The following is a 56575-nucleotide window of genomic DNA, read 5'->3' as shown; positions in this document are numbered from 1 at the left end:
CTCATTCCGAGCTACAAGCACGAAAGTGACCTGGGTTCCGGCGTTTCGGTTCCTTATTTCTGGGCACTGGCTCCCAATTACGACCTGACGCTGACGGGCACTTATTACAGCAAGCAGGGGTTTCTGGGTGAGGCTGAATGGCGCCACCGCCTGACAAATGGCGAATACTCGATCAAAGTTGCAGGCATCAGTCAGCGAGATCCTGATGCATTTCGCTACAACGATAGGCGCGACGATTTAGACGACTATAATGTTGATCGTGAAAATACCGGACGAGGGATGATTGCATCAAAAGGCGCTTTGAAAATCAATCCTCGCTGGACTGTCGGCTGGAACGTAATGGCTCAATCGGACAAGGCATTTGCCTATCGATATGGCATTGATGATTATGACGCTTATAATATTACCAATCAGGTTTACCTGACGGGTATCAATGATCGCAATTATTTTGATCTACGTTTCTATAACTTCCTCGTCCAGGAAGCGATCGGTAATTCTAACTCCAACGCACAGGAAGCAAGACAGCCTTGGGTAATGCCAAGTCTGGATTATGCCTATACGCCTACGCAGTCGGTTGCAGGCGGGGAATTGAACTTTGACGTGAATCTGCAATCCCTGCATCGCGAAAGGACAAGCGGTAGCAACGGCTACAGTGCCGAAAATCGGGTCGGCTATATTTCCGGTGTAGAAGGTAGCAATGGACGACTAACCGCCGAAGCTGAGTGGAAGCGTACATTCATCGCACCCAACGGTCTGGTTATAACTCCCCTTCTCGCTCTGCGTGGAGATGGGATGTATGTCGATTCCGACACGGTTGGTGTGGTGCGCTCTGAAGCATTCCGCGGCATAGCCACTGCCGGTCTTGAGGCCCGGTGGCCTATCCTGTTCTCGACGACCAGTTCGACGCATGTGCTCGAACCAACAGCCCAGCTTTTCATTCGCAATAATGAACCCTATGCTGGCGAGATGCCGAATGAAGACGCACAGAGCTTTGTATTTGACGCTTCCAGCCTGTTTGAGCGTGACAAGTTCTCCGGCTATGACCGCGTTGAAGGTGGCACACGCGTCAATCTTGGCTTCAGATATTCCGGCACATTCAATAACGGCTGGTCGCTGAACGGTATTGCCGGCCAATCCTTCCACATTGCGGGGCAAAACTCTTTCGATACCAATGACTTCGTCAATGTTGGTGCAGAATCTGGTCTTGAAGATGACCGCTCCGACTATGTTGCCATGATCGGCGCCAATTACGGCCGGTTCAATGTGACGACCGGTGGGCGCTTCGACAAGGACACATTCGACGTTCGTCGTGCGGAAGTTGCCAGTACGACTGAAGGCAAATTTGGTACGGCTTTTGTCAAGTACGCCTTCATCGACAAACAGGAAACCTATGGATTCCCTGACGATCGCCATGAAGTGACTGTTGGCGGCTCTGCCAAGCTAACGCCGAACTGGCGTCTTCTCGGCTCCGGAACCTACGATCTCGTTTCCGAGACTTTGGTAAAACGCAAGGCAGCTATCGCCTACGACGATGAATGCTTCACCTACAGCATGTATTATCAGCAGGAACAACCAGTTGCTGTCCGCAATATTGAGCGTGAAAAAACAACGACATTCGGGTTCAATATCTCATTTAGAACGCTTTGGGGCGTTGGGGAACCAGTCGATATTGGCGGTATCTGACCCTTACATCTGACGACCGCTCTTGCGGTCAGTCATGCTTTTGCCTTAGTAAAGCGACAGTAACGAAAAAAAACGAACACCAGAGCGCTAAGGCTACAGCCCGCTCGTTATGAGCGGACAATGATTGGATAGTTAGGAATGATGGCGAGGAACCATATTGTTGCAGCGGCTTTGTTTGCCGTAATCGGCTCAAGTCTCACGATCGGGACGGTATTACCAGCAGCCGCAAGCGAAATCAAAGTTGTTGTCAACGGTGCCCCTATCACCGATTACGATATCTCCCGGCGTGCCGCGTTCATCAAGTTGCAGCGTAAAAAAGGCGATGCAAAGGAAGAATTGACCGAAGAAGCCTTGAAGCGCCAGGAACTACGGCGTCTCAATCTCCTTGTCGGTGACAGCGAAGTCAATGAAGCGTTCGAGCGCTTTGCCACCAACAACAAAATGACGTTGGCGCAGCTCAACACAGTTCTGGACAAGTCTGGTGTGACCGCCCAGCATTTCAAAGAATATATCCGCATCCAGATGAGCTGGGGTCGGGCACTCGCCCAACGTAACCGTTCGCAGGGCGGTGCAAAGTTCACTGAGCAGGATGCCGTTCAGCGAATGCTCAAGGATGGCGGCAAGAAACCCGTTTCTACCGAGTATCAGCTTCAGCAGGTAATTTTCGTCGTACCGGCAAACAAGCGTGACAGTATCGCAAAGCGGCGCGGCGAAGCCAATGCCATGCGCGCCAAGTTCAATGGTTGTGACGGTACGCGGGATATCGCAAAAGGCACACTTGATGTGACTGTTCGCGATCTTGGCAAGTTCATCGAACAGGAACTGCCGCCTGAATGGGCCGACAAGATAAAGTCCACAGCGGTTGGCCAGGCTACTTCCATACAAGATACGGACAAAGGCGTTGAATATCTTGGCGTTTGTGCGACACGTCAGGTTTCGGATGATCGTGTGGCCCGTATGGTATTTGCGCAAGAGCAGAATAGCGGCAAGGGAGATGCGACGGCTGAGGCTGTTGACAAGAAATATCTTGATGATCTGCGCGCGAAAGCGAAGATTACCAACGAATAAGGCTAGCCCTTGGCATGCCTACCTCACAGAATACGGGGCTGCCTATGACTGCCATCGCTGTAAGCTGCGGCGACCCCTCGGGTATTGGACCCGAAATAGCTATTGCCAGTTGGTTGAAACGCGAAGAGCTGAACCTCGCTCCATTCTTTCTGCTCGCCGATCCGACGCTGATTGAGGCACGTGCAAGGCTCACAGGCCAGCAGTGTCCTATCGCAGTGACAACACCGGCAAATGCACAGGATATCTTTGCAAAGGCGCTCCCGGTTGTTCCCCTTGAAAATATGCAGGTTGATCGCCCGGGAGTGCCACTGGCGGAAAATGCCGCTGGAACGATTGAGGCTATCGAACGCGCTGTTGGGTTAAGCCTCTCCGGAGAGGCCCGTGCCGTCGTCACCTGCCCTATCGCAAAGAAACCACTTTACGATGCCGGGTTCCGTTTTCCGGGTCATACGGAGTTTCTGGCGCATCTTGCAGCCATTCATCTCGGCCATGAAGTAACGCCGGTGATGATGCTCGCAGGTCCATTGCTGCGAACAATTCCGGTCACTATCCATATCGGCATTGCTCAGGTGCCTCTCGTTCTCAACACACAAGCAATCGTAGAAATATCGCGTATTACCGCATCAGCACTCAAAAACCAGTTTGGCATTGTCGAGCCAAGGCTTGCAATTGCCGGGCTTAATCCGCATGCGGGCGAAGGCGGGAGCATGGGAACTGAAGATGAAACAATCGTCCGGCCCGCGGTGAATATTCTTCGTGGAGAGGGTATTGACGCGCGCGGGCCCTTGCCCGCCGATACCATGTTCCATGCTGCAGCCCGGGCAACCTACGATGTGGCAATTTGCATGTATCATGATCAGGCACTTATACCGGCTAAAACGCTTGGATTCGATGATAGTGTGAACGTTACACTGGGACTGCCTTTCATTCGCACTTCACCAGATCATGGCACGGCATTCGATATTGCTGGTAGCGGGAAAGCCAAACCTGACAGCCTGATCGCGGCGCTTCGGCTTGCTGATCAACTTGCATCAAACAGAAAAGAAACACTGGTCACATGAGTATCGACAGCCTTCCACCTTTACGCGAGGTCATCGAACGCCATGAATTGATGGCGCGAAAATCGCTCGGTCAGAATTTTCTGTTCGATCTTAATCTGACAGCGAAAATCGCCCGACAAGCGGGTGATCTGGGCGGGCAGACGGTGATCGAAGTCGGCCCCGGCCCCGGCGGCCTGACCCGGGCACTCTTGGCACAAGGCGCCAATGTAATAGCCATCGAACGCGACGAACGTTGTCTGGCCGCCCTGCAGGAAATCTCCGATCACTATCCGGGACGTCTTCGTGTGATCCCGGGCGATGCCATGGAGACTGATTTTGCTGCTTTGGCAGGCAATGGAGACATAAAGATCGTCGCGAACCTGCCCTATAATGTCGGGACGCCATTGCTTGTTGGCTGGCTGCTGGCAGAGCCTTGGCCGCCATTTTACTCATCCCTCACCCTGATGTTTCAACGCGAAGTGGCCGAACGCATCGTCGCGAGGCCGGGCTCGGACTCCTATGGGCGACTGGGTGTGCTTGCAGGCTGGCGTACAGAGGCCAGAATAACGTTCGACGTACCTCCGCAGGCATTCACCCCTCCGCCGAAGGTTACCTCTTCAGTGGTGCATCTGGTGCCCCGGCAGACACCTCTGGCATGCGATGCTGGGGTTTTGGGTAAGGTTACGCAGGCTGCGTTTGGCCAGCGCCGGAAAATGCTGCGCCAAAGCGTCAAATCGCTTGGCGGCGAGGCTCTTCTGGCCAAAGCCGGCATTGATCCCACGCGGCGCGCTGAAACACTGTCAATCGACGAGTTCGTAGCACTCGCCAACGCACTTTAGAGCTTTTCTTCCAGCAGACCATTGACGAAATCGAATAGGCCGGGAGACCGATCCCGGCGCAGGCGCTCGGCGGTAACAATCGACTGAACCTGATTATAGGCGCGATCCAGATCCTTGTTGACGATGACGTAATCATACGAACGCCAGCGCTCGATTTCGTTGCGCGCATTACGCAGGCGCATGTCAATAACTTCTTCCGAATCTTCGGCGCGGCGATGCAATCGCACTTTCAGATCCGCCATGGAAGGAGGCAGGATAAAAATGCTGACAACATCACCCTTCATCTTTTCCTGCAATTGCAGCGCGCCCTGCCAATCAATGTCGAAAAGCATATCCTGACCGTCGGCAAGCGCATTTTCCGCTGCTTCGCGCGGCGTACCGTAAAAATTGCCATGCACTTCCGCCCATTCAATCAGTTCATCGCTGTCGCGCAACCGCTCGAATTCACGGACCGAGATGAAATGATAGTGGACACCCTCGATCTCGCTGGGGCGGCGTGCTCGTGTTGTGACGCTGACTGACAGGGCCAGTTCAAGCTTCTCTTTGTCGTTGAGCAGCAACCTGGCAATGGTCGATTTGCCGGCACCGGATGGCGACGAAAGCACCAGCATAAGTCCGCGTCTTTTGATAGCGTTGAGCATATCTACTCCAAATTCTGTATCTGCTCGCGCAATTGATCTACAACGGCCTTAAGGTCAAGCCCTATGGTTGTGATCGAAGCCGCGTTTGCCTTTGAGCAAAGTGTATTCGCTTCCCGGTTAAATTCCTGTGTCAGAAAATCGAGCTTCCGTCCGACACTATTGCCGTCGGCCAAAAGCAGGCGCGCTGATGCTATATGCATTTCGAGGCGATCAAGTTCTTCCTGAATGTCAGCCTTCGTTGCCAGGAACGCGGCTTCCATGTGCAGCCGCGCCTCATCAAGGGCTGGAGCAGCATCGAGCAAAAGCGCAACCTGTGCAGTAAGCCTGCTCTTTACCGCTTCAAGTGAACGACTTGGATCGCGCTTTGCCTTTTCAACCAAGTCCTCGATGCTTGAAACCTGCCGTTTCAATATCTCGCCAAGCGCACTGCCCTCCGCCCGGCGGTTTTGTGCAAGCTGCACGAGTGTTTCTTCAAGGACCGCCAAAGCAGAATCATCAAGCTGTGATTGAGCTTCAGGCATGATGATATCCTGCGGCACCTCGAGTACACCGCGCAGGGCCATCAGGCCTTCAGGGGTGGACGGAGCGAGATTGAACTCATCACGCAGGCGCCCGGCAATTGACGCCAGTTCTTCCAACAATGGCCGATTCACAACGGGCTTTGCTGCACCCTCCGTCTTGTCGACAGTCAATGCGGCTTGAAAATTGCCGCGCTTGAAATGCTGGCCGAAAAGTGCCCGGGCTTTTTGATCGATCGCCTCAAAACCCGATGGCAGGCGGAAACGAATATCCAGCCCCTTGCCATTAACGGACTTGATTTCCCACGAAATCTGCACCCCCGGAAAGGTCCGGAGGTGACGGGCAAAACCCGTCATGCTCTGCAATGACATATGTCTCCCCCTTAGCCCGGCGTTGTATCCGACTAGTTTGCGACGCCGCTCTCGACAGGCACGGCATTCTTATCCCCGGTGGCTGCTTTTGCAGCTTCATCAAGTCTGTTCTTTTCGACCTCGCGCCAACGTTTGACGTTCTCATTGTGCTCTTCGAGCGTTGCGGCAAAAACATGCCCGCCGGTGCCATCGGCAACGAAATAAAGGTCTGTCGTCTGCGATGGATGCGCGACAGCTTCCAGAGCATCACGGCCGGGATTTGCAATAGGGCCCGGTGGAAGACCATTGATCGTATAAGTGTTATAGGGCGTCGGCTTCTCGATATCCGACTTCAAGATCGGGCGATCTGCAGGACGGCCTTTACCACCGAAGAGGCCGTAGAGGATCGTCGGGTCCGATTGCAGGCGCATACGCTTGTTAAGGCGATTGATGAAGACCGACGCGACGCGTGGACGTTCATCAGCCTTGCCTGTCTCCTTCTCGACAATAGATGCGAGTGTGACGAACTCTTCTATCGTCTTCAGCGGTACGTCTGGATCGCGGCGCTCCCAAATATCCTCCACAAGCTTCTTCTGGTCAGCCTGCATCTTCTTCACCAGCTCTTCACGCGTCGTGCCGCGCGAAAACCGCATGGTATTGGCGAAAAGAGAACCTTCGCTTGGCGCAATAGTCGGGAGATTACCGGTCAGCACATCATCTTCACTCATGCGCTGGAATATTTGTTCGACGGTCAATCCCTCGGGAATGGTAAGCGAGTGCAAAACCGACTTGCCGCTGCGCAGCAGCTCCATGATTTCGCGCATGGATGCATGCGCCTTGATCTCATATTCGCCGGCCTTCATATCGCCCTGATAGCCATACGCCTGCACGCCATACTTGAAGACACGGGCATCCGAGATGATCCCACGGCGCTCAAGGCCATCAGCGATCTCAACAATGCCTGTGCCGCTTTTCACAACGTAATTCGTCGTTACATCGGTCGGACCGGCTTCGTTGAACTCAACTTTGCCAAAATACACCACGGCAGCAGCCGCGAGCACCACAAGCACCACGAGTGACAACATGAAGTTTGCAAAAACAACGATCTGACTGCGTGCGCGGCGCGAACGACGCTTTGGGGCAGGAGGTGGAGTGCCCGGCTCCGGCCGCAAAGCTTCAGACGCCGACTGCGGGACAATAGGCTTACGCTCCGGAGTACCGGAACCGTTTGTCTCTCCAGATTGCTGATCTGAACTCACGCAAGCACCTCGGGACGTATTAGCGGTTATTTTGCCGTGCACCCGGTTGAAACGAGGGGAACGACAACTTTGCAGATGGTCGCATAGTCCAGCTCAAATCAAAGGTGATTCAGGCACTATGCGCTAAAATCGACTGTAATATGGCGAAGGCGGCAAGCGCCTTCGCCATCAATTCGATTACTGTTGATAACGCCGCAAAACAAGCGAAGCGTTAGTCCCGCCAAACCCGAAGGAATTGGACAGGGCAATATCGATCTTGCGTTCACGCGCCTTGTGCGGAACCAGATCGATTTTGGTTTCAACAGACGGATTGTCCAGATTGAGCGTCGGCGGGGCGATGTTATCGCGAATCGCCAGAACACAGAAGATAGCTTCCGTTGAGCCAGCAGCACCGAGCAAATGGCCGATTGACGACTTCGTCGACGACATCGAAATTTTCGATGCGGCATCACCGACAACCCGCTCTACCGCGCCAAGCTCAATCGTGTCGGCCATAGTCGATGTACCGTGCGAGTTGATGTAGTCGATATCATCTGGCGTGATGCCTGCACGCTTGAGGGCCATCTCCATGGAGCGCTGCGCACCCTCGCCGCTCTCCGAAGGAGCAGTGATGTGATAAGCATCACCCGACAGGCCATAACCGATGACTTCAGCGTAAATCTTTGCGCCGCGAGCCAATGCATGGTCCAGTTCTTCAAGGACAACGATACCCGCGCCCTCACCCATGACGAAACCATCGCGGTCCCTGTCATAAGGGCGCGAAGCCGCTGTAGGGTCATCATTTCGTTCTGTGGAAAGTGCCTTGCAGGCGGCAAAACCGGCGAGCGAGATACGGCTGACCGGGGATTCCGTTCCGCCAGCCACCATCAGATCAGCATCACCAAAGGCAATCAGACGGGCCGCATCACCAATGGCGTGCGCACCTGTCGAGCAGGCGGTAACCACCGAATGGTTTGGTCCGCGGAGCTTGTGCTTGATGGATACCTGACCGGAAGCAAGGTTGATCAGGCGGCCAGGAATGAAGAAAGGAGAAATCCGGCGCGGACCCTTGTCGCGCAGCGTATAGCCAGCCTCGACAATACCTTCCAGACCGCCAATACCCGAACCTATAAGAACACCAGTGCGGATTTGATCTTCGTCGCTTTCCGGCGCCCACTTGGCATCGGCCAGTGCCTGATCGGCAGCTGCAACAGCGTAAATAATGAATGGATCAACCTTGCGCTGGTCCTTTGGTTCCATCCACTCATCGGGATTAAAGGTACCGTCTGTGCCATCACCAACCGGAATACGGCAGGCAATCTTGCAAGGCAAATCTTCGACATCGAATTCTGTAACGCGCCGGGCACCGCTCTGGCCGGCCAAAAGCCTTGACCAAGTGAGCTCAACACCGGATGCGAGAGGAGAAACCAGCCCAAGGCCGGTTATGACAACGCGCCTCATGGCCGATCCTTAATTATCATATGCGACATGGTTGTATCCCTTGAACGCATGAATGAGAAAGGCTTTACGCCGTTTCTTTCACTCATGCGCTGCCAGGCATAACAAAAAATCAGGCTTGTGCTTTGTCGATGAACTTGACGGCATCGCCGACAGTCAAAATCGTTTCAGCAGCGTCATCCGGAATTTCAACGCCGAATTCTTCTTCAAAAGCCATCACGAGCTCGACAGTATCAAGGCTGTCTGCGCCCAGATCGTCGATGAAGCTCGCACCATCGGTGACTTTCTCGGCATCAACGCCCAGATGTTCAATAACGATTTTCTTGACGCGTTCTGCAGTATCACTCATGTGGAAACCTCAACCTGTTTGTTTTTCCCTATGCCTTGGTTAGCGGCACGGATGACTCTAATCAAGCAATAAGATGATAGTTTAATGCTGTTTAACAGCTAAAACACCAACCCCTGCGGCTTATTCCTTGCGGAATTTCTTGAGCATCTAATCGATTTGGCAAATCGCTTCAATGCCACAACTGGTGCGCGACTTATCACGCTTTATTCTTGGCCTCAATCTCATAAATGTGATTGGGGCCGTTACCGTATCCAATCACCAGTCACGCAGTGGTGCCCGGCCTGACTGGTCAGATCATCGCCATGCCACCATTTACATGGATCGTCTGGCCCGTCACATATGCAGCTTCATTGCTGGCAAGATAGACGACCGATGATGCGATCTCGTCGCCTGTGCCCATGCGGCGCATCGGAATGGCTGACATGATGCCTTCCTTCTGCTTCTCGTTGAGCTTGTCCGTCATAGCTGATTCGATGAAACCCGGGGCAACGCAGTTCACAGTCACGTTGCGGCTGGCGATTTCCTGTGCAAGCGACTTTGAGAAACCGATGAGGCCAGCTTTTGAAGCCACATAATTTGTCTGGCCGGGATTTCCGGTAACGCCGACGATGGATGTAATGTTGATAATGCGGCCGAAGCGGCGGCGCATCATTGGGTGCGTCAACTCGCGTGTGAGACGGAACACAGCGGTCAGATTGACCTCCAATACATTGTCCCAATCGGCATCGCTCATACGGACGAAGAGGCCGTCTTTCGTGATACCGGCGTTGTTGACGAGAATTTCCACGCCTTCGAGTTCGGACTCCGCCTTTTCGCCCAATGCCTTGACCTCATCACGGCTGGAAAGGTTTGCCGGGAAAATCTTCACGCGATCACCGAGTTCGGTAGCCAACGCCTCCAGCTTTTCGACGCGTGTGCCGTGCAAACCAACGATTGCGCCCTGGGCGTGCAGTGCACGGGCAATCGCTTCACCGATCCCACCTGTTGCACCCGTAATGAGAGCCTTGCGGCCTGTAAGGTCAAACATTGCGCGTTCCTTTATTCAAGCGTTCATCAAGCATTCAGGGCGGCTACAGCCGCATCGATATCTTCCGGCGTGCCGACAGCTACACCAGAAATGTCTTTGTTGATACGGCGTGCGAGCCCGGTCAGCACCTTGCCCGCGCCAATCTCGTATAGTGTGGTTACACCATTGGAACCGAACCACTCAACAGTTTCGCGCCAGCGGACCTGTCCGGTCACCTGCTCTACAAGCAGGTTGGCAATCTCGTCTGCCGACGTGACAGGCGCAGCCCGGACATTGGCGATCAATGGGATAATCGGATCATTCTTGGCAACGGCTGCCAGAGCCTCACGCATGGCATCCGCCGCTGGACCCATCAAAGCCGAATGGAACGGCGCTGATACCGGCAGCATGATTGCGCGCTTGGCGCCTTTGGCCGACGCAAGTGCCGCCGCTGCCTCAACCGGAGCCTTTGCACCTGAAATAACGAGCTGACCGCCGCCATTGTCATTGGCGATCTGGACCGGACCTTGCGCTGATGCCTCGGCACATACCGCTTCAACATCCGAATGTTCGAGGCCGATAATCGCAGCCATGGCTCCCTGGCCAGCCGGAACGGCCTTCTGCATGGCATTGCCACGGATACGCAAAAGCCTTGCAGTATCCGCCAATGAGAAGGTGCCTGCAGCACATAGCGCCGAATATTCACCCAGCGAGTGACCGGCTACGAATGCGACTTTATCTTTAAGTGAGACACCCTTTGACTCCAGCACGCGAATGACCGCGATGGATACAGCCATCAATGCGGGCTGCGCATTGGCGGTGAGCGTCAATGTCTCTTCCGGACCCTCCCAGATAATCGAAGAGAGCTTTTCACCCAGAGCGTCGTCAACCTCATCAAAGACGGCCTTGGCTTCCGCAAAATTATCGGCAAGCGCCTTGCCCATACCGACGGCCTGACTTCCCTGTCCGGGAAAGGTAAATGCTATGGACATAGAAACGCCTCCAAATAAAACTTGGCTCAATGTGCCGCGCGGTTTGCCTATCAGCAAGCGCGAAGTCAAGCTTTGATGCTTCGCCACCTCCAACTTAGTCGGATTAGACTAATGGTTAACTTGATTATCACTCACCAATTCCCTCATCACTATCGAAATTGAGGTTGGTATTGTCGATGAGTAATCGTTTAGAGCAAATGCGTTGGAATCCGAGGGCTGACTGGCGCATTGAAGATGTGCAGGCCGTTTGTGGTGAATTTACTATAGTTTGCAAAAAATCACGCGCTGGCAGTTCTCATTATAAGGTGAGCCATTCATCTCAGCATGAGATTTTGACAATCCCTTTTAAACGGCCAATCAAACCTGTATATATTAGAAAACTCATTGAGTTTATTGAAGCTGTAAGGAACTCGAATGGCCTATCGTAAATATCCGGTCGTTATTTCCGCTCTTACTGAAGAAGACGGCGGCGGATTTGGTGCATATGTCCCAGATCTTCCTGGCTGCATGAGTGATGGCGACACACCGGAAGAAGCGGTTCACAATGCTTATGACGCCATTGAAGCGTGGATTGAGGCAGCCAATGAACTTGGCCGCGTTATACCGGAACCCTCGCCGAAGCTTACATTTGCCTGAAGTTAAAAACTGTAATCCAGATAAATTCCCTCCGCCCGGTTGCTTCTTTTTCCTTTTGCCCGTATAGAGCGCTCGTTCATTGCCCGGCGTCAGCAGGGGGCTGAACGGAGGGCCGGATTTCAATCCGTCGGAGCGAAAAGCTTCAGCCTCCCGTGTCTCCTCTCTCGATCGTCTCCATACGCGTCCTTTCTTCGCCGTTCAACGGCTTGAGAGATTCGCAGAGGTTCATCCGTTGATCCGGGCAATATTAACGAAGAAAGGCAAAGACAAATGGCTCTTTATGAACATGTGTTCCTTGCTCGACAGGACATTTCGCAGCAGCAGGTCGATGCGCTTGTAGAACAGTACAAGGGTATCATCGAGACCAATGGCGGCACAGTCGGGCGTATTGAAAGCTGGGGGCTCCGTGCTCTCACATACCGTATCAACAAGAACCGCAAGGCGTATTACTCGCTTCTGAACATCACTGCTCCTGCAGCAGCTGTTGCAGAACTCGAGCGTCAGCAGCGCATCAACGAAGACGTCCTGCGTTTCATGACGATCCGCGTTGAAGAGCACGAAGAAGGCCAATCGGCCATGCTCGCTCGCCGTGATGATCGCCGCGATCGCGATGACAACAAGTTCGGCGGCCGTGATGACGACCGTCCGCGTCGCCCACGCCGTCCACGTGACGAAGCCGGTGAAGGAGCAGAATAATGGTTGATATCAATCAGATCCCGACCCGCCGCCCGTTCCATCGTCGTCGCAAGACCTGCCCGTTCTCGGGTGCGAATGCTCCGAAGATCGACTACAAGGACGTAAAGCTCCTGTCGCGCTACATTTCAGAGCGTGGCAAGATCGTTCCTTCGCGTATTACAGCTGTAAGCCAGAAGAAGCAGCGCGAACTCGCTCAGGCGATCAAGCGTGCACGTTTCCTTGGCCTTCTGCCATACGTTGTGAAGTAATATTGATTAGAGGCGGCGGTCCACTCGCCGCCTCTGTCTCCATCTGAAATGCACCAACCGCGATGGGCGCGGATTTGGTAAAAACAAAACCCGAGTTGAGGCATTGGTTTAAAAACCACCTCTAACTGCTTATGCAAGCAGGACAGCGAGCGAAATGTTACCTACAGCAAAAGATTTTGGCGTTGGAGTATTGGCGGGGCTTGCAGCCGCGCTGCTCTCGATTGGCGTTATTGCGCAATCGACGCTTGCCATGGCATTGCTGCTGTTCTCTCCCCTTCCCATTTTTGTTGCGGCGCTCGGCTGGGGCACTGCTACCGGTTTTATCGCGGCGCTATCGATGGCGGTCATCGTGTCTGTCATTGCAGCGCCGACAGCAGCACTCGTTCTTGTGCTGATCATCGCGCTTCCTGCTGCCGCTGCAGCCTATTTCACCGGTCTTGCTCGCCCTGCCTCTGAAGTTGGCGGCCCGAACGATGCTTATGTCTGGTACCCCCTTGCCGACACGCTCTTGCGGCTTGCGCTGATTGTTGCAGCGGCCTTCATCGCGATCGGCATGTTGATCGGCTATGGCGATGAGTTTGCGTCCGCTTTGATCAAATCCCTCGGTCAGCAGCTTGCTGTTACCAATCCACAACTTGCGCCAAATGCAGAAGTTGCACAGGGCCTCGCCGAATTCGTCGTGCGCGCGCTTCCTGCGATTCAACCCGCTGTATGGGTTATTCTGATCGTCGCAAATCTTCACATCGCCCTGCGGCTGACAGCGGCTTCGGGTAAATTGCGCCGCCCCAAAGATGATTGGCCGCGCGCATTGCGCATGCCCCGCACCGGTCTTTTTGTTTTTGCGATTGCGTGCGCAGCATGCTTTCTGCCTGGCGGCATCGGATACGCTGCGACAGCAATTGCCGGAGCGCTCGGTGCCGGCTTCCTGCTGGCGGGCTTTGCAATCATGCATGCCAGAACTCGCGGCGCTCCTTGGCGGCCTGTAGCGTTGTGGCTGGCCTATCTCGCGGTCATCATTTTTACGTTCACACTTTTCTTCTTTCTTGTCGCCGGACTGTTCGACACGTCACGCAGTGCTCCGGTTTCGAAAGCAGGAAGCAATACCCCACCCAGCAATGATAATTGAAGACACTAACAAATAAGGACAACTCAAATGGACGTTATTCTACTAGAACGCATTGGCCGCCTCGGCCAGATGGGCGAAACAGTCAAGGTCAAGGACGGCTTTGCCCGTAACTTCCTTTTGCCACAGGGCAAGGCTCTTCGTGCCAACGAGGCCAACAAGAAGAAGTTTGAAGGCCAGCGCGCACAGCTCGAAGCTCGCAACCTTGAGCGCAAGACAGAAGCTCAGGCAATTGCTGACAAGCTTGACGGCAAGTCATTCGTAGCAGTTCGTTCTGCCGGTGAAACCGGACAGCTTTACGGTTCAGTTTCGACCCGTGACATTGCTGATCTGATCACAGCAGAAGGCTTCTCTATCAACCGTAATCAGGTTGAGCTGAACACGCCAATCAAGACCATCGGTCTGCACAAGATCGTTCTGTCGCTTCATCCTGAAGTTGAAGCAACAGTAACCATTAACATTGCCCGTACTGCTGATGAAGCAGAGCGTCAGGTTAAGGGTGAAGACCTTACTTCAGCCGAAGCAATCTATGGCATCGAGGAAACTCCTCTTGCCGACGAATTCTTTGATGAAGACGAAGAAGGCGAAGAAAACGCCTAATTCAAAGAAGATACAAAGCACTCGAAAGAGTTGTTTTTGTTTATCAAAAGTACCCGGCAGCAATGCCGGGTATTTTTTTGCTTTCCAGATTAAAAAAATCAATTAGATTTATTGAGTCCACCCATGCCCGACCAGGACTCCCTGCGAGTCGCCTTATGGCCGAGCTCTATCGTCTATGATGGAGATTGTTCATGAATGCACTTTTACGAGCCGCCCTTTCGCGGATGATTCACACTGGCACTTTAAAAATAACAGACTCGACCGGCAAAACCCGCACCTTTGGCGACGGGACCGGTGAGGAATTTCACTTCCGTATCAATACGGCTGCGGCAGAACGCAGGATCGCTTTCGATCCGTCCCTGCATTTTGCGGAAGCCTATATGAACAGCGAAATCGATGTTCTGCAGGGCGATATCTATGATGTCCTGAAGCTCATCTTTGAAAACACCGGAGCCACGGCGGCTAAAGAGCCGTGGATGCTGGCTATTGAAGGCATTCGCCGGGCAACGCGGCGTCTGCACCAGATGAATAATCTGACCCGCGCTTCGAGTAATGTGCAGCGGCACTACGATCTCTCGGAAGATTTGTACCGACTGTTCCTTGACACCGACATGCAATATTCCTGCGCCTATTTTGAAAGGCCTGATGCAACGCTGGAAGAGGCTCAACTCGCTAAAAAGCGTCATATAGCCGCTAAAATGCTGGTCGGGAAAGGTCACAAGACTCTCGACATCGGCTGCGGCTGGGGTGGTATGGGGCTTTATCTTGCGAAGCACCTTGAGGCCAATGTCTTGGGTGTTACCCTCTCCCAAGAGCAACACGGCATTGCCAACAAACGCGCTTTCGAGGAAGGCTTGTCTTCGCAGGCACAATTCAACCTGCAGGACTACCGGACGATCAATGACAGCTTCGACCGGATAGTTTCGGTCGGCATGTTCGAGCATGTCGGTATCGGTCATTTTTCCGAATACTTCCAGCACACGGCTCGCCTGCTGAAGAAGGACGGTGTATTCCTGCTGCATTCCATAGGGCGCTCTGACGGGCCGTCCTATACCAATGCCTTCATCCAGAAGTACATCTTCCCCGGCGGCTATATTCCTGCCTTGTCCGAAGTGCTTCCCCACATCGAAAAGGCTGGCCTTTACGTTACAGACATCGAAATCCTGCGTCTTCACTATGCCGATACTCTGCGCATCTGGCGTGAGCGCTTCATGGCAAACCGTGACAAGGCAAAGGCGATCTATGACGAACGCTTCTGCCGGATGTGGGAGTTCTACCTGGCAGCCTCGGAATCAGCATTCCGCTGGCAGAACCTCATGGTGTTCCAGATTCAGCTCGCGCATCGTCAGGAAGCCGTACCGCTGACGCGCAACTACATCGAGCAGGAAGAAAAGCGGCTGAAGCGGCTGGAGTGCGAACGCAGCTCTGCAAATAGTCAGGTGAAAACGCAGGAATCGATCGCCGGAAGGTGATTGAATGTTGCGTGCCTAATTGAGGTGAACCACATACTCTCCATCATCCTCGGGCTTGACCCGAGGATTCACTATTTTCCCAATGGAGATTGTATCCTCGGGTCAAGAATCCGAGGATGACGGAGAAGTAGGAGCTATTGCATCGCCTTTTCCACCCGACTCGACTTATAGTCCGCCACGAGAGTCAAGCAACAGTCTTGGTGGTCCGCATCTTATGTAGTCTACTTTGGCGGTCGCTATGTGGATTGCGGTGATAAGGGAATTCTGTCGCGCCATAACTTTCCCACTGGGCCATAGTAACGGCGAACAGGAAAAGATGAGATGGCTGAAGCTACGGTACGCAAGATCAACGAGGCGCAGGGCACGCTTTATCGCGAGGCTCCGAACAATATCGAGGCCGAACAGGCCCTCCTTGGCGCTATCCTTGTCAATAATGACGCGTTTTACCGTGTTTCTGACTTCCTGAGGCCAACGCATTTCAACGAGCCATTGCACCGGAAAATCTTCGAAGTCGCGTCCGATATGATTCGGATGGGCAAGATGGCCAATCCCGTAACGCTTAAAACATTCATGCCTGCCGATGCGAAAATCGGCGACATGACCGTCATGCAATATCTGGCGCGTTTGGCAGCGGAAGCAGTGACGATCATCAATGCCGAGGATTATGGCCGGGCCATTTACGATCTTGCAACACGTCGCGCCCTGATCACCATCGGCGAAGACATGGTGAATATCGCTTACGACGCACCTGTAGACGTAGCTCCACAAGGTCAGATTGAAGACGCAGAACGGCGCCTGTTTGAGCTGGCGGAAACCGGCCGTTACGATGGTGGTTTCCAGACATTCACCGATGCAGTCAAAAACGCCGTAGACATGGCCAATGCCGCTTTTATGCGTGACGGGCATCTTTCCGGTGTTTCGACCGGTATCCGCGCACTTGATGCGCGCATGGGCGGACTACAACCCTCGGATTTGATTGTACTCGCTGGACGTCCGGGCATGGGCAAAACATCGCTTGCCACCAACATCGCGTTCAACATTGCTGCGGCTTATGAACCTGAGCAATTGGCTGATGGTACGTTCAAAGCGAAGAATGGCGGCGTTGTCGGCTTCTTCTCACTGGAAATGTCTTCCGAACAGCTGGCAACACGTATTATTTCCGAACAATCGGAAATCAGTTCCTCCAAAATCCGCCGCGGTGAAATCAGCGAGGCTGACTTTGAAAAGCTGGTTGCCTGTTCGCAGCATATGCAGCGTGTACCACTTTATATCGATCAGACAGGTGGTATCTCCATCGCCCAGCTGGCGGCCCGTGCCCGGCGATTGAAGCGTCAGCGCGGACTTGATGTCATCGTCATCGACTATATTCAGCTGATGCAGGGATCGTCCAAGCGTGCATCTGAAAACCGCGTGCAGGAAATCACCGAAATCACCACTGGTTTGAAAGCTCTGGGCAAAGAGCTGAACACGCCAATCATCGCGCTCTCCCAGCTTTCCCGTCAGGTGGAAAGCCGGGAAGACAAGCATCCGCAGCTCTCGGATTTGCGTGAATCGGGTTCGATCGAGCAGGACGCCGACGTTGTGCTGTTTGTGTATCGCGATGAATACTACATCAAGAACAAGGAACCGAAGGCCGGAACTGAAGAGTATTTCAAGTGGCAGGCCGATTTGAATGAAGCTACCGGCAAGGCTGAGGTCATCGTAGCCAAACAGCGTCACGGCCCGACCGGAACTGTACGGCTGGCATTCCAGGCGGAATTCACCCGTTTTACCGATCTTGCCGAAGATTCGCATCTTCCCGAACGCTTCGAGTAAAAATTTGATCGCCAAAATTCCACGTATCACAACGACCGGAGCCGACCCCCGACTTGCCGGCGGGCGCCTTACCATTGATCTCGACGCTCTTGTTTCGAATTGGCTTCTCTTAGCTGAAAAGTCCAAACCAGCCCGTACCGCTGCCGTGGTCAAGGCAGATGCTTATGGGCTTGGCATAGTGCATGTCGTTCCCGTTCTATGGAAAGCCGGATGCCGTACATTCTTCGTCGCTGTCGCCGAGGAAGGATTGCGCGTAAAGGCCGTTGCGCCGGATGCGCAGGTCTTTGTGCTCAATGGTTTTTTTGCTGAAGCCTTTCCGGTTTACGAGCAATCCGATCTTATTCCGGTGCTCGGTTCGCTGAGGGAACTGGCTAGTTGGAAAGAGTTGAACGCTGGCCGCGCTGAAAAATTGCCCTATGCGCTGCACGTCGACACAGGCATGAACCGCCTCGGCCTGACCGTAACCGAAGCAGTTCGTTTTGCTGGCGAAGCCGCCGATGACAGACCTATCCTCCTGATCACGCACCTCGCCACCGCAGATGACCAGAATCATGCACTTAGCCCACGGCAATTCGAATCATTTCAAAAGCTTCGCGCCAATTTCTCCGGGATTGAATCAAGCATCGCCAATTCGCCTGGCATCTTCCATAGTTTAAATACCGGATATGAGTTGAGCCGTCCCGGCGTTGCCATGTATGGCGGCGAGCCCCTTTCGGGCATTGCCAATCCGATGCGCCCGGTCGTCACGGCTGAGGCCAGAATTATTCAGGTCCGCATGGGACTTAAGGGCGAGACTGCGGGTTATGGCGCTACAGCAACCCTTAGCCGCGACACGCGCATTGCAATTTGTTCTATAGGCTATGCGGATGGTTATTTGCGTTCCGCCTCTGGCAGTGGTGTACCCCTGAGACAAACACTCAATAGTGGTGGCATCGGGTTTATTGCGGGCAAGAAAGTTCCGGTTATCGGCCGTGTGACAATGGATATGACATCGTTTGATATCAGCGATCTGGACGAAGGTGACGCTCGCGAGGGAGATTATATCGAACTGTTCGGCACCAATATCAGCCTTGACGATGCAGCGCGCGCTGCCGGTACAATCGGATATGAGTTGCTTACCAGCCTTGGAAACCGCTATCACCGCCGCTACCTCTACAGCGGAAACGAGATTTAATGGCCAAGGCTAGAATTCAATTTATCTGCCAGAATTGCGGCGCTGTTCACACCCGCTGGGCCGGTAAATGTGACGCGTGCGGCGAGTGGAACACACTTGTCGAGGAAGGTACGTCCGGCGGTATTGGCAGCGGCCCCGGAAAACTTTCCGGTCGCAAAGGCCGCGCCGTGGCACTGACTACATTGTCCGGTGAAATCGAAGACGCGCCACGCATTCAATCAGGAATTGGGGAGCTTGATCGCGTCACTGGTGGCGGTTTTGTTCGCGGCTCAGCCATCTTGATCGGTGGCGACCCCGGTATCGGAAAATCCACATTGCTTACGCAGGCAGCTGCCGCCTTATCGCGTCAGGGCCATCGCGTAGTCTACGTATCGGGTGAAGAGGCGGTTGCGCAGATACGTTTGCGCGCACAACGACTGAACGCTGCCGATACCGATGTGTTGCTCGCTGCAGAAACCAATGTCGAAGATATTCTCGCGACCATTTCCGATGCGAAACGCCCTGACCTGATCATTATTGATTCGATCCAGACGCTTTGGACCGATGCAGCCGATTCCGCGCCCGGCACCGTTACTCAGGTACGCGCCGGAGCGCAGGCAATGATCCGCTATGCCAAGCAGACAGGTGCGGCTGTGGTGCTTGTCGGTCATGTGACCAAAGAGGGGCAGATTGCCGGTCCGCGTGTTATCGAACACATGGTTGACGCGGTGCTCTATTTTGAAGGCGAAGGCGGGCACCATTACCGGATATTGCGTACAGTAAAGAACCGTTTCGGACCGACCGACGAAATCGGCGTGTTTGAAATGTCGGATAAGGGTTTGCGTCAAGTCGCCAATCCATCCGAATTGTTTCTGGGTGAGCGCAATGACAAATCGCCCGGTGCTGCTGTTTTCGCTGGCATGGAAGGCACGAGGCCAATTCTTGTTGAGATACAGGCATTGGTTGCACCGTCAACACTTGGCACGCCGCGCCGCGCCGTTGTTGGTTGGGATGGAAACCGCCTTTCGATGATTCTCGCCGTGCTTGAAGCCCATTGTGGTGTAAGGTTCGGGCAGCACGATGTTTACCTGAATGTTGCCGGTGGATACCGGATAACAGAGCCCGCGGCTGATCTTGCAGTCGCATCTGCACTGGTTTCCTCTATTGCCGGTATTGCCCTTCCGGCAGATTGCGTCTATTTCGGCGAAGTCAGTCTGTCTGGCGCGGTTCGCCCTGTGGCTCACGCCGTGCAGAGACTGAAGGAAGCAGATAAGCTTGGGTTCAAGCAGGCTGTTCTTCCCAAGGGAAGCAACGATGTCGCAAAGAACGGCAATGCTCGTCTGACCGAAACGGCTTCGCTACCGGACCTAGTGGCCCGGATTGCGGCATCGGGACCGGGCAAGAGACAACGCGAAGACTGATCAATGATCAGTTTTGATATGAGGACTAAACGAAATGCCGATAACGTTGCTTGACGGAATACTATTGGGCATCACCCTTGTCTCGGCGGTCCTAGCCATGGTTCGCGGTTTTTCGCGCGAAGTACTGTCCGTTGTGTCCTGGGCTGCTGCTGCTGTCGCAGCTTATTTGTTTTACAAGCCTGTCGTGCCCTTTTTGGCGCCCTACATCAGCAACGAAACAATCGCACAGATCGCTGCCGCCGGTCTCGTCTTCATTGTAACCTTAATCGTGGTTTCGATAATTACGATGAAAATCGCCGACTTCATCATCGATAGCCGCATTGGTGCGCTGGATCGCACACTCGGATTTCTGTTCGGCGCAGCGCGCGGCGTTCTTCTTGTCGTGGTCGCCATGCTGTTCTTCAACTGGCTCGTTACGGACAATCAGCCGGCATGGGTAGCACAGGCGAAATCAAAGCCAATGATCGATGAGCTTGGTGCAAAGCTGGTGGCTTTGCTTCCGGAAGACCCGGAATCAACCATTCTCAAGCGCCTGAAACCCGGCACACCTGCGGCAACTGATACCGCACCGGACGGAACAACGACACCTGAACCGAAGGAAGACATTCCGCCGGAAGGCACAACTCCAGAGTAATCAGGCAAAAAGCATGAAACTGCGTCAATTCCGCTCTTGGGGTTTGCTTGGTAATACCCCATATAGTGTGGCATAATGCAAACTAGGCACAATTGACTCGATCCCAAGTGACCTTGGGCCGAAAGGGCTGGCGGCAATGACCGACATTTCTCGTGACGATAACCAATTGATGTCCCTTGATGATGACACACTGCATGAAGAGTGCGGTGTGTTTGGCATTTTGGGGCATCCCGATGCGGCGACGCTAACAGCCTTGGGGCTACATGCGCTACAGCATCGCGGCCAAGAGGCAGCGGGTATCGTATCCTACGATGGCAACCAGTTCTGCTCAGAGCGCCGTATGGGACTTGTAGGCGACCATTATACCAACCCTGCTACACTGGCCCAGTTACCCGGCGACCGCGCCATCGGCCATGTCCGCTATTCAACGACAGGTGATGCAGCGCTGCGTAATGTCCAACCGCTTTTCGCCGAACTGGAAATTGGCGGCATTGCCATTGCCCACAACGGCAATTTCACCAACGGCCTGACAATGCGCCGCAAGCTTATTGCCGATGGTGCTATCTGCCAGTCCAATTCCGATACGGAAGTTGTGCTGCATCTCATCGCCCGTTCACGCAGCACTTCATCCAGTGACCGTTTCATCGACGCGATCCGCCAGATGGAAGGCGGCTACGCAATGCTCGCCCTCACCCGCACAAAGCTGATCGCTGCCCGCGATCCGATCGGCATTCGTCCGCTTGTGATGGGTGACTTGGACGGAAAACCAATATTTGCTTCCGAAAGCTGTGCGCTTGATATTATCGGCGCAAAATTCGTTCGCGATATCGAGAACGGCGAAGTTGTGGTTTGCGAAATTCAAGCTGACGGCTCGATCAGTATCGAAACTTTCAAGCCTCAAAATCCAAAGCGCGAACGCCTTTGCCTGTTTGAATATGTTTACTTTGCCCGGCCTGACTCCATTGTCGGTGGCCGCAATGTTTATACTGCCCGTAAGAATATGGGTATCAACCTTGCCAAGGAAGCACCGCTTGAAGCGGACGTTGTCGTCCCCGTTCCGGATGGCGGCACGCCGGCGGCAATCGGTTTTGCGCAGGCGAGCGGTATTCCGTTCGAACTCGGCATTATCCGCAATCATTATGTCGGCCGCACTTTCATCGAGCCAACCCAGTCTATTCGTGCCTTTGGCGTTAAACTGAAACATTCCGCCAATCGCGCTGTCATTGAAGGCAAGCGTGTTGTTCTGGTGGATGATTCCATTGTTCGCGGCACAACGTCAGTAAAAATCGTTCAGATGATCCGCGATGCCGGTGCCAGTGAAGTGCACATCCGCGTTGCAAGCCCCATGATTTTCCACCCGGATTTTTACGGCATCGATACGCCGGATGCGGACAAGCTATTGGCAAACCAATATGCCGACCTTGATGCTATGTGCGCCTATATTGGCGCAGATTCGCTGGCTTTCCTGTCAATCGACGGGCTTTACAGAGCAGTGAGCGGAGCACCGCGTGATCCCCGCGCACCGCTGTTTACCGATCACTATTTCACTGGTGACTATCCGACCCGCCTTCTCGACAAGGATGGCCCGGATAATGTTCGTCAGTTTTCGCTTCTCGCAAATAACGGTTGAGTTCTCTTCATGATTTCTGACGGCAGTTTTCGGCTGGACGGCAAGCTTGCGCTTGTCACCGGCGCATCGCGTGGCATTGGCTATTACCTTGCAAAAGAACTTGCCGGACGTGGCGCTCATGTGATTGCGGTCGCCCGCACTGTTGGTGGCCTTGAAGAACTGGACGACGAAATTACCAAGGCTGGTGGTTCGGCAACGCTGGTTCCGCTCGACCTGACCGACCTGCCTGCTATTGACCGTCTGGGTGGCTCGATCCATGAACGCTGGGGCAAGCTCGATATCATGGTTGCCAATGCTGGCGTGCTCGGCACCATTTCGCCAATCGGCCATGTCGAGGCCAAGGTGTTCGACAAGCTGATGACAATAAATGTTTCAAGCGTATGGCGGCTCATACGGACAACTGACCCGCTGCTGAAGCTTTCCGATGCAGGACGGGCTTTGTTGCTTTCTTCCAGCGTTGCACACTCAGCGCGTGCCTATTGGGCTCCCTATGCCGCTTCGAAGGCTGCCGTGGAGGTCTTTGCACGGAGTTGGGCTGAGGAAACCAAGCAGACAAAATTGCGGGTGCATTCTGTCGATCCGGGCGCAACGCGTACTGCAATGCGCGCGCAGGCTGTTCCGGGTGAAGACCCGGAGACCCTGCCGACACCGGCCGAGGTTGCTGCAAAGATTGCCCTGCTCTGCGATCCGGCTATCGATGAAACCGGAAAGCTCTACAATGTGCGCTCCGGAAAACTGCTGAGTTACAACAACCCCAGTTAACCGGCGAGACGAATAACATTCGTTTCGTCAATAGGGTTGTGGCGGGCACGCCATGCTTTGGGGCTCATGCCGGTGACACGCAGAAACTCTCGATTGAAGTTTGATTTGGTCTGAAAACCTGCATCGAACATGATGCGCGTGATGGCTTCGTCGGTTTCTGCAAGAAGTTTGCAAGCTTCCTTCACGCGATAATCATTGACATATTGCGAGACGCTCATCGCTTTAACGCGATTGATGGCGTTGGATACCTGCCTGACTGAAAGCCCCATTTTCCGTGCCAGCCGGTTTAAATTGAGATCAACATCGCGATATGGCTGACGCGACTGCATCAATTCATCGAGCGCAGTGGCGACAGCAGCATCGTCCGATGTCGGTTGACTGGATAAGGCTGGCTCTTCGCTGCTTTCATCAGCCGCCGGTTGACTGGCACCTGCGACGGTCGCCGCAGCTCCCAGAACCAGCAAGCCGATAATATTGGCGATGGCGACGATACGACCGGAGTAAATCCCCCCTGTTTCAGCGAAATCGAAAGTCACCAGAATATCGATCATAGCCGAGCCCACTGTGGACAGCGCGGTAAGCTGCAACGCGCGATAAGATGTGATGACACCATCCAGCCGCGACGCACCAAGCACGTTGGGGCCAGCCCAGGCGAGCCGCACAAGTGCCGCCCCATAACCCAGAAAAATCAGAATGATCGTGAGTGAAATGGGGTCCGGCCAGAACGCAACAAAACCGGCAACCAGCAATGTCGGAATGAGATGCAACAACAAATAGGGTCGCTGTGAAGGCGGCCGTTCTGTCCGCAGACTGTCAAAACTCAGCCACGCGAGTGTCGGGGCGGCAGCAGCAAGTATCGCCTGGAGCGGCAAAATTTCTACAATATCGTAACCCCAACGCACTCCGATAACGACCGATTGTACAGCAGCGACAGTCAGCCAAGCCAGAAAAAACGGGTGCGCCCCTCCCTCGTCCTGCCGCCGGATCATTTGGATCAGCAGGATGAAAAGCAACAGGGCGACAACAAAAGGCAATGGCACGAAAAGCATTCGTCAGTTCCGCGTGAGACTTGGGCTCAATATGACCTTAATCGTGATCACGGACGACCTGAATTATGATCAAGGTCGAAAATATCCGGGCAATGCCGCTCCCTAATGCCGCGCTAATCCAAGCGCCGCACTTCAAGGAGATCATCATGCCAGGATTTTTCGCTTCACTTATCCTGCTCTTTACCACCCTTACGCCTGTCGCTGCCAAGGCCGAAATCCCAGCTCAACTGGATATGACTGCCATCAAGCAGGTAACGATTACCGGTGAAAGCAGTCGTATGGATTTCACGACAATAGATACGGTTCCCTACACCGCGACCATCACCGGCACACGCACGAGCTGGCTCGCAAGTTGGTACTCCAGCTGGTTCTCAAACAGTTGCGACACGAAAACAACAACTGAAATCAAAGATCAGGCATTAACGATCAACGTTGTGGAAACTCCGCTTCTCAGCATCTCAGATTGCGAGGTTCGGATCATCGTCAATCTGCCCGAAGGCGCAGACATCAACATAGAACAACATGCGCTGCTTGCCCATTTTTCCGGTCAATATCGCAGCATCCGCATCAATGGGAATACAGCTGATTTTTCGTTGGATGGCTATGTCTCCACACTTGATATCAAGGGAGATGCGGTCCGCAGCGACATGCGTTTTGATCGCACCAGCGGCAACGAAACGATCCGGCTGGATTCCCATGCACTTGACGCCTCCTTCAACTTTTTGAAGGGCACACCGATCAGCTATGCGGTGAAGGCCAATGCATCTTTCATCGACAGCAAACTTGCCAATACGCCGGGTGCGAAACCTTCAATCGATATCACGAGCGATTACGTCCGCGCGACCATCCGCTGAGCCCGCTGTCCCATCACAATCCAACAAAACGGAACTCTCATCATGAAAGCTCTTAAACTAGCCGCCTTCCTCGCGTTTGCCGCATGCACCACCTTTCAACAGGCTCACTCCGCCGGACTGCAATTCGTGGAAATACCTTCTGACAATCGTGGACCCGCCCTGACCGGGGCAGTCTGGTATCCATGCAATGGCAAACCGGAAAAAGTGGATATCGGTTTCGACTATTCGTTGGCAGTGAAAGACTGTCCCGTGAGTGGCAAAAATCGCCCGCTTATAGTTATCTCGCACGGCGTAGGCGGATGGATAGGCAATTATCACGGACTTGCGGAAATGCTTGCAGATAATGGGTTTATGGTCGCAGCGATCAACCATCCGCGCGATAGCGGCCAATCCAAAACCCGCGATCCCGGTGATATAGCCGCGATGACCCAGCGCCCTACCGACATGAAAAGGCTGATCGATTATTTTGTCGGCCCCGGGTCCCACGCAAGCCAGATCGATACTGCGCGCATAGGCGTGTTTGGTTTTTCCAGAGGCGGTAATACAGGTCTGGCATTGATCGGAGGCAAACCTGATTGGAAACTTTTGCTCAACAACTGCCCTGTCTATCCCGGCAACCGCTTTTGCGAGCAGATCAAAGCTGGCTCAGTTGCTGAAATGGAAAATGATGATCGTATCAGGGCTGCCGTTATAGTCGATCCTGCTGGAGGAAGCCTTTTTACCGCTGACGGCCTGAAAAATGTAGCTGTTCCGGTTCAATTATGGGGCTCAGAACGCGGCTTGGATGGCCTGTCTCCGGAAGACGCAGCAAGCATTGATCGCAACTTGCCGTCAAAGCCCGATTTTCATTTCGTGCGAAATTCCAACCATTTCTCGTTCCTGCCGCCCTGTACTGCCGAATTTGCAAAACTGGTAGCCGCATCAGGTGATATGGAACTTTGCAGTGATGAACCGGGCTTTGATCGCTCTGCATTCCACAAGCAGTTCAATGCCGACATTGTCGCATTCTTTAGCAAGCATTTGAGCGAATGACCCGACCGGCTTGGGCCTCAGGAAGAGGCCTCAGTGGCCTCTTCCTCTGTCGGGACAGCGGCAGCATCCGCGGCCTCGAAACGCTTCCATGCTTTGTAGCTGAAGGGGAGTGTCAGGAAGAAGGCGACGGTCGTTAGCGTCAGTGTTTCCCATGTGTAACTCATCAGGAAAGCTACATAAACGACAATAAACAGGAAGGTTGGCATAACCCAATCGGAGCGCAGCTTGGTTCCGGCTGCCTTACCGCTGTAAACCGGCAGGCGGCTTATCATCAATAGCGCAACGCCGACTGTGTAGGCAGCCGCTATGAAGGCAAATGTACGCGTGGGCACAAGTCCAAGAAATCCGAGATAGACCGGCAGCATTACAAGCATTGCCCCGGCGGGAGCCGGAACACCTGTGAAGAAGTTATTCTGCCATAGGGGTTTACCCACAACGTCAAGCATTACATTGAAACGGGCAAGCCTCAGACAGCAGGCGATACAATAGAGCAATGCCGCAATCCAGCCGAAGGAGCGCGCCTGATCCAGCATATAAGCATAGAGAACCAAGGCGGGAGCGACACCAAAATTGACGATATCGGCAAGCGAGTCCATCTGAGCGCCAAACTTGGATGATCCTTTCATCATCCGGGCAATGCGACCATCAACGCCATCAAGGAACGCAGCAAGCAGAACCATTGAAACGGCAAGTTCAAACCTGTTCTCAAACGCCAGCCTTATTCCAGTCAGACCGGCGCAGATGGCCAAAACCGTTATGACATTGGGAACCAGATAGCGCATGGGAATACGCGCACCTTTTGGCTCAGCGTGTTGACGATTCTCGTCAAACAATGGATCTGTTTCCGTTTCTGGCAACATTGATCAGCTTATCCGGACAAGCGGGGCGTTTGGCGCGCCACCGAATTCGGCGAGAACCGATTCACCGCCAACAGCTGTCTGGCCGACAGCAACGCGCGGCACGAAGCCCTGCGGCAGGTAAACATCGACGCGCGAGCCAAAACGGATAAGGCCAAAGCGTTCGCCGATAGAGATTGAGTTACTTTCGTCGACCCAGCATACAATGCGGCGTGCGACCAGTCCGGCAACCTGCACAACAGCAACTTCGCCATTCGGACTTTCAATAACCAAGCCATTTCTTTCGTTTTCGGCGCTGGCCTTGTCGAGTTCGGCGTTGAGGAATTTGCCGGGTTTGTGAACGATAGTCGAAATTCGGCCACGAACCGGGGCACGATTGATGTGACAGGAGAATACATTCATGAACACCGAAATGCGGGTCATTTCCGTATCGCCCAATCCAAGTTCGCGCGGCGGTACGGCTTGCCCCACCGCGGAGACGAGACCATCAGCCGGGCTTATAACCAACTTGTCGTCAGTAGGCGTTACGCGCTGGGGATCGCGATAGAAATAGATGCACCATGCAGTCAGGATCAGACCAATCCAGAATAGAGGCCCCCAAAGGTAGCCAAGAATGAGCGTTGCAACGGCGAAACCGGCAATGAACGGATAGCCTTCCTTGTGTATGGGTACGAAGGTGTTGCGGATCGTATCGACGAGGCTCATTCATCTATCCCTGATTTTAGCAGCATCAAATGTCGTTTAGTGCCGTACGCTATGTCGTAACATGACGGCTATTTTTCAACGAGTTTGCGCGTTCATATCGGAGATTGGCAGCCGGAGCAAACCATTCACACCGGCATTGCCGGCTTTCCACGAACAACAACTCCAAGATCGTCCTCAGCCTGCACCCGGCGCAGCCGTTCCTCAGCTTCCGTGGCTTCACGCTGACGGTTCCACATCGACGCATAAAGGCCTTTGAGTTTTAGAAGCTTTGTGTGCGTGCCACGTTCGGCGATCACCCCATCCTTCAAAACGATGATTTCATCGGCACCGATAATGGTGGAAAGCCGGTGAGCAATCACCAAGGTTGTGCGGTCCCGACTGACGAGATCGAGAGCCGACTGGATTTCGTGCTCGGTTGCACTGTCCAGAGCGGATGTAGCCTCATCCAAAATCAGAATTGGCGGTGCTTTGAGGATCGTCCGGGCAATGGCTACGCGCTGCTTTTCGCCACCAGAAAGCTTGAGGCCACGTTCACCAACCATGGCTTTATAGCCCTCAGGCAAACTTTCGATGAACGGGCCTATCTGAGCAAGCTCGGCAGCATTGCGCATTTCCTCGTCAGTGGCACTGATACGGCCATAACGGATGTTGTAAGCGATGCTGTCGTTAAACAGGACGGTATCCTGCGGCACCATACCGATAACAGAGCGCAGGCTTTCCTGCGTCACATCGCGTATATCCTGCCCATCAATACTGATGGAGCCATTCTGGATATCATAGAAGCGGAACAGAAGCCGCGATAGTGTCGATTTACCCGCCCCCGATGGTCCAACGATGGCAACTGTTTTGCCTGCAGGCACCTCGAAGCTGACGCCTTTCAGAATCGGGCGTTTCGGATCATACGCAAACTGCACATTGTCAAAACGGACCGTGCCATGATCGATAACCAGCGGTCTGGCGTCTGGTTTGTCCATAACTTCCTGTTCAACGTCGAGCAGATCAAACATCTGTTCGATATCGGTCAGCCCCTGACGCACTTCGCGATAGATAAACCCGATAAAGTTCAGCGGAATGGAAAGCTGCATCAGCATGGCATTGATGAAAACAAAATCGCCAATCGTTTGCGTACCGGCCATGACCTCCCTGCCCGACATAATCATCATAACGGCCATACCAATGCCGAAGATCACAGCCTGACCAAAATTCAACCAGCCTAGCGATGTCCAGATACGGGTAGCAGAAACTTCGTAACGGGCCATCGCTCCGTCGAAGCGTGTTGCTTCCATGGTTTCATTGCCGAAATATTTGACCGTCTCGAAATTCAGTAATGAATCGATTGCTTTGGAATTTGCATCAGTATCCGACTCGTTCATGTCGCGGCGAATATTGATCCGCCAGTCGCTGGCGCGCACTGTGAACCACGTATAGAGCCACACCGTAGCAACCACGACCGCCACGTAGGATAGGCCATATGTGACTGCAAAAATCACAGCAGTCATCAAGAATTCGATGATTGTCGGCGCGGTATTGAGGATCGTAAAACGGACAATAGTTTCTATGCCTTTTGTTCCACGCTCGATAATACGCGAAAGCCCACCCGTGCGGCGTTCAACATGAAAGCGCAACGATAGCTGGTGCATATGCACAAAGGTCTTATAGGCGAGCTTGCGAACCGCATATTGCCCGACGCTGGCGAAGAGAGCGTCACGCAATTGATTGAGTCCAGCCTGAACAATCCGCGCCAGATTATAGGCAGCGACAAGCATAAGCGGGCCAATGAGCAGAACAGGAAGAAGTTCAGAAACCTCCAGCTTGCCATTCAACGCATCGGTCGCCCACTTGAAAAAATAGGGAACGAGGATCAGCACAACTTTGGAAATGATAAGGTAAAACGTCGCCCAGACGACCCGCATGCGCAGGTCTGGGCGTTCTGACGGCCACATGTAAGGCCACAAATTGCGGATTGTCTGGAGGGTCTTTCCAGACTCGGACGATACAGTCTTATCAGGCACTTTTAATCCTCAAGCACATTTTCGCGCCAGACTTGCGGCTGCGATGGAACGCTCTTCTCTGGCGAGCAGCAGAGCTGGGCCATATTGTTTACTAGCTTCGCGACATGAGCGAATGCCGCCGGATCAATGCTGTAATGCGAGCTTTGACCCGATTGACGGTAGCGGACCAGTCCCGCCTCTACCAAAATCTTGAGGTGTTGCGAAACTGTGGACTGGGCAAGATCCAGACCAGCGACGATATCTTTGCAGCATGACGCATCAAGACAGGAGAGCTGCCGCACTATGCGCAGGCGCGCCGGATGGGCAAGAGCTGCCAGCACGCGCGCAGTTTCGATATCTTCAAGGGATTTTTGGCAAGTCATCGTTCATCGTCGATAAACGATATAAGCCATCAATGCAATGCTGTCCGCAAAAGTTTTGCGTACAAACCCTTAAACGCAGCAGATATTTCTACTGGACGGTCGGCTTGTCTTTTTCCGGCAAGGCAAAGACCTGTCCGGGGAAGATACGGTTGGGATTGCGGATCTGCTCTTTATTGGCAAGGTAGATCGTGGTGTAGCGCATACCTTCGCCGTAGGTCCGGCGCGAAATACGCCATAGATTATCGCCGCGGCGAATGATCACTGACCCCTCGACGCTTTGCAATGGCGCTGATTCATCACCTGTCGCAACTTGCGCTGTTGCGCCCTCGGCTACTTGCGCAGGTTCATTGGCGACCGGCGACGGTGCGACAGCGGAAACACGTTCGCCTGCCTCGCGTTTGAAGGGCACCGCAGATCTTGCAAGCACAGTAATACCGTCGGCAGCAAGCATGTCAGCACGGACAATATAGTCCCCGACAGCCAGTTCCTTCACAGTCTGCACCAAAAACCGGCCTTCCGGCGTTGTCATGGTCGAACCAAGCAGATCGCTATTTGCGTATACTTTCACCGTTGAACCCGCTTCGGCAGTTCCAGCAATGAATAGCTTGTTGCCTTCGATCTCGACGGCTTCTACAGCAATCCGGGCTTTGACAGCTGGCTGGACAACAGGTTTATCGCCCTTCGGAGCAGCGGTGGCTATTGCCTGTCCGGCATCAGGTGCAGGAGTAGCTTCAGGTGTCGTAATCATGCGGCTCGGCTGACCCGATTGCTCAACGAGAGCCAGAACCTGCCCGGCCTTGGATTCAGGAATAGAGACAATGGCTGTTTCAATGGATGTCATGGCAGTGCCATCGGTGCCGGTAGCACGTAGTACTAGCTGATAGTCACCGGGCTTCAAAGGATCATCAAGGGCAATAACAAAGTCACCGCTTTCGTTTGTTTTTGTTGTCCCGATAACCTTGGAACGCGAGAGCAAGTCGACGGTAGCATTGGCTGCGGCTTTACCTGCAATAACAATCGACCCTGAGGGTTCAACACGCAGCACGTCGAAGGTCGGAACACCAGTAGTTGCGGGAGGGGGAGCGATTATCGGCTCAGTTTGCGGTATCGCAGCTTGTTGTGTTGGCGTATCTGCTGCTGCGGGCACTGGAGCGGCAGGCACCACGCCAGTTTCTGCTGGAGCTGCAGCTTTCGCCGAGGTCTCGATATCCGCAATAGCGGCTGGCTTATCGGCTCCTGTTTTGCCTGAAATATCCGCCACATAGAGCGCTACCAAACCCGCCGCAACGACGGCGCTGAACCCCAATAATGCAAATCGTGTGCTGAGCATTGTTTTTCTAACCCTCTTGTTCTTTTTGCTCTAGCGTCTTTTATGCTCCTCTACAAGAAACGACGCAAATTCAGCCTATTATACCTTTTATCTAGTTGAAGCGGTAGGGTGTCCCGATTTGTCGCGCTTGACTGTCAGCGAAGCAAAAGGCACCAAAGAATACATGAGCAAGATTCGATCCATTTGCGTTTACTGCGGTTCGTCGCCGGGCCGCGATCCAATTTACAAACAGAGCGGTAAGCTGCTTGGCAATTCGATTGCCGAGCATGGCCTTGAGTTGATCTATGGCGGTGGCACCAAAGGCATCATGGGTGCCGTTGCCGATGGCGTCATGTCGGCTGGCGGCAAGGTAACGGGGATCATCCCCAAGTTCCTCATGAACAAGGAAGCCACCGAACATTCATTGCAGCAGCTTTCTGAGCTGATCGTCACCGAGGACATGCACGAGCGCAAACACAAGATGTTTGAGCGCTCCGATGCCTTCGTTACCCTCCCCGGCGGAATCGGTACTGTTGAAGAAATTGTCGAGGTCATGACTTGGGCGCAGCTCGGCCGGCACAAAAAACCGATGGTTTTCGCCAACATCAATGGATTCTGGAATCCAATGCTGGCGTTGATTGATCATATGAAAGCCGAAGGCTTTGTTCATACGTCACATTTGGTCAATCCGATTGTGGTAGACAAAGCCGAAGATATCGTGCCTGCGATCCTTAATGCAGCGTCAAAGGGTGATCGCGAAGGCAACGAAGCAATTATTGAACGACTGTGATTAAGGTGAAGGGATCAGCACTATGGACACGCTCGATCCCAAGCCTTCCTCTCCCCGGATGGACGAGTTCGTCATAGTCCATAATTTCGACGCCGGCGGTGCACTCATTGCAGGTCCTGTTGCCGAACCGAGTTGGGCCTGGAAAAGTTACGCGCTTATCGATCTTCGTGCCAAGCGCACTTTGGAAACCGACAAGGGCCTGCCCGAGGCAATCAAAGAAAACCTGCTTATTGCAGGCGACCAATACCAGATCAGTTATGATGACGGCTGGCTATTTGGCGAACTTCCCGATCTGCAGCACGAACACTATGGCGATGCGCGAAAGCTTGGCTACTTCCGTTTTGCATTGAACGACAGGTTGTTTATCAGTGGGCGACGCCATCCACTGCAATCGGTCGATGATGTCCGTCAGTACATACTCCACGATAAAATCAAACTTGAGACTCCACTGGATTTGTTCAATGCCATATTCAGGCGTTTCCTTGAATTGTTAAAAGCCGAGATTGCCAAACTCTCCGAAACGCTTGACTCGATTGAAGACCATATTGTAGGCGAGAATTGGCAAGGCGAACGAGAGCGTCTCGTGCCTGTGAGGCGCCAGATCGTGCTGTTTCACCGCTATCTGACCGCTGCAACCAGTCTGTTCCGCCACATTGACCACGCTGACCGGCGCGCTTTTCCAGAAAATTTGGATGACCTTATTGAAGGATTATCTCGCAGGGCAGAGACACTGCATGCGGAGGGCGAGCAATTGCAGCAGCGCGCGCGCCTCTTGCAGGACGAACTCATGGCAAAACTGACCAACCAATCCAACCAGTTCCTCTATATTTTGTCGATAATGACTGCCGTATTGCTACCAACCACTGTTATCAGCGGTCTTTTCGGCATGAACACTGGGGGACTTCCCTTTCTGGAAAGCCCACATGGGTTCTGGATCGTAGCCTTCGTGGCTCTGTTTATTTCAGTGATGGTTTATTTGTTCGTCCGCAAGATTGGCGGATCACGAAGCTAAGCCGCAATGGCCAGACGAACCTTTCGTGCTTCGTGCAGCATGGACCACGTATAGATCGCCAGCGCTGACCAGATCAAAGCGAATGCTATGAACTGAATATGCGAGAACGGCTCACCGAAAACGAAGATCGCGCTTAGGAACACGATGGTCGGCGCAATATACTGCATCAGACCAATGGTTGTGTACCTGAGCAGTTTTGCACCGAAAGCGTAAAGGATAAGTGGTACGGCAGTCGCCGGGCCAGCAAAAAGCAACAAGCCAATATCATGGGCGCTGCCGTGCACGAAATGGCTCGTACCTTGTATGACAGTCCAGGCGATAAGAGCAAGCGACGGGATCGAAAGTATCAAAACTTCCAGCATGAAACCCTGCGTCGGGCCAATCGGCAAAGTCTTGCGGAAGAAACCGTAGAAACCGAAGCTGAACGCCAGTACCAGCGATATCCATGGCAGTCCGCCTGAATAAACTGTCAGCAGGATTACGGCACAGGCCGCAAGCGCAACAGCCACCATCTGCGGCTTGGACAGGCGCTCACCAAGAAACACCGCGCCCAGAACAACGTTAACCAGCGGGTTAATGTAATAGCCCAGTGCCGTATCGATCGCATGGCCGGAGCCGATCGCCCAGACATATGTGCCCCAGTTAATAGTGATAAGGCAGGCCGTAAGTGTTGCCATCGCCAACATGCGCGGCGTCGTCAGTGCCGTCTTAAGGTCGCCAAAGAGACCAAGCCACCACAACAAAAGACCGGCAATCGGAACGGACCAGACAATGCGATGCGCGACGACTTCAAGCGCGGGCATATGTGCGACCGTTTTCAGGTAGAATGGAAGGATGCCCCATAGGAGATAAGCCGCAAGAGCGAAGATAAAGCCCTTCTTACCATCGGACATACCCGGCAAAGGCGCGGCACCAATTGCAGCATTCATTTTTGCTTGTTCGCTCATGGTGCGAAGTCCTAGACCTCAGCCTGCACTGCGTCCATTGAATTCGACTGATCGAAACATCAAGCCGTTTGATGTTTTGGGCAGTTTTCCAAACAAATCGAGCTATTCCGCTGCGATTTTTCCTGCAAGATCACGATTTTTCATCAGTTTATAGACCACGGAGTCCATTAATGCCTGAAAAGATGCATCAATGATGTTGTCGGATACACCGACTGTCCACCACCGAACATTGCTTGAATCCGTCGATTCGATCAGAACCCTTGTGATCGCCTCGGTGCCGCCATTGAGGATACGAACCTTGAAATCCGCCAGTACGAGATCGTCTATTTCATCCTGATAGCTACCCATATCCTTGCGTAGGGCAAGATCGAGCGCATTAACAGGCCCATGCCCCTCGGCCACAGACATACGCATTTCGCCATCGACTTCCATGCGGACCACGGCTTCCGAGACCGTCTTGATATTGCCATTGGAGTCGAAACGACGCTCAACCATGCAGCGAAATGAGTCCACTTTGAAAAACTCCGGCACGGTGCCAAGCGTGCGCCTTGCGAGCAGCTCAAAACTCGCATCGGCTCCCTCGTAGGCATATCCTTCCGCTTCATGTTCTTTGACGAGCGAAATCAGCGTATCGAGTCGCGGGTCGGTCTTGCTGACCGGTATGCCCCGCCGCTCAAGCTCGTTGATAAAATTGGACTTGCCACCCTGATCTGAAATCATGACCTTGCGGCGATTGCCCACTGTTTCGGGCGGGACATGTTCGTAAGTAGCTGGCTCCTTGATCAAGGCAGAAGCGTGAATACCGGCCTTTGTGGCAAAGGCCGATGAGCCAACAAACGCGCCTTGTGCATTCGGTGCACGGTTAAGCAGCTCGTCAAAGCTACGCGACAGCCGCGACAGGCCCTTCAATTTTTCAAGGCTTATACCCGTTTCGAACCGATCCGCCCACGCGGGCTTGAGCATCAATGTCGGGATTATTGTGATCAGATTGGCATTGCCGCAGCGCTCGCCAATACCGTTCAGCGTACCCTGCACGTGACGAACGCCAGCATCGATTGCCGCAAGCGAGTTTGCGACGGCCTGCTCGGTATCATTATGCGCATGAATGCCGAGATGATCGCCCGGAATAAGCTTTGTAACCGCCTTAACAATCTGCGTAATTTCAGTAGGCTGCGTGCCACCATTCGTGTCGCAAAGAACGACCCATCGAGCGCCCGCATCGTAAGCGGTTTTTGCACATGCCAAGGCATAGTCAGGGTTCGCCTTGTAGCCATCAAAGAAGTGTTCGCAATCGACAATGGCTTCCTTGCCAGCGGTGACAGCAGCCCGAACCGAGGCATCAATGGATTCAAGGTTCTCTTCGTTTGTACAACCTAACGCGACACGGACGTGATAGTCCCAGCTTTTGCCAACGAAACATACTGTATCGGCTGATGATCCAATTAATGCCGCAACACCCGGATCATTCGAAACAGAGACGCCAGGGCGCTTCGTCATGCCGAATGCAGCAAACTTTGCCCTGTTTGTGCGCTTTTCTGCAAAGAAAGCGGTATCGGTCGGGTTTGCACCCGGATAACCACCTTCAACATAGTCGAAGCCAAACTCGTCAAGCATTGTTGCTATGACTTTTTTGTCTTCTACCGAGAAATCAATGCCGGGCGTCTGTTGCCCATCACGCAAGGTTGTATCGAATAGATAAATCCGTTCTTTGGTCATTTGCCCGCCTCTTTCACAGGCCATTCGTCCGTATCGAAATCCGGATGCTGGTACGATGTCATCGTCTTAACAAATTCCACGGAATCCGGATCGCTTTCCGATGTGTATCCCGGTAGATCGCGCAATGCATCAACGTATGGAAGTTTGTCTTCGAGACCCCATTGAACAGTTGGTGCCAGATTTTCCGGTTCGTCAAAAACACCGATGGCAAGTGCTATGCCATCGGGCGCTTCGTAGGTCAGCGGAGTTCCGCATTCAGAACAGAATCCGCGTTTCACATGGTTTGAAGACTGAAATCGCTTTGGCTCGCCGCGTGTCCACTTCAAATCCGAATGGGTCACCGAGACCAGCGGTGCAAAGAAATTGCCGAATGCTTTTTGACACATACGGCAATGACAGATGGACGGGTTCCCAAGTGTACCTTCTACACGGAAACGCACAGCGCCGCATTGACAACCGCCGGTGTAGATTGGTCTGTTGTCCAAACTCACCTCTTCACCTCCCAGGTTGTCACGCGCTCGCCACTGGCTGCATCCTTGCCGTCTTTCAGCTGAATGCCTTTTTCCAGCAATTCATAACGAATAGCATCAGCTTCAGCAAAATCCTTGGCACCAAGCAGTTCCAGACGCAGTTTTACCTTTGCTTCGATTTCGGCAACGAATTCGGCCGACATCTCTTCAGCATCGCTGCTCAAATCGATTCCGAGCAAGGCGAACGTTGCCTTGTAGGCAGCAGGGTCCAAGGACTTTGATTTGCGAGCAGATGCCAGCCAGTTGATAAGACCCGGCGTAGCAAGATCGTCTGACAATATCTCCAGGGCTTCATCGGGTATCCATCCGACTGCCGCGGAGCCAGCATATTCCCGCGACTTTGCAAGAATGTTTTCCGCTTCTTCCAGACGGTTTATGCTGAAGTCGATCGGCTCGCGGTAATTGGTCATGAGCATGGCAAGGCGCAGCACAGCACCCGGCCACTTTCGGTCACCAAATGTTGTTGTCTCCAACAATTCATTGATGGTGAAGAAATTGCCGACGCTCTTGGCCATCTTCTGGCCTTCGACCTGAAGAAAACCGTTATGCATCCAGATATTTGCCATGCGTTCCGTGCCGAATGCGCAGCAGGACTGAGCAATCTCGTTCTCATGATGCGGGAAGACGAGATCAATGCCGCCAGCATGGATATCGAAGATATTCTTCATCGGGTCATCGCACTGCAATCCGCCGCCAAATGGCTCGAGAAGCTTGGCCATCGACATCGCCGAGCACTCAATATGCCACCCGGGCCGCCCGAGACCGTCGATACCCGCAGGTGATGGCCAGCCCGGTTCGCCCTCTTTGGAGGGCTTCCACAAGACGAAATCCATCTCATCGCGCTTATAAGATGCAACATCGACACGCGCGCCAGCCAGCATGTCATCGGCAGAACGGCGCGCCAGCAATCCATAACGGGGACCTTTTGCAGCATTCATTGCAGACGGTGAAAACAGCACATGCCCATCAGCAACATAGGCGACGCCGCGCTCTACCAGCCGATCAATCATCGCAACCATCTCGGCGATGTATTCTGTTGCCCGGGGCTGTGATGAGGGTTGCAGATTGCCCAATGCCGTCACATCCGCCTGGAACTGGGCGTTGGTGGCTTCGGTAACTTTGCGGATAGCCTCGTTCAGCGGCAGTTCGGGGAAATCCCGGGCTGCACGCGCGTTGATCTTATCGTCCACGTCCGTGATGTTGCGCACATAGGTAACGTGATTTTCGCCATAGGTGTGGCGCAACAGCCGATACAGAACGTCAAACACGATGACAGGGCGCGCATTGCCGATATGAGCATAATCATAGACCGTTGGTCCGCAGACATACATGCGCACATTCTTATTATTGATCGGCTCGAAGTTTTCCTTCGAGCGTGTCAGCGTATTATAGAGGCTAATAGGGTGCGGCATGGTCGGCTCAATTTTCAGGTTTAAGGATAGACGATATTAACGTATGGGTCGCTTGACCGGCATATTTGCATCTTTGGTACTGGAAATTTGAGATGAAAACGGCCGGGCCAGCAAGTGCTAGCTGATAATGGTCCGACAGGTAATAATAATTGTGACTGGCAACGTTTTCATGGGGGTCTTTATGATTGAGCGCTCGCCAATCGTCAAGAGTCAGCTGCGTGCTAGCTGGTGTGGCATATTTGTCGGGATCACAATGGTTAATCCAAATTAACCGGAAAGCCTAAAATCCTCCCGAAAAGTGCCTTTTTTCCGGCCAATTTGAACGGGATTCCTGTCCTTGGATAAAAGGGGAATTGGCCCCGCCAAAAGGACCAGACTGATGATCCCGACACAACAAACAGCCAAGCCGCGAGAAAGCATCTTTGCCGACCACCTCGCCTCACAATATCGCGCGATCGGACCTGCTGCCATTCAGGCTGCTGTTCTCAATTCCATTCGCCAGCGCCCACCTTTGAAGCTTGCTTCAATTGTTCAGGAAACGGACTAGGAGACTAAGCGCGATGCTGGCCATTACGAGGCCGATTATTACATCCAGCACGCGCCATGCAGCTGGCTTGGCGAAGACCGGTTGCAAGAGCCTCGCGCCATAGCCAAGGCCGAAAAACCATACGAAAGACGCTATCGCCGCGCCAGCGCCATAAGCCGCGCGGTTGACCCCTTCAAAACGCGCCGAGAGGCCGCCGAGTAAAACAACGGTATCAAGATAGACGTGCGGGTTGAGGAAAGTCAGCGCAAGCACCGTACCAATAGCGACTTTCAATGACCCGCTGCCAGCCCGAGCAGCCTGCATCGCTTCCGGATGCAAAGCACGCCTGAACGCCACTGAGGCGTACCAGAAAAGAAATACTGCCCCGCCGAGGGTAACGATTGAAATAAGTTTGGGCGACTGGGCAATCAGCGTCCCCAGACCTGCCACCCCAGCCGTGATAAGCAGTGCATCAGACAAGGCACATATAAAGCTCAAGATGAAGACGTGTTCCCGCAGCAAACCCTGACGCAATATGAAAGCGTTCTGAGCGCCGATGGCAATAATCAGCGACGCGCCAAGAAGAAATCCGGATAATGCGGCTGAAAACATTCGGCGAGGTATCCTGATAATTGGTTTGGAGCGGATTAGAACAGTTTCATCTGCGTATCAGGTTCTACCGGCTTGGTGCGAGCAGATTTTTTGGGCTCATTCAAATTTTCAAGCACCCTTTCCTGAATGTCAGGACCGCTATTTGCAACTTTGTTCACTTTGTCCGAGACTGGAATGGCTTCGAAGAAATCAGCTTGTGCGGGTTTCATCAAATCAGCGACGTGGCGCGGCTCCTGCGTTTTGCAATCGAGCCAGCGGGCAAAATCCTTCTGCTCAATGACGACAGGCATACGGTCGTGAATGGACCGGATATCTTCACTGGCGCTCGTGGTCAGAATTGCACCCGTATCCATCTCGGAGCCTTCCGCATTCGCCCAAGGCTCATAAAGACCCGCAAAAGCTATAATTCCGCCATCTCTGGGACGAATCCAGTAAGCTTGGGACTTCTTGTCGCCTGTGCGCCGCCACTCATAAAATCCAGAAGCCGGAATCAGAGCACGGCGATGCCGCATAGCTGTCTTGAAGGATGCTTTTTCAATTGCTGTTTCGGAACGCGCATTGATCATCAAGGGATAGTCGGCGGTATTTTTGACCCAACCGGGGATGAACCCCCACCTGACGAGCAGCGCGCGTCGATCTGAGCGATTACTGCCGGGCGGCGGAGTTTCTCCGCTTACCACCATGAGGATCGGCTGCGTCGGAGCAATGTTGAAACGTGGCGGGAAATCCTCAAGTTCCATGAGAGCAAGATAGGCCGCAATTTCTTCCGGGGTTCCGAGGAGTGAAAAACGTCCACACATGTTTTAACCTGCTTTGGTGCCGGCAGAATTTCCGCACTCGAACCACTTGCTCAAGTAACACCACCTTGTCAAATTGAGTTTCAGCGCCTACCGCTTTGATATGGACCAAATTCCCCTCTCCGCAACTGTCGATGGTGTTTCAACCGTCTGTATCCGCGACGGAGCCTTTCTGCTGGTTGAACGCGGGCGGGAGCCTTCCAAGGGCTGGCTCGCTTTTCCCGGCGGAAGGCGGGAAGTCGGCGAGACACCACAAGAGGCCGCGATAAGAGAATTGCAGGAAGAAACCGGTATCACTGCCGCAATGGTCACCTATCTGACAACCGTGACATTCGATTATTCCACACCGGAATTTCCTGCCTCCAAACCTTTTCGGCTGGCTGTCTTTCTTGCCCATGACCTATCCGGAGAGGCAATTGCGGCGGACGATGCGGCTGCCGTTCACTGGCTGCGGTTCGAAGAGATGGCACAATTTGATGTCACCGAAAGTGTGCTTGACGTAGCTCGGGAACTCGCTCAAGGCCTTAAAAGCTGAGGGTATTAACCACACATGCCTTGAAGCTGCCTTGCTTTCGGGTGACAAAGGCTTGGGGATTTCAGCTCAAGGCAGTTTTGTGCGTCGAATAGCGTTTATCATATTTGCATTGACGGCAATTTCGCACACTGCGCCAGCCTATGCGGTTGACCCGCTTTACGAAACGAAACTGATAAGACTTGCGGAAGTGTTGGGCTCCATCCACTCTTTACGCAACATATGTGGAGAAAACAGCAGCCAATGGCGCGACAGGATGGACGCGCTTCTGCTTGCAGAGAACCCAGACCCAACACGCAAAGCGCGGTTGATAGCGAGCTTCAACCGGGGATACCGGACCTTCAACGAGACGTATTCAGCCTGCACCAGTCAGGCAATTGCGGCGATTGACCGCTATGAACAGGAAGGAACAAAGCTTTCTTCCGAGATCGTATCGGGATATGGAAATTAACCAGGCTTTAACTGTTGAAGCCAATGAACCGCATTTTAAGCAAAACCTATGGTATTGTTTAGCGGCACTTTAAGAATTGGCTCCGGCCAAGGATGGTACACCATGAACATGACCTCGACAGACCTCGATAAGCTGGTTGCTGAAGAGAAAAAGCTTGTAGCGATCGAATATCAGAATGAAGTCTGGGCTGATGGCACGCTTGAAGGCATCGAACCGGAAATCATGGCAGAAGCAGCGTTTGCCACTGCGCTGGTCGAGCTTATCCGCGATAACGGGGAAGTGTCCGCATTGGCCTTGCTCGAAGCCTTGCGTGAACGTATCTCTGCTGGCGAGTTTTCGACGAATCGCATTCTGCAGTAGTTCAATCCCGGGTGACATTCATGCTTGAAAAGCGTCTTTCTGCTTATCCTTTCGCCAGAGCCTTAATGCTGGCGACCGGGGTATGCGCATTCGGCATGCCTGCATGGTCTGCAAACTCCTTGACCCCGGTGCAACTCGCGCTCAGCGAACTGAAGAAAGAAGAGCTTCCAAAGGCTGCGGAGCCTGCCAAGCCTGGTGATGAGCAGCCAGCAGGCGAAACGCAGACACCTCCTCCCGCATCGACAGACAAGCCGGAGGCCGCGCCAACCGATCCAGCAGCGGACGACAGCGACGGTAGTGCCAAAGCGACAAATCCGGCTATGCCGAATGCCAAGGACGGCGCGGAAACACCTGAGGTCCAATACGATCTCACCAAGCTGCCCTTCCCGGTACAAAAAATGCACCAGCTTATCCTTGAGGCCGCAAAGTCTGGTAGTATTGATGCGTTGCGCCCACTCATCGGATCTGGCGACGATGTGACAATGCTTTCGCTCGCCGAAGTTGATGGTGATCCTCTGGTATATCTGAAAAGCCAGGCAGGTGACCCTGATGGTCAGGAGATACTGGCCATCCTCGTTGATGTGCTGGAGTCGGGCTATGTGCACATCGATGCGGGTACGGCAGATGAACTTTATGTCTGGCCCTATTTCTTTGCATATCCGTTAGACAAACTCGATGCAAAGCAGAAAGTCGAACTTTTTCAAATTGTTACGGCTGGCGATTACGATGAAATGAAGCAGTTCGGCACTTATGTGTTCTACCGCTTGGGCATCACGCCAAAGGGCCGTTGGCGCTTTTTCGTAACCGGCGACTGATTTTTTCAGAATTATTTTTAGGATGATGTCACATCCGGCAATTCTGTCTCGTCTCACGTTCAGGCAACTGAATGCCAAACAGGAGACAGACCATGAAAGCCAGATTAAACCCCATCAGTTTTGACGCCATCAAGCCGATGCTCACCATGAGCGACAGCGTTGAAAGCGACGGCGTCGAGAAGAGCCTGCAAGAACTCGTCAAGATGCGGGCATCCCAGATCAATGGGTGCGCCTATTGCCTCGATATGCATTCCAAGGATGCGCGTAAACACGGTGAAACTGAACAACGTATTTATTTGCTGAATAGCTGGAGAGAATCGCCGCTATATAGCGACCGGGAACGGGCAGCATTGGCGTGGACAGAGGCATTGACGCTTGTCTCGCAAACCCATGCGCCTGACAGTGACTATGAAGTATTGAAGCTTCATTTCACCGAGGAGGAAATTGTGAAACTGACCATGCTCATCGTCACCATCAACGGTTGGAACCGCATTGCAATCGGCTTCCGCTCTGTACATCCTGTGGCAAAAGCCAGTGTCGCAGCCTGAGAGCACAGCCGATACGTTCAGCCGCCTAAGGCCGCGGCTGACCCGGATTGCATACCGCATGCTGGGGTCAGTCGTTGAGGCGGAGGACATCGTTCAGGAAGGCTTCATTCGCTGGCACCAGACCGAAAAGTCAGCAGTGCGCAACGAAGAAGCCTACCTTGTCCGCATAATCACACGGCTTTGCCTCGATCAGCTGAAATCGGCACGTGTTCGCAGGGAAAAATATGTGGGAGACTGGCTTCCCGAGCCAATACTCGATCCCGCTGCGGAAGAGGCTGAAGCTGATATTACGTTGACCCTCATGATAGCGCTCGAGCGACTATCACCGCTTGAGCGAGCTGCGTTTCTCTTGCATGACGTGTTCGGTCAGGACTTCAACCAGATTGCCGAGACTATTGGCCGGGATGCTGCAACCTGCCGGCAATTGGCAAGCCGCGCACGCAATCATGTGCAAAAGGCCAAGCCACGTTTTCCGGTATCCAACGAGCAGGGCAGCAGGATTGCTGCTGCATTTTTCAATGCCTCACGCACCGGAGACACGCAGACACTGCAGACCCTGCTGGCAGATGACGTTGTTATGTATGCCGATGGCGGCGGTGTAAGGCTTTCGATCATTAATCCCATTCATACGGCAGCGGACATTACCCGGTTCTTTGACGGGATTTCGCGCCGTGCAGAATTCAAGCTTCCGACCTTGCTGCATAAGGGGCTCATTGACGGACTGCATGGTTTCGCGACGATGGAATCCGACGATCTACCGCAAACAACCGCGCTCGAAATCGAGAACGGCAAGATCACTGCAATCTATGTCATGCGCAATCCGGAAAAACTCCGGCATTTGCAGTTTGCGAAAACAAACGCAGAGGGTACAGCTTAATGCCCTGCTCCCGACGGCAAAAGGTAAATAATGACGACGCTGACAATGTATCAGGTGGATGCTTTCACCAATGAGCTTTTCCGTGGCAACCCTGCCGCGGTTTTGGTGCTGGATGACTGGCTTCCGGTGGAAACCATGCAGAACATCGCTGCCGAGAATAATCTGGCAGAAACTGCATTCTTGAAGCGTAATACAAGCGGGTGGGATTTGCGCTGGTTCACTCCGGTTCACGAGGTGAATTTTTGCGGACACGCTACCCTCGCCTCGTCTCATGTTCTGCTGCATGAAATGGCTGTTGATGGTGAACTTTCATTCGAAACGAGAGTCGGTACCCTGCGCGTGCATAAAACCGATGCCGGCTATCAGCTCGACTTTCCCAGCTTCAATCCTGAACCTGTTACGGATATTCTAGGGGCACTCAAAGATATAACCGGCCGCAACGACATCACGGCATTTCAAAATTTCGAGAATGTTTTCGTGGAACTCGAAAACGAGCAAGCCGTGCTCGATTTCGTTCCAGATCTTCCGAAGATCACTGCGTTTGATCCATTTGGCATGGTAATCACCGCAAAGGGCGATGAACATGATTTCGTATCGCGTTATTTCGTGCCACATGCCGGTATTCCGGAAGATCCGGTAACAGGATCGATCCATTCCACACTTGTACCCTATTGGGCTGGCAAGCTTGGCAAAACCCAACTCTCAGCATTTCAACGCTCCAACCGCGGTGGACATCTGCTTTGCGAGCTTTCAGGTGACCGCGTGCTGATTACTGGCTCAGCGGTAACGTTCATGAAGGCAGAAATTTATCTGCCTTGAAGCCCTCACCAAATAGAACAGGCTCGCCTTGTGATGGTGCGACGATTTCGCCGTCCCACATAACTTTGATACCGCGAACAATCGTGCCAACTGGCCAGCCGGTAACAATCTTGCCGTCATAGGGCGTCCAACCCGCCTTTGACCCGACCTGCGCGTTGGTGATGGTTTCACGGCGCTTCATGTCAACGATTGTTAAATCCGCATCATAGCCCACAGCGATGCGCCCCTTGCGCGCCATTCCGAAAAGGCGGTTTGGGCCATGTGAACTCAAATCGACAAAGCGCTCTATGGAAAGGCGGCCGGCATTTACGTGATCCAACATGATCGGAACAAGCGTTTGCACGCCAGTCATGCCTGATGGGGATGCCGGATAAGGCTTCGACTTTTCCTCTAGTGTGTGAGGCGCGTGATCCGAGCCGAGCACATCCACAATGCCCTGCCCGATCCCCTTCCAGACGCCATCGCGATGGCGCGCATCGCGCACAGGCGGGTTCATCTGGATCAAGGTGCCCAGCGTAGCATACTGGCTGGCATCAAGCGTCAGGTGGTGCGGCGTGGCCTCACAACTTGCGACATCCTTGTGTTGAGCAAGGAAATCAATCTCTTCAGCTGTAGAGATGTGCAGAACGTGAATGCGAGCGCCCGTTTCGCGGGCAATACGAACAAGCCGTTCAGTGCATTGAAGTGCTGCTAATTCATCGCGCCAAACGGGATGTGATGAAGGATCATTGGGGACGCGGAAACTTTCGCGCTCACGCAGTCGAAACTCATCCTCGGAATGGAAAGCCGCACGACGACGGGTATTCTTTAAAATTGAACGGACGCCCTCATCGTCTTCAACGAGAAGATCACCTGTCGACGAGCCCATAAACACCTTGATGCCCGCAGCACCCGGTAGCCGCTCTAATTCAGGAACATCATGAGCATTGTCACGCGTGCCGCCGACCCAAAAGGCGAAATCGCAATGCATACGATGTTTGCCCCGCCGGACTTTGTCCTCAAGCGTTTCAGCCGATGTCGTCAGTGGCTTCGTGTTTGGCATTTCGAAAACAGCAGTTACGCCACCGAGAACGGCAGAGCGTGAGCCGCTTTCCAGATCTTCCTTATGCTCAAGGCCCGGTTCCCGAAAATGCACCTGACTGTCAACGACACCGGGAAGAATATGCAACCCTGTCGCATCGATGATTTCGCCAGCCGATGCGGTGCCGAGATTGCCGATAGCTGCAATGCGTCCGTTGGTGATGCCGATATCGCGCAAACCGACACCATCCTGATTGACCACCATACCGCTTCGATAAATCGTGTCGAATGTTTGCGCCATTTGCATCTCCTTCACCTTGCGAACCTGTCCCGAGCGGATTACGTAACAGGAACAGATAAGGCAAGGATAATGCAATGCCATCGGCACTTTTAAACGGAAGAGCGATCCTGAATGTCGCGGGTGAGGAAGCTGAGAGCTTTCTTCAGAACCTTGTCACCACTGATCTCGACAGTTTGCAAAAGGGCAAGCTAAGACCCGGAGCGCTACTAAGTCCTCAGGGCAAGATCATGTTCGAATTTCTGGTCTCGCGTTCTGCGGATGGCCTTCGGCTCGACTGTCTGCAATCTGTTGCCGATGATTTTGCCAAACGTCTGACCCTCTATAAACTCCGTGCCAAGGTACAGATTTCCGTGGATTCTGAATCACTTGTGACTGTTTCGTGGGAAGCCGATTCAGATACCTCAGATTCTGATTCAACCATCCAGGACGAGCGCTTTCCAGATGACCTGAAGGTTTATCGCCATTACGGGAGTACTGACACCAGCGAAAACGATAATGCTTGGACGCGGCTCAGGATTGCTCACGGCGTTGCTCAGGCACCGGATGACTACACGCTCGGCGATGCATTCCCTCATGATATCAATCTTGACCAGACAGGCGGCGTTTCGTTCAAGAAAGGTTGCTTCATAGGGCAGGAAGTAGTCTCGCGCATGCAGCATCGTGGCACTGCACGCCGACGTATTCTGATTGTGGATAGCCAAGCAGATTTGCCTTCGACGGGCACATCAATCACAGCAAATGGCCGTGAGCTTGGCACGCTGGGAAGCGTGGCGGGTAAAACCGGGCTGGCACTTGTCCGTATCGACCGCGTGAAAGATGCAATGGATGGTGGCACTGCTATTTTGGCAGGAGAAACTGCCATTGACCTTGCCATTCCGCCCGAACACCGGTTTACATTTCCCGTAAGTGCGCAGGAGGCGTAGCCGGGGAGCTTTAATGCAAGGACGGGCAAAGCCCAATCAAGAGCGTTCGACCAAGCCGGAAATGCGAGCTTGGCAACGCATGCTATCGGGGCGGCGGCTTGATCTGCTCGATCCCTCACCGCTTGATATCGAAATAGAAGATATTGCGCAGGGACTTTCGCGGGTGGCGCGCTGGAATGGTCAAACAACTGGCGATCATGCCTATTCGGTTGCTCAGCACTCACTTCTCGTAGAGGAAATATTCGGCCGCCTCTTCCCGCAGGTGACAATCGACCAACGGCTTGTCGCGCTTTTGCATGATGCACCGGAATACGTCATCGGTGATATGATTTCGCCGTTCAAGGCGGTGGTTGGCGGCGACTACAAAGCGGTCGAATTGCGGTTGCAACAGGCCATTCATCTAAGGTTTTCACTTGCTCCCGCAGTGAAGCAAGAACTTCGTTTGCAGATCAAACGTGCTGACGCGATTGCCGCCTACTATGAGGCAACGGTACTTGCCGGCTTTTCACAAAGCGAAGCAACCGAGTTTTTCGGGCGCCCGCGCGGTATTGATCCGCAAGGCCTCGACTTGACGCCCCTTCCCACGCAAAGTGCGCACGTCGAATTTCTGTCGCGGTTTTCTGCGCTCGACGAACAGCGCGCCAAAGGATAACTATGCCACATCTCATTGTTTCTCCCGTATCCCGTATCGCTGAGACAGCCACGCGGTTTGGTGCCCGCGATATGCTGACACTCATGAATGTCGGTTCCAAATTCGACCGACCGTCAGAAATCGAAGCTACACGCCATTTGTTCATTGGTTTCAATGATATAACAGAGCCATCTGATGGAATTATTCATCCATCGGTGGACCACATCAACCAGCTTGTCGCTTTTGGGCGGCGTTGGGATCGTAAAGCTCCACTGCTCATTCATTGCTATGCGGGAATTTCGCGCTCTACCGCGGGGGCGTATATCACGGCACTCGCGCTCAACCCGGAACTGGATGAAATCAAGCTTGCGCACACGCTTCGGCGCAATGCGCCATCCGCAACACCCAACGCCCTACTGGTCGCGCTAGCTGACGATTTGTTAGGTCGGAAAGGTCGGATGGTCGACGCAATCAAGGCGATTGGACGTGGTGAAGACGCCTTTGAGGGTACACCTTTCATCCTTCCCCTGACTGCTGAAACATGACTACAGCGCTCAATGCAGTCGAGATCAACTTGAGCGCAGCAATTGCTGCGGTTGCCAATAATGATCCCCTGATATTGACAACGCTATCCAGTGGTGAGTTGGAAAGGGATGAGTTGCCATTTGGCCCGTTTAATCCACTCGAACATCGCACTTTTGAAACCGGATTGCGCGAATGGGTAGCAGAGCAGACACCTCTACAACTCGGTTACGTCGAACAGCTTTATACTTTCGGTGATCGAGGCAGGCACAAAACAGTCGAAGATCGGGGATTGCACGTCGTTTCGGTCGGGTATCTGGCGCTTACACGCATTACGGAAAATAGCAGCGAGCAGCTTCGCAAATCAGGTGCACGCTGGCGTAGCTGGTATTCCTTTTTGCCGTGGGAAGATTGGCGTGGCGGCAAACCCGCCATGATTGACGAAGAAATTCGCCCTGCTTTGCTGGAATGGGCACAAGCAAATGCATTGCCATCCCGGATCGGTCGCTTCCGTATGGCCTTTGGTGACGAAAATATTGCGTGGGATGAAGAGCGTGTTCTTGAACGCTACGAACTCTTGTACGAAGCCGGCCTTATCGAAGAGGCAATACGTGATGGCCGCGCAGACCGTCCTTCGTCACGCTGCCTTCCCGGGCTTGCCATGAGCTTTGATCATCGCCGCATACTTGCAACTGCCATCTCGCGGTTGCGCGCGAAACTGAAATATCGTCCTGTAGTGTTCGAGCTAATGCCGCCCACATTTACCCTGACAGCGCTTCAGGAGACAGTAGAGGCCATCTCAGGGCGTCATTTACACAAGCAGAACTTCCGGCGGCTTGTAGAGACGACAGAGCTGGTAGAGCCAACGGGTGCGGAACAAATTCAAGCGCGTGGACGCCCCGCCGCTCTTTACCGGTTCAGGCATAACGTTCTCGAAGAACGCAGCGTAGCTGGTCTCAGGGTGGGAAACCGGTCATAGGAGTGCAAATGAGCGATAAGCCGACATCCATGAATGCAGACGGCATTTTCGAACCATTCTCTTCTGAAGATGTTCCAGTGGAAGAATGGTCACAAGGAACACGTTTCGGCAGTAAGTACCAATATTTGTCGGGCTATGGTGGCTCCACCAATGTCGGCATTCAATTGGAGGAACTGTCACCTGGAATGGAGTCCAGTCTCAACCATTATCACATGCTCGAAGAAGAGCAGGCCTTTGTCCTCCAAGGTGAGATGACGCTGAAACTGGGTGACAAAAAGTATATTATGAAAGCGGGACACCATGTCTGCTTTCCCGCGGGTCAAAAAGCGGGGCACTCGTTCTACAACCACAGTGATGCGCCTTGCCGCTTCCTGATGATTGGAGAGAAAAACCCCAATGAAGTGGTTATCTACACTGAAAATCAACGTGTCGGTGTTCGCTTGTTGGGTGAAGGTTATGCAAGATCCTCCCAAATGGAATATTGGGAGGATGTCGAAATCAATAAACCAAGCTGATGATTACGATTACGACTAGTAAAAGGTATAATCGATAAACGTTATCTGTTATACTTCTGGCGATACAACGAAAGCGCGCGTTTAAACACTCTGCGTACAACTATTACGGGTAAAGTTTTTATATTCACACACCACTCAGCGAGTTCCAGACTGGTATTTTAGCAGTCCATTTGCTGTGAATTATTGGAATATTTGGAAATAGATTAATAATTTCAATATTTTAACATCTATTTATAATCGGACCTTTTTATGCTTACCGTCCTTTCCTGTTTGAAAACGGAACATCATCCTCTTCCAGTTTTGATCGCTGCAATAATATGCGGGACTGGTTCATTATTGGCGATGCGATTATTTGCACGCACGCTCAGGACCTCAGGCGCATCACAAGCTTATTGGTTGGTACTTTGCGCCTTGGTGTGCGGTGGCACGATCTGGACGACCCATTTTATTTCGATGCTCGGATACAAAAATCCGTTGGCATATGGGTTTGACCCTGCATTGACCCTATTGTCATTGGGTGTTTCAGTCTTCATGGCCGGTACTGGATTAACCTTCGCTAGCCGCAGCAGAACCAGTTATTCACCCGAAATCGGTGGCGGGTTCATGGGACTCGGCATTGCGATCATGCACTATATTGGAATGACTGCCTATTCCGTTTCGGGTCGGTTTGTTTGGGATTACAGTTATGTTGTTGCATCGGTATTGCTCGCAATAGTTTTTGGAGCGCTGGCTACCAGCCTGGTTGCACGACCAACGAACCGATTTACAAAACACGGAGGAGCAATCAGCCTGTTTCTGGCAATCTGTCTGCTTCATTTTACCGGTATGACTGCGATATCCATTATCCCTGACAGCAGCATTGTCATCAAGAACGAGCTTCTGCATGCAGATCTCCTGATTGCGGGAATCTCAGTGATTATGGCTATCATTCTGATCATCGGGGCAGCTTCTTATCTGATCGATCTCAGTGCTGCACAGGAAGCAACTCACCAGTACCGGACGCTGGCCATGCAAGACTCTTTGACAGGGTTGGCCAATCGCGCTCACCTGAATGTTCATCTGGCCGGCATCCTTTCCAATCGCTCCGATGCCCAACGGATTACAGTTGCTGCTATTGATCTTGATCGTTTTAAGGAAATCAATGACGTCCACGGACATCCGGCTGGTGATGAGGTTCTAAGGGAATTCTCAGATCGACTGAGGAAGATGCTAGATTCTGACATATTTATTGCGCGTACCGGTGGCGACGAATTTGTTGCGATTCACACAAGCACGCTCTCTGAACATCCAACCTACCCGCTAGGCCAAAAAATTGTCGATGTCGCGTTGCAGTCGATCCCTTTTCAGAGTCAGGGCCTCTCGATTTCCGCCAGCGTGGGGATAGCGCGGGCACCCGAGGACGGAACGACGGCCGGTGACCTGCTTAGTAAAGCGGATTTGGCTCTTTACCGGGTAAAGGAAACCGGAAGGAATAATCACAGTCTTTATGAAAAAGGCATGGACGAGAAGATGCGCTCGCGAAGCGGTCTGGCAATCGATCTACGGCTTGCATTGGAGCGCTCCGAATTTGAGCTTTACTTTCAGGCTCAGAACGATACGCAATCACGTGAAATTTTAGGATTTGAGGCATTACTCAGATGGCGTCACCCAAAACGCGGCATGATCTCACCCCTGGAGTTTATCCCGATTGCTGAAGAGACCGGACTGATCCACCATATCGGAGCCTGGGTATTAAGCGAGGCCTGTAAGGAAGCAGCGACCTGGAACAAAAAACTGAAAATTGCAGTCAATGTCGCGCCAACACAATTGGCTTCAAGGAATCTTTCTGACCAAGTAAGCGACGTCTTGAGGCTTACAGGACTCGAACCGGAGCGGCTTGAACTTGAAATTACGGAAAGCGGGATTATTGCTGATCAGTATCACGCTTTACAGGTAATGCAGCAGCTCAAAGCGTTGGGGGTGAAGATTGCAATGGATGATTATGGCACCGGCTATTCGTCACTCTCGACACTCAGAAATTTTCCGTTCGACAAAATCAAAATTGATCGGGAGTTCATTAAATCTCTCGACGTGGACGCGCAGTCAGCAGCCATTGTTATGGCAACGCTGACGTTGGGGCTGAATCTTGATATTCCGGTATTGGCCGAAGGTGTTGAAACCGAAGATCACATAGCATTTCTGTCCGATGCCGGATGTGCGGAAGTACAGGGTTTCCTGTTTGGCCGCCCCATACCGCAGGCAGATTTGCAGGCTTTTATGAAAGCTGAAACTGAATCCAAAACCAACTGATCGCCTTCTCCAAGGTCATGTCGGAATGTTAGCCCTTGGCCGGGACAATGCGGATAACATTGCCCCAAGGATCAATGATTTCTCGCTCTTCTTTTGCATCTACCGAAGTAAACTCAGCCCAAGCCAATCCGGAACGATCATTGTCGCGACGCCCGGCACCCCGGCTTTGCCAGGCATTGGCAGCCACATGGTGGTGATATCCGCCAGTCGACATGAATACCGCGCCGGCTCCATAGGCCGCAACGGTCTCAAGCCCAAGTTCGTTGTGCCACCAGGTTTCAGCCTCTTTGGCATTGCCTACCCTGAGATGAAGATGGCCAACCATGGTTCCATCCGGAGCAGTCGTCCAAAGCCGATCATTGGTTTCGGAAAGGAGATTTCCAACGTCAAGAGGCTCGGTCGCCATTGCCACGGTCGATCCGTTCCATGACCATTTTTCATGCGGACGGTCAGCATAAATTTCAATGCCGTTGCCCTCAGGATCAGTAAGGTAGATTGCCTCACTGACAAGATGGTCCGATGCTCCGGTAATAGGTGTACGCCGTTCGATTGCACGTTTCGCCCACCGCGCCAGATCCGCACGCTCCGGCAACAAAAAAGCCGTGTGATAGAGCCCGGCACTTTGAGGGTCATCCGCACGAACGGTGGCTTGTTCTATTTCAAGAAGCGGTGTTTCACCGGCACCCAGAGTTATTGATTGACCTTTGCGCGAAATCTCACGCAGGCCCACAATATCCTGATAATAAGCCGAAAGCGCGTCGGCATCCTTGGCCTTTATGCCGATTTTCGACACATGAGTCGGTGCCGTAGCAGCAAAAGATACATTGTTCATTTTTGCCTCCGTGCGGGTGTTAGCCGCCATTCCAACGAGCGCCACTGCTCCACCTACCAGTTCCCGGCGTGTGAATCTCATCGCACCCTTCGCAACATTTGTTTCGTTGGCATGAAAATCAGCCTTTCGCACGCAAGATACAAGGCCAGAGCTGGCGAACAAGCTGTTCGCAAATAGTGAACTATGGACCAATGATTGTTTACAAAATCAACAAACCATCTTCGATATTGCGAACCGATGCCAACTTTCCTAAATACGGCCTATGAAAGTCAAAGATACCGATATTCTCATTATTCCCGGCTATACCAATTCCGGTCCCGATCACTGGCAAAGCCGCTGGGAAAGCAAACTTTCCACAGCGCGCCGTGTGGAGCAGGCTGAATGGTCAAAGCCCGTCCGTGACGATTGGGTTGCCGAGGTAGTCAAGGCGGTCAATGCAGCAACACGCCCGGTTGTCGTGGTGGCTCATTCACTTGGCGTGCCGACGTTCGTCCATGCAATTCCGCAGATCGGCGATAAGGTCAAAGGTGCCTTTCTGGTCACCCCACCCGATGTTTCCAACCCGAAAATCCGACCCAAGCACCTCATGACCTTTGGCCCCTACCCACGTGAGCCTTTCACGTTTCCATCATTGGTAGTGGCCAGCCGGAATGATCATTACTGCAGCTATGAAGTCGCTGACGACCTTGCCGCAGCATGGGGATCGTTGATTGTGGATGCAGGAGAGTCAGGCCATCTCAACGCAGAGTCCGGACATGGGCCTTGGCCCGAAGGGTCAATGGTTTTTGCCCAATTTCTGTCCAGGCTCTAATTCTCGCGTTCCAGCCAGCCTCTGTAATGTACAATCAGGCCAGCAAGGGGATGCGATATCTCCACGTTGAAATGCATGCGTCCATCGTCAACGTACTCATAGGAATTTGACACCGGGCATAGAAACATCGGCAACGGGAAGCCGAAAAAATCCCAATGCCGCATTCTCAGCGTCAACCTTTGGTCCGTGCACTCTAGTGCCATTGCGAAAGTGATCGGCCCAAACCGTTCGCATAACAAGCCGTGATAACGTCCCTGCCCTGCAAGCTGGCGACTGGAAAACCGGTCACCTCCAAAGTCTCGCAGCCAGATTTCATCATTGCCTGTCTTGATGAAATCAACGGTCACGGGAGTATTTGGCAGATTTTCAGGAAATCCGGCAAAAAACGCAATGCATCGTGCCAGAAATCCATGGCCGCGTTCGACGCTCGCCATTCCTGAGGCTCTGCTTGTATTGTGCAAATCGCGAATTTCCTTGGGCAGATTTGCCCAGCTGGTTCCGGTAATTCTCTGAAACAGCTCTTTTGAATTCATCCCAGAAAACGATCCGCGTCCGATTGGTCAGGCAGATAGCAACTGGCACGCACCCCGAACCATTTCAGGCGATTGCGGGCGATAAGATCATAAAGCCAATCCCGCAGAGGATATGGAAAAATTCTGGCAACAAATGCCATCGACCACGGAAATCCCAGCAATTCCAAAACCCGCAGAGATCCATCCGACTTTATACGGACTATGCCATTCTCAAGCAGAATATTCGAATCGTAATCCTCAGAAACAAGTCCGTAATGCTGATAGAGAGCACTACCCAACGGAGATTGCGCCGACAGAAAACGGAAGAGCTTCTGTTTATCCCTCCGAAGGAGAAAATCGACAAAACCGGAGCAAAGCACACAGTTCCCATCGAAGATCAGAATGGGCCGATCATCAGGAAATTCAGGAACGGAAGTGTCGGCGCGGTAACTGAACGCCTTACGCATAAGTCTAGTGCGCTTCTATCGCGTTCAGCAGGCTTTGCACGCCCTCGGTCAGATAAATTGTGTCGACTGCCAGCGGCAGATAGGTAAAGCCAAGACCGGTAAATCGCTTTGCCAAGGCAGCATTTCCGGCATAGATACCGGCAAGCTTTCCGGCCGCTTTGGCGCGTTTGGCGATTTCTGTCAAAGGCTCGATTATCGCATCAGAACCGGCATCGACTTCAGCGCCATTGCTCCAAGCGATAGAAAAATCCGAAGGGCCGACAAAAACACCGTCAATACCTTCCACCGCGAGGATTTCATCCAACGCTTCATAAGCAGCGCGGGTTTCTATCATGGCAAGAGCAAGGGTTTCCGTGTTGGTTTGTACCAGATACCCACCTGAACCACCCGCCACATAACCACCCGGGCGACCACGCAACTGGCCCCACGAGCGTTCGCCGAGCGGAGGATACTTCATTGCAGCGGCGAAGCGTCTTGCATCCTCAACAGTGTTGATCATTGGCGCGACGACAGCTTCAACCCCGATATCCAACGCCCTGCTCGCCATATCAAAGCGACCAACCGGCACTCGAACCACCGTATGTTTTCCGGCACTGCGCAAAATTCCGGTCAAAGCAACTATGCTGGCTGTATCGTGCGCGCCATGCTGCATATCCAGCAGGACAGCGGAGAGCTGCGTACGGCACAAGGCCTCCATCGCCAGCGTATCGGTCATATTGGACCAACCGGAATAAATGGTCTCTCCGGCTCTCAGACGCGACGCTAGTGACATGATTCTCTACCTTCCCTGTGACCACCCATATTGCGAACAGGCACCAAGACGGGTCAAGGTCAAAGGAAGCAAAATCTGCGCCGGATTGCCGCCGCTTATCATTGCAAACAAAAAGCCGCCCCATGGGGCGGCTTTAATCGAATATCACCTGAGAGAGCTTACGAAGCGCTTTCAATCTGGCGGATTGCTTCAATCATCAGTTCTTCCATGGTGCGGCGGATGCGATGGTCAGACTTGTCGACACCTGCGGCGTCGAAATCGGCCCGGATCTTGCGGAATACGTCTTCGTCGCCAGCCTCATGAAAGTCAGCAATGATAACTTCCTTGGCATAGGCTTCGGCTTCTTCGCCGGTCTTGCCCAGCTTTTCAGCAGCCCAAAGGCCAAGCAGTTTATTACGCCGTGCCTCGGCGCGGAATTTTACTTCCGCATCATGTGCATATTTGTTCTCGGCTGCATTTTTGCGATCGTCCATGGTCATCTTTTATTGCTCCCGCAAATTGTTGGGTAATCCCTATATATCTGGTCTTGCGGCGTTTTTCAGGCAGAACCGGATATTGATCGTGTCCAAACCTCATATAAACACTTCACAAAAAATCGAAAGTCTCAATTCAACTTCATTGCAAGCTGCCTGGTAACAGAACTTTTAACGGACCTATAATCCATAAAACAGGGGAGCCCTACAATGGATCATTGTGAAATGCTTGCTTTTACGGTAGTTAGCGCGCCAACATGATGGCTTAGACCAAGGCCGACCGATAACTCCAATACCAGAGATTTTAAATGAACCGTCGCCGCCGTGTCTACGAAGGCAAAGCCAAAATCCTTTATGAAGGACCAGAGCCAGGCACTCTAGTGCAGCACTTCAAAGACGATACGACAGTGCTCCACCCGAAGAAAAGCGAAGTGATTGACGGCAAAGGCGTCCTCAACAACCGCATTTCAGAGTATATCTTCACGCAGTTGAACCGTATGGGAATACCGACCCATTTCATCCGCCGCCTTAATATGCGCGAGCAGTTGATCAAGGAAGTCGAAATCATCCCCCTGCAGGTCGTCGTGCGTAATATCGCTGCCGGATCGCTTGCCAAGCGTCTCGGCATTGAAGAAGGCACAGTCCTGCCGCGCTCGATCATCGAATTCTATTACAAAAATGATGAACTCGATGATCCCATGGTTTCCGAAGAGCACATCACTGCTTTTGGTTGGGCCGCCCCACAGGAAATCGATGACATCATGGCGCTGGCTATCCGCATCAATGACTTTTTGAGCGGGTTGTTTCTTGGTGTTGGGATTCAGCTCGTCGATTTCAAAATCGAATGCGGCAGGCTATATGAAGGCGAAATGATGCGCATCGTTCTCGCTGACGAATTCACGCCGGATTCTGCGAGACTTTGGGACAGCCAGACCGCTGAAAAGATGGACAAAGACAGGTTCCGCCGCGACATGGGTGGACTTATCGAAGCCTATCAGGAAGTAGCGCGCCGTCTCGGCATCATGAACGAAAACGACCAGACACGCCCCAGCGGGCCGGTTCTGGTTAAATAAGCACCCGACGGAGAAACAGGCAATGAAGGCACGTGTCACTGTAACCTTGAAAAACGGCGTTCTTGACCCGCAGGGCAAGGCAATTGTCGGTGCGCTTGGAAGTCTTGGTTTCGACGGCGTCGGTTCTGTACGTCAGGGCAAGGTTTTTGATGTCGAAC

Annotated in this window: 62 protein-coding genes and 1 pseudogene (2 of these 63 only partly in view); 38 read left to right on the top strand and 25 right to left on the bottom strand. The window is 53.0% G+C overall.

The window, feature by feature from the left end:
- From ABKW30_RS25305 to rsmA, 4 genes are all read left to right on the top strand, one after another.
- Positions 1–1683: the 3' portion of an LPS-assembly protein LptD gene (locus tag ABKW30_RS25305; protein ID WP_348601714.1), read on the top strand. The gene continues 687 nt to the left of window position 1, outside the view; the window shows 1683 of its 2370 coding nt (coding positions 688–2370); its start codon lies off the left edge, out of view; its stop codon occupies positions 1681–1683.
- Positions 1684–1821: 138 nt separating this feature from the next.
- Positions 1822–2751: a peptidylprolyl isomerase gene (locus tag ABKW30_RS25300; protein ID WP_348601713.1), complete on the top strand. Its 930-nt coding sequence runs from the start codon at positions 1822–1824 to the stop codon at positions 2749–2751.
- Between the two features lie 44 nt (positions 2752–2795).
- Positions 2796–3812 (top strand): 4-hydroxythreonine-4-phosphate dehydrogenase PdxA, encoded by a 1017-nt coding sequence (pdxA, locus tag ABKW30_RS25295; protein ID WP_348601712.1) that lies wholly within the window; start codon positions 2796–2798, stop codon positions 3810–3812.
- A complete protein-coding gene (gene rsmA, locus ABKW30_RS25290) occupies positions 3809–4630 on the top strand; it encodes a 16S rRNA (adenine(1518)-N(6)/adenine(1519)-N(6))-dimethyltransferase RsmA (protein WP_348601711.1) in 822 nt (273 codons plus the stop codon). The genes pdxA and rsmA overlap by 4 nt, the downstream gene beginning before the upstream one ends.
- On the opposite strand, the gene gmk is transcribed toward rsmA, so the two are convergent.
- The 7 genes from gmk to fabD form a co-directional block, all read right to left on the bottom strand.
- Positions 4627–5271, bottom strand: coding sequence for a guanylate kinase (gene gmk / locus ABKW30_RS25285; RefSeq protein ID WP_348601710.1), 645 nt, complete (start codon positions 5269–5271; stop codon positions 4627–4629). The genes rsmA and gmk overlap by 4 nt on opposite strands.
- 2 nt (positions 5272–5273) lie before the next feature.
- Complete coding sequence (locus ABKW30_RS25280; protein ID WP_348601709.1) at positions 5274–6161, bottom strand: YicC/YloC family endoribonuclease; 888 nt, start codon at positions 6159–6161, stop codon at positions 5274–5276.
- A 32-nt stretch (positions 6162–6193) separates the two neighbouring features.
- A complete protein-coding gene (mltG, locus tag ABKW30_RS25275; protein WP_348601708.1) occupies positions 6194–7399 on the bottom strand; it encodes an endolytic transglycosylase MltG in 1206 nt (401 codons plus the stop codon).
- Positions 7400–7576: 177 nt separating this feature from the next.
- Complete coding sequence (fabF, locus tag ABKW30_RS25270) at positions 7577–8839, bottom strand: beta-ketoacyl-ACP synthase II (RefSeq protein ID WP_348601707.1); 1263 nt, start codon at positions 8837–8839, stop codon at positions 7577–7579.
- Between the two features lie 109 nt (positions 8840–8948).
- Positions 8949–9185, bottom strand: coding sequence for an acyl carrier protein (locus ABKW30_RS25265; RefSeq protein WP_008128530.1), 237 nt, complete (start codon positions 9183–9185; stop codon positions 8949–8951).
- 289 nt (positions 9186–9474) lie between these two features.
- Complete coding sequence (gene fabG, locus ABKW30_RS25260) at positions 9475–10212, bottom strand: 3-oxoacyl-[acyl-carrier-protein] reductase (protein WP_348601706.1); 738 nt, start codon at positions 10210–10212, stop codon at positions 9475–9477.
- 26 nt (positions 10213–10238) lie between these two features.
- Positions 10239–11183, bottom strand: coding sequence for an ACP S-malonyltransferase (gene fabD, locus ABKW30_RS25255; RefSeq protein WP_348601705.1), 945 nt, complete (start codon positions 11181–11183; stop codon positions 10239–10241).
- A gap of 414 nt (positions 11184–11597) precedes the next feature.
- Here fabD and ABKW30_RS25250 point away from each other — a divergent pair, with 414 nt between their 5' ends.
- From ABKW30_RS25250 to ABKW30_RS25195, 12 genes are all read left to right on the top strand, one after another.
- Entirely contained in the window at positions 11598–11819 is a 222-nt protein-coding gene (locus tag ABKW30_RS25250) for a type II toxin-antitoxin system HicB family antitoxin (RefSeq protein WP_348601704.1), read from the top strand.
- Between the two features lie 270 nt (positions 11820–12089).
- A complete protein-coding gene (rpsF, locus tag ABKW30_RS25245) occupies positions 12090–12515 on the top strand; it encodes a 30S ribosomal protein S6 (protein WP_008128537.1) in 426 nt (141 codons plus the stop codon).
- On the top strand, positions 12515–12763 hold the full coding sequence (rpsR, locus tag ABKW30_RS25240) for a 30S ribosomal protein S18 (protein ID WP_008128538.1): 249 nt from the start codon (positions 12515–12517) through the stop codon (positions 12761–12763). The genes rpsF and rpsR overlap by 1 nt, the downstream gene beginning before the upstream one ends.
- A gap of 154 nt (positions 12764–12917) precedes the next feature.
- The gene (locus tag ABKW30_RS25235; protein WP_348601703.1) at positions 12918–13889 is read left to right on the top strand and encodes a DUF2232 domain-containing protein; all 972 of its coding nucleotides are present in this window, start codon (positions 12918–12920) and stop codon (positions 13887–13889) included.
- Positions 13890–13916: 27 nt separating this feature from the next.
- The gene (gene rplI, locus ABKW30_RS25230; RefSeq protein ID WP_348601702.1) at positions 13917–14486 is read left to right on the top strand and encodes a 50S ribosomal protein L9; all 570 of its coding nucleotides are present in this window, start codon (positions 13917–13919) and stop codon (positions 14484–14486) included.
- A 191-nt stretch (positions 14487–14677) separates the two neighbouring features.
- The gene (locus tag ABKW30_RS25225) at positions 14678–15958 is read left to right on the top strand and encodes a cyclopropane-fatty-acyl-phospholipid synthase family protein (protein WP_348601701.1); all 1281 of its coding nucleotides are present in this window, start codon (positions 14678–14680) and stop codon (positions 15956–15958) included.
- A 321-nt stretch (positions 15959–16279) separates the two neighbouring features.
- Positions 16280–17773 carry a replicative DNA helicase gene (locus ABKW30_RS25220; protein WP_348601700.1) on the top strand — a complete coding sequence of 498 codons (1494 nt, stop codon included), beginning with the start codon at positions 16280–16282 and terminating at the stop codon, positions 17771–17773.
- A gap of 4 nt (positions 17774–17777) precedes the next feature.
- Complete coding sequence (alr, locus tag ABKW30_RS25215; RefSeq protein WP_348601699.1) at positions 17778–18947, top strand: alanine racemase; 1170 nt, start codon at positions 17778–17780, stop codon at positions 18945–18947.
- The gene (gene radA / locus ABKW30_RS25210; RefSeq protein WP_348601698.1) at positions 18947–20347 is read left to right on the top strand and encodes a DNA repair protein RadA; all 1401 of its coding nucleotides are present in this window, start codon (positions 18947–18949) and stop codon (positions 20345–20347) included. Before alr ends, radA begins: the two co-directional genes overlap by 1 nt.
- 34 nt (positions 20348–20381) lie before the next feature.
- Positions 20382–20981 (top strand): CvpA family protein, encoded by a 600-nt coding sequence (locus ABKW30_RS25205; protein ID WP_348601697.1) that lies wholly within the window; start codon positions 20382–20384, stop codon positions 20979–20981.
- A gap of 136 nt (positions 20982–21117) precedes the next feature.
- Positions 21118–22611: an amidophosphoribosyltransferase gene (purF, locus tag ABKW30_RS25200; protein ID WP_348601696.1), complete on the top strand. Its 1494-nt coding sequence runs from the start codon at positions 21118–21120 to the stop codon at positions 22609–22611.
- A gap of 9 nt (positions 22612–22620) precedes the next feature.
- Entirely contained in the window at positions 22621–23373 is a 753-nt protein-coding gene (locus tag ABKW30_RS25195) for an SDR family NAD(P)-dependent oxidoreductase (protein WP_348601695.1), read from the top strand.
- Here the strand turns inward: ABKW30_RS25195 and ABKW30_RS25190 are convergent.
- On the bottom strand, positions 23370–24422 hold the full coding sequence (locus tag ABKW30_RS25190; protein WP_348601694.1) for an AraC family transcriptional regulator: 1053 nt from the start codon (positions 24420–24422) through the stop codon (positions 23370–23372). The genes ABKW30_RS25195 and ABKW30_RS25190 overlap by 4 nt on opposite strands.
- A gap of 146 nt (positions 24423–24568) precedes the next feature.
- Between ABKW30_RS25190 and ABKW30_RS25185 the strand changes: the two genes are divergently transcribed.
- Positions 24569–25276: a hypothetical protein gene (locus ABKW30_RS25185; RefSeq protein ID WP_348601693.1), complete on the top strand. Its 708-nt coding sequence runs from the start codon at positions 24569–24571 to the stop codon at positions 25274–25276.
- A 42-nt stretch (positions 25277–25318) separates the two neighbouring features.
- Positions 25319–26308 (top strand): alpha/beta hydrolase, encoded by a 990-nt coding sequence (locus tag ABKW30_RS25180; protein WP_348601692.1) that lies wholly within the window; start codon positions 25319–25321, stop codon positions 26306–26308.
- 17 nt (positions 26309–26325) lie between these two features.
- Here the strand turns inward: ABKW30_RS25180 and pssA are convergent, their stop codons facing one another.
- The 5 genes from pssA to ABKW30_RS25155 form a co-directional block, all read right to left on the bottom strand.
- On the bottom strand, positions 26326–27168 hold the full coding sequence (gene pssA, locus ABKW30_RS25175) for a CDP-diacylglycerol--serine O-phosphatidyltransferase (protein WP_348601691.1): 843 nt from the start codon (positions 27166–27168) through the stop codon (positions 26326–26328).
- A gap of 3 nt (positions 27169–27171) precedes the next feature.
- Entirely contained in the window at positions 27172–27870 is a 699-nt protein-coding gene (locus ABKW30_RS25170; protein ID WP_348601690.1) for a phosphatidylserine decarboxylase, read from the bottom strand.
- Between the two features lie 125 nt (positions 27871–27995).
- Positions 27996–29813 carry an ABC transporter ATP-binding protein/permease gene (locus ABKW30_RS25165; protein WP_348601748.1) on the bottom strand — a complete coding sequence of 606 codons (1818 nt, stop codon included), beginning with the start codon at positions 29811–29813 and terminating at the stop codon, positions 27996–27998.
- A gap of 71 nt (positions 29814–29884) precedes the next feature.
- Entirely contained in the window at positions 29885–30244 is a 360-nt protein-coding gene (locus ABKW30_RS25160) for a metalloregulator ArsR/SmtB family transcription factor (RefSeq protein WP_348601689.1), read from the bottom strand.
- Between the two features lie 88 nt (positions 30245–30332).
- A complete protein-coding gene (locus tag ABKW30_RS25155; protein WP_348601688.1) occupies positions 30333–31574 on the bottom strand; it encodes a LysM peptidoglycan-binding domain-containing protein in 1242 nt (413 codons plus the stop codon).
- A gap of 163 nt (positions 31575–31737) precedes the next feature.
- Here ABKW30_RS25155 and ABKW30_RS25150 point away from each other — a divergent pair, with 163 nt between their 5' ends.
- On the top strand, positions 31738–32343 hold the full coding sequence (locus ABKW30_RS25150; protein WP_348601747.1) for a TIGR00730 family Rossman fold protein: 606 nt from the start codon (positions 31738–31740) through the stop codon (positions 32341–32343).
- Between the two features lie 22 nt (positions 32344–32365).
- Entirely contained in the window at positions 32366–33355 is a 990-nt protein-coding gene (locus ABKW30_RS25145; RefSeq protein ID WP_348601687.1) for a CorA family divalent cation transporter, read from the top strand.
- Here ABKW30_RS25145 and rarD read toward each other — a convergent pair.
- The 4 genes from rarD to cysS all read right to left on the bottom strand — a co-directional run bounded on the left by rarD (position 33352) and on the right by cysS (position 37960).
- Positions 33352–34302 (bottom strand): EamA family transporter RarD, encoded by a 951-nt coding sequence (gene rarD, locus ABKW30_RS25140; protein ID WP_348601686.1) that lies wholly within the window; start codon positions 34300–34302, stop codon positions 33352–33354. The genes ABKW30_RS25145 and rarD overlap by 4 nt on opposite strands.
- Positions 34303–34404: 102 nt before the next feature.
- Complete coding sequence (gene cimA, locus ABKW30_RS25135; protein WP_348601685.1) at positions 34405–36018, bottom strand: citramalate synthase; 1614 nt, start codon at positions 36016–36018, stop codon at positions 34405–34407.
- A complete protein-coding gene (locus tag ABKW30_RS25130; protein ID WP_348601684.1) occupies positions 36015–36509 on the bottom strand; it encodes a GFA family protein in 495 nt (164 codons plus the stop codon). Before ABKW30_RS25130 ends, cimA begins: the two co-directional genes overlap by 4 nt.
- Positions 36506–37960, bottom strand: a complete 1455-nt coding sequence (gene cysS, locus ABKW30_RS25125; protein WP_348601683.1) for a cysteine--tRNA ligase — start codon at positions 37958–37960, stop codon at positions 36506–36508. The genes ABKW30_RS25130 and cysS overlap by 4 nt, the downstream gene beginning before the upstream one ends.
- Before the next feature lie 379 nt (positions 37961–38339).
- On the opposite strand from cysS, the gene ABKW30_RS25120 reads away from it, so the two are divergent.
- Positions 38340–38507, top strand: a complete 168-nt coding sequence (locus ABKW30_RS25120) for a hypothetical protein (RefSeq protein ID WP_008128578.1) — start codon at positions 38340–38342, stop codon at positions 38505–38507.
- Here ABKW30_RS25120 and ABKW30_RS25115 read toward each other — a convergent pair.
- Positions 38484–39098 (bottom strand): LysE/ArgO family amino acid transporter, encoded by a 615-nt coding sequence (locus tag ABKW30_RS25115; RefSeq protein WP_348601682.1) that lies wholly within the window; start codon positions 39096–39098, stop codon positions 38484–38486. The two genes, ABKW30_RS25120 and ABKW30_RS25115, sit on opposite strands and share 24 nt — an antisense overlap.
- Before the next feature lie 35 nt (positions 39099–39133).
- Positions 39134–39898 (bottom strand): SOS response-associated peptidase, encoded by a 765-nt coding sequence (locus ABKW30_RS25110; RefSeq protein ID WP_348601680.1) that lies wholly within the window; start codon positions 39896–39898, stop codon positions 39134–39136.
- Between the two features lie 100 nt (positions 39899–39998).
- Here ABKW30_RS25110 and ABKW30_RS25105 point away from each other — a divergent pair, with 100 nt between their 5' ends.
- From ABKW30_RS25105 to ABKW30_RS25075, 7 genes are all read left to right on the top strand, one after another.
- Positions 39999–40430, top strand: a complete 432-nt coding sequence (locus ABKW30_RS25105) for an NUDIX domain-containing protein (protein WP_348601678.1) — start codon at positions 39999–40001, stop codon at positions 40428–40430.
- Between the two features lie 118 nt (positions 40431–40548).
- Positions 40549–40878, top strand: a complete 330-nt coding sequence (locus ABKW30_RS25100) for a TIGR02301 family protein (protein WP_348601746.1) — start codon at positions 40549–40551, stop codon at positions 40876–40878.
- 102 nt (positions 40879–40980) lie between these two features.
- Positions 40981–41238, top strand: coding sequence for a hypothetical protein (locus ABKW30_RS25095; RefSeq protein ID WP_348601677.1), 258 nt, complete (start codon positions 40981–40983; stop codon positions 41236–41238).
- A 20-nt stretch (positions 41239–41258) separates the two neighbouring features.
- Entirely contained in the window at positions 41259–42053 is a 795-nt protein-coding gene (locus ABKW30_RS25090) for a hypothetical protein (RefSeq protein WP_348601676.1), read from the top strand.
- Between the two features lie 92 nt (positions 42054–42145).
- Entirely contained in the window at positions 42146–42601 is a 456-nt protein-coding gene (locus tag ABKW30_RS25085; RefSeq protein WP_348601675.1) for a carboxymuconolactone decarboxylase family protein, read from the top strand.
- A complete protein-coding gene (locus tag ABKW30_RS25080) occupies positions 42588–43478 on the top strand; it encodes a sigma-70 family RNA polymerase sigma factor (RefSeq protein WP_348601674.1) in 891 nt (296 codons plus the stop codon). The genes ABKW30_RS25085 and ABKW30_RS25080 overlap by 14 nt, the downstream gene beginning before the upstream one ends.
- Before the next feature lie 30 nt (positions 43479–43508).
- Positions 43509–44297 carry a PhzF family phenazine biosynthesis protein gene (locus ABKW30_RS25075; protein WP_348601673.1) on the top strand — a complete coding sequence of 263 codons (789 nt, stop codon included), beginning with the start codon at positions 43509–43511 and terminating at the stop codon, positions 44295–44297.
- Here ABKW30_RS25075 and ABKW30_RS25070 read toward each other — a convergent pair.
- Positions 44269–45618, bottom strand: a complete 1350-nt coding sequence (locus tag ABKW30_RS25070) for a dihydroorotase (RefSeq protein ID WP_348601672.1) — start codon at positions 45616–45618, stop codon at positions 44269–44271. The two genes, ABKW30_RS25075 and ABKW30_RS25070, sit on opposite strands and share 29 nt — an antisense overlap.
- Before the next feature lie 74 nt (positions 45619–45692).
- On the opposite strand from ABKW30_RS25070, the gene ABKW30_RS25065 reads away from it, so the two are divergent.
- The 7 genes and pseudogenes from ABKW30_RS25065 (at position 45693) to ABKW30_RS25035 (ending at position 51477) form a co-directional block, all read left to right on the top strand.
- On the top strand, positions 45693–46541 hold the full coding sequence (locus ABKW30_RS25065; RefSeq protein WP_348601671.1) for a folate-binding protein YgfZ: 849 nt from the start codon (positions 45693–45695) through the stop codon (positions 46539–46541).
- A gap of 13 nt (positions 46542–46554) precedes the next feature.
- Positions 46555–47193 carry an HD family hydrolase gene (locus ABKW30_RS25060; RefSeq protein WP_348601670.1) on the top strand — a complete coding sequence of 213 codons (639 nt, stop codon included), beginning with the start codon at positions 46555–46557 and terminating at the stop codon, positions 47191–47193.
- Positions 47194–47195: 2 nt separating this feature from the next.
- A complete protein-coding gene (locus ABKW30_RS25055) occupies positions 47196–47717 on the top strand; it encodes a tyrosine protein phosphatase (RefSeq protein ID WP_348601669.1) in 522 nt (173 codons plus the stop codon).
- Positions 47714–48673: an NAD regulator gene (locus ABKW30_RS25050; RefSeq protein WP_348601667.1), complete on the top strand. Its 960-nt coding sequence runs from the start codon at positions 47714–47716 to the stop codon at positions 48671–48673. Before ABKW30_RS25055 ends, ABKW30_RS25050 begins: the two co-directional genes overlap by 4 nt.
- A gap of 8 nt (positions 48674–48681) precedes the next feature.
- Positions 48682–49188: a cupin domain-containing protein gene (locus ABKW30_RS25045; RefSeq protein WP_348601666.1), complete on the top strand. Its 507-nt coding sequence runs from the start codon at positions 48682–48684 to the stop codon at positions 49186–49188.
- Positions 49189–49437: 249 nt separating this feature from the next.
- A pseudogene (locus ABKW30_RS25040) lies at positions 49438–49941 on the top strand (MHYT domain-containing protein); the annotation flags it as partial.
- A 165-nt stretch (positions 49942–50106) separates the two neighbouring features.
- Positions 50107–51477: a bifunctional diguanylate cyclase/phosphodiesterase gene (locus tag ABKW30_RS25035; protein ID WP_348601745.1), complete on the top strand. Its 1371-nt coding sequence runs from the start codon at positions 50107–50109 to the stop codon at positions 51475–51477.
- 28 nt (positions 51478–51505) lie between these two features.
- Here ABKW30_RS25035 and ABKW30_RS25030 read toward each other — a convergent pair whose 3' ends face one another.
- Positions 51506–52339, bottom strand: a complete 834-nt coding sequence (locus tag ABKW30_RS25030) for a VOC family protein (RefSeq protein WP_348601744.1) — start codon at positions 52337–52339, stop codon at positions 51506–51508.
- A gap of 232 nt (positions 52340–52571) precedes the next feature.
- Between ABKW30_RS25030 and ABKW30_RS25025 the strand changes: the two genes are divergently transcribed.
- Positions 52572–53120, top strand: coding sequence for an alpha/beta hydrolase (locus ABKW30_RS25025; protein WP_348601665.1), 549 nt, complete (start codon positions 52572–52574; stop codon positions 53118–53120).
- Here ABKW30_RS25025 and ABKW30_RS25020 read toward each other — a convergent pair.
- The 4 genes from ABKW30_RS25020 to ABKW30_RS25005 form a co-directional block, all read right to left on the bottom strand.
- Positions 53117–53653, bottom strand: coding sequence for a DUF4166 domain-containing protein (locus ABKW30_RS25020; RefSeq protein WP_348601664.1), 537 nt, complete (start codon positions 53651–53653; stop codon positions 53117–53119). The two genes, ABKW30_RS25025 and ABKW30_RS25020, sit on opposite strands and share 4 nt — an antisense overlap.
- Entirely contained in the window at positions 53650–54099 is a 450-nt protein-coding gene (locus ABKW30_RS25015; protein WP_348601663.1) for a DCC1-like thiol-disulfide oxidoreductase family protein, read from the bottom strand. The genes ABKW30_RS25020 and ABKW30_RS25015 overlap by 4 nt, the downstream gene beginning before the upstream one ends.
- Before the next feature lie 4 nt (positions 54100–54103).
- Positions 54104–54871 carry an aldolase/citrate lyase family protein gene (locus tag ABKW30_RS25010; RefSeq protein WP_348601662.1) on the bottom strand — a complete coding sequence of 256 codons (768 nt, stop codon included), beginning with the start codon at positions 54869–54871 and terminating at the stop codon, positions 54104–54106.
- Between the two features lie 158 nt (positions 54872–55029).
- Complete coding sequence (locus ABKW30_RS25005) at positions 55030–55350, bottom strand: DUF1476 domain-containing protein (protein ID WP_348601661.1); 321 nt, start codon at positions 55348–55350, stop codon at positions 55030–55032.
- A gap of 302 nt (positions 55351–55652) precedes the next feature.
- On the opposite strand from ABKW30_RS25005, the gene purC reads away from it, so the two are divergent.
- A complete protein-coding gene (gene purC / locus ABKW30_RS25000) occupies positions 55653–56417 on the top strand; it encodes a phosphoribosylaminoimidazolesuccinocarboxamide synthase (RefSeq protein ID WP_307283868.1) in 765 nt (254 codons plus the stop codon).
- A 22-nt stretch (positions 56418–56439) separates the two neighbouring features.
- Positions 56440–56575 carry the 5' portion of a phosphoribosylformylglycinamidine synthase subunit PurS gene (purS, locus tag ABKW30_RS24995; protein WP_348601660.1) on the top strand. It continues 104 nt past the right edge of the window, so only the first 136 of its 240 coding nucleotides appear in the window; its start codon is at positions 56440–56442; its stop codon lies beyond the right edge, outside the window.

Origin of the sequence: Phyllobacterium sp. SB3 (assembly GCF_040009165.1) — a bacterium.
GTDB lineage: Bacteria > Pseudomonadota > Alphaproteobacteria > Rhizobiales > Rhizobiaceae > Phyllobacterium.
Note: the sequence above shows the minus strand (reverse complement) of the source record. Positions and strands in the feature narration are given on the sequence as shown.

Bases quoted from the DNA above. Each gene is read 5' to 3' on its own strand.
- ABKW30_RS25160 (WP_348601689.1), bottom strand. From the start codon at position 30,244: ATGACTTGCCAAAAATCCCTTGAAGATATCGAAACTGCGCGCGTGCTG.
- ABKW30_RS25025 (WP_348601665.1), top strand. From the start codon at position 52,572: ATGAAAGTCAAAGATACCGATATTCTCATTATTCCCGGCTATACCAAT.
- ABKW30_RS25220 (WP_348601700.1), top strand. From the start codon at position 16,280: ATGGCTGAAGCTACGGTACGCAAGATCAACGAGGCGCAGGGCACGCTT.
- fabD (WP_348601705.1), bottom strand. From the start codon at position 11,183: ATGTCCATAGCATTTACCTTTCCCGGACAGGGAAGTCAGGCCGTCGGT.
- ABKW30_RS25180 (WP_348601692.1), top strand. From the start codon at position 25,319: ATGAAAGCTCTTAAACTAGCCGCCTTCCTCGCGTTTGCCGCATGCACC.
- rplI (WP_348601702.1), top strand. From the start codon at position 13,917: ATGGACGTTATTCTACTAGAACGCATTGGCCGCCTCGGCCAGATGGGC.
- ABKW30_RS25265 (WP_008128530.1), bottom strand. From the start codon at position 9,185: ATGAGTGATACTGCAGAACGCGTCAAGAAAATCGTTATTGAACATCTG.
- ABKW30_RS25055 (WP_348601669.1), top strand. From the start codon at position 47,196: ATGCCACATCTCATTGTTTCTCCCGTATCCCGTATCGCTGAGACAGCC.
- cimA (WP_348601685.1), bottom strand. From the start codon at position 36,018: ATGACCAAAGAACGGATTTATCTATTCGATACAACCTTGCGTGATGGG.
- ABKW30_RS25120 (WP_008128578.1), top strand. From the start codon at position 38,340: ATGATCCCGACACAACAAACAGCCAAGCCGCGAGAAAGCATCTTTGCC.
- radA (WP_348601698.1), top strand. From the start codon at position 18,947: ATGGCCAAGGCTAGAATTCAATTTATCTGCCAGAATTGCGGCGCTGTT.
- ABKW30_RS25030 (WP_348601744.1), bottom strand. From the start codon at position 52,339: ATGGCGGCTAACACCCGCACGGAGGCAAAAATGAACAATGTATCTTTT.
- fabF (WP_348601707.1), bottom strand. From the start codon at position 8,839: ATGAGGCGCGTTGTCATAACCGGCCTTGGGCTGGTTTCTCCTCTCGCA.
- ABKW30_RS25085 (WP_348601675.1), top strand. From the start codon at position 42,146: ATGAAAGCCAGATTAAACCCCATCAGTTTTGACGCCATCAAGCCGATG.
- ABKW30_RS25225 (WP_348601701.1), top strand. From the start codon at position 14,678: ATGAATGCACTTTTACGAGCCGCCCTTTCGCGGATGATTCACACTGGC.
- ABKW30_RS25280 (WP_348601709.1), bottom strand. From the start codon at position 6,161: ATGTCATTGCAGAGCATGACGGGTTTTGCCCGTCACCTCCGGACCTTT.
- ABKW30_RS25300 (WP_348601713.1), top strand. From the start codon at position 1,822: ATGATGGCGAGGAACCATATTGTTGCAGCGGCTTTGTTTGCCGTAATC.
- ABKW30_RS25050 (WP_348601667.1), top strand. From the start codon at position 47,714: ATGACTACAGCGCTCAATGCAGTCGAGATCAACTTGAGCGCAGCAATT.
- ABKW30_RS25165 (WP_348601748.1), bottom strand. From the start codon at position 29,813: ATGTGGCCGTCAGAACGCCCAGACCTGCGCATGCGGGTCGTCTGGGCG.
- ABKW30_RS25005 (WP_348601661.1), bottom strand. From the start codon at position 55,350: ATGACCATGGACGATCGCAAAAATGCAGCCGAGAACAAATATGCACAT.
- pdxA (WP_348601712.1), top strand. From the start codon at position 2,796: ATGACTGCCATCGCTGTAAGCTGCGGCGACCCCTCGGGTATTGGACCC.
- rpsF (WP_008128537.1), top strand. From the start codon at position 12,090: ATGGCTCTTTATGAACATGTGTTCCTTGCTCGACAGGACATTTCGCAG.
- ABKW30_RS25190 (WP_348601694.1), bottom strand. From the start codon at position 24,422: ATGCTTTTCGTGCCATTGCCTTTTGTTGTCGCCCTGTTGCTTTTCATC.
- pssA (WP_348601691.1), bottom strand. From the start codon at position 27,168: ATGTTGCCAGAAACGGAAACAGATCCATTGTTTGACGAGAATCGTCAA.
- ABKW30_RS25060 (WP_348601670.1), top strand. From the start codon at position 46,555: ATGCAAGGACGGGCAAAGCCCAATCAAGAGCGTTCGACCAAGCCGGAA.
- ABKW30_RS25015 (WP_348601663.1), bottom strand. From the start codon at position 54,099: ATGCGTAAGGCGTTCAGTTACCGCGCCGACACTTCCGTTCCTGAATTT.
- ABKW30_RS25250 (WP_348601704.1), top strand. From the start codon at position 11,598: ATGGCCTATCGTAAATATCCGGTCGTTATTTCCGCTCTTACTGAAGAA.
- ABKW30_RS25020 (WP_348601664.1), bottom strand. From the start codon at position 53,653: ATGAATTCAAAAGAGCTGTTTCAGAGAATTACCGGAACCAGCTGGGCA.
- cysS (WP_348601683.1), bottom strand. From the start codon at position 37,960: ATGCCGCACCCTATTAGCCTCTATAATACGCTGACACGCTCGAAGGAA.
- ABKW30_RS25185 (WP_348601693.1), top strand. From the start codon at position 24,569: ATGCCAGGATTTTTCGCTTCACTTATCCTGCTCTTTACCACCCTTACG.
- ABKW30_RS25035 (WP_348601745.1), top strand. From the start codon at position 50,107: ATGGCTATCATTCTGATCATCGGGGCAGCTTCTTATCTGATCGATCTC.
- ABKW30_RS25070 (WP_348601672.1), bottom strand. From the start codon at position 45,618: ATGGCGCAAACATTCGACACGATTTATCGAAGCGGTATGGTGGTCAAT.
- gmk (WP_348601710.1), bottom strand. From the start codon at position 5,271: ATGCTCAACGCTATCAAAAGACGCGGACTTATGCTGGTGCTTTCGTCG.
- purF (WP_348601696.1), top strand. From the start codon at position 21,118: ATGACCGACATTTCTCGTGACGATAACCAATTGATGTCCCTTGATGAT.
- rarD (WP_348601686.1), bottom strand. From the start codon at position 34,302: ATGAGCGAACAAGCAAAAATGAATGCTGCAATTGGTGCCGCGCCTTTG.
- ABKW30_RS25095 (WP_348601677.1), top strand. From the start codon at position 40,981: ATGAACATGACCTCGACAGACCTCGATAAGCTGGTTGCTGAAGAGAAA.
- ABKW30_RS25065 (WP_348601671.1), top strand. From the start codon at position 45,693: ATGCCATCGGCACTTTTAAACGGAAGAGCGATCCTGAATGTCGCGGGT.
- ABKW30_RS25145 (WP_348601687.1), top strand. From the start codon at position 32,366: ATGGACACGCTCGATCCCAAGCCTTCCTCTCCCCGGATGGACGAGTTC.
- ABKW30_RS25155 (WP_348601688.1), bottom strand. From the start codon at position 31,574: ATGCTCAGCACACGATTTGCATTATTGGGGTTCAGCGCCGTCGTTGCG.
- ABKW30_RS25110 (WP_348601680.1), bottom strand. From the start codon at position 39,898: ATGTGTGGACGTTTTTCACTCCTCGGAACCCCGGAAGAAATTGCGGCC.
- ABKW30_RS25090 (WP_348601676.1), top strand. From the start codon at position 41,259: ATGCTTGAAAAGCGTCTTTCTGCTTATCCTTTCGCCAGAGCCTTAATG.
- ABKW30_RS25235 (WP_348601703.1), top strand. From the start codon at position 12,918: ATGTTACCTACAGCAAAAGATTTTGGCGTTGGAGTATTGGCGGGGCTT.
- ABKW30_RS25205 (WP_348601697.1), top strand. From the start codon at position 20,382: ATGCCGATAACGTTGCTTGACGGAATACTATTGGGCATCACCCTTGTC.
- ABKW30_RS25045 (WP_348601666.1), top strand. From the start codon at position 48,682: ATGAGCGATAAGCCGACATCCATGAATGCAGACGGCATTTTCGAACCA.
- ABKW30_RS25150 (WP_348601747.1), top strand. From the start codon at position 31,738: ATGAGCAAGATTCGATCCATTTGCGTTTACTGCGGTTCGTCGCCGGGC.
- ABKW30_RS25105 (WP_348601678.1), top strand. From the start codon at position 39,999: ATGGACCAAATTCCCCTCTCCGCAACTGTCGATGGTGTTTCAACCGTC.
- ABKW30_RS25195 (WP_348601695.1), top strand. From the start codon at position 22,621: ATGATTTCTGACGGCAGTTTTCGGCTGGACGGCAAGCTTGCGCTTGTC.
- ABKW30_RS25075 (WP_348601673.1), top strand. From the start codon at position 43,509: ATGACGACGCTGACAATGTATCAGGTGGATGCTTTCACCAATGAGCTT.
- rpsR (WP_008128538.1), top strand. From the start codon at position 12,515: ATGGTTGATATCAATCAGATCCCGACCCGCCGCCCGTTCCATCGTCGT.
- ABKW30_RS25115 (WP_348601682.1), bottom strand. From the start codon at position 39,098: ATGTTTTCAGCCGCATTATCCGGATTTCTTCTTGGCGCGTCGCTGATT.
- ABKW30_RS25170 (WP_348601690.1), bottom strand. From the start codon at position 27,870: ATGAGCCTCGTCGATACGATCCGCAACACCTTCGTACCCATACACAAG.
- purC (WP_307283868.1), top strand. From the start codon at position 55,653: ATGAACCGTCGCCGCCGTGTCTACGAAGGCAAAGCCAAAATCCTTTAT.
- fabG (WP_348601706.1), bottom strand. From the start codon at position 10,212: ATGTTTGACCTTACAGGCCGCAAGGCTCTCATTACGGGTGCAACAGGT.
- ABKW30_RS25010 (WP_348601662.1), bottom strand. From the start codon at position 54,871: ATGTCACTAGCGTCGCGTCTGAGAGCCGGAGAGACCATTTATTCCGGT.
- rsmA (WP_348601711.1), top strand. From the start codon at position 3,809: ATGAGTATCGACAGCCTTCCACCTTTACGCGAGGTCATCGAACGCCAT.